The 57,671-nt window shown below is 61.0% G+C and carries 51 protein-coding genes (1 of these 51 running past the window's edge); 19 read left to right on the top strand and 32 right to left on the bottom strand.

The window, feature by feature from the left end:
• From eno to rpsB, 21 genes are all read right to left on the bottom strand, one after another.
• On the bottom strand, positions 1–1,178 hold the 5' portion of the coding sequence (gene eno / locus QWI18_RS18660; RefSeq protein ID WP_122537377.1) for a phosphopyruvate hydratase. It extends 109 nt beyond the left edge of the window; 1,178 of the gene's 1,287 nt are visible here — the first part of the coding sequence; the start codon lies at positions 1,176–1,178; the stop codon falls past the left edge of the window.
• A 170-nt stretch (positions 1,179–1,348) separates the two neighbouring features.
• Positions 1,349–2,194 (bottom strand): 3-deoxy-8-phosphooctulonate synthase, encoded by an 846-nt coding sequence (gene kdsA / locus QWI18_RS18655; RefSeq protein WP_065989822.1) that lies wholly within the window; start codon positions 2,192–2,194, stop codon positions 1,349–1,351.
• Positions 2,195–2,208: 14 nt separating this feature from the next.
• Complete coding sequence (locus tag QWI18_RS18650) at positions 2,209–3,840, bottom strand: CTP synthase (protein ID WP_192132158.1); 1,632 nt, start codon at positions 3,838–3,840, stop codon at positions 2,209–2,211.
• A gap of 272 nt (positions 3,841–4,112) precedes the next feature.
• Entirely contained in the window at positions 4,113–5,450 is a 1,338-nt protein-coding gene (tilS, locus tag QWI18_RS18645) for a tRNA lysidine(34) synthetase TilS (RefSeq protein WP_192132160.1), read from the bottom strand.
• Positions 5,451–5,529: 79 nt separating this feature from the next.
• Positions 5,530–6,477: an acetyl-CoA carboxylase carboxyltransferase subunit alpha gene (locus QWI18_RS18640; protein ID WP_065989826.1), complete on the bottom strand. Its 948-nt coding sequence runs from the start codon at positions 6,475–6,477 to the stop codon at positions 5,530–5,532.
• Positions 6,478–6,604: 127 nt separating this feature from the next.
• On the bottom strand, positions 6,605–10,126 hold the full coding sequence (gene dnaE / locus QWI18_RS18635) for a DNA polymerase III subunit alpha (protein ID WP_192132162.1): 3,522 nt from the start codon (positions 10,124–10,126) through the stop codon (positions 6,605–6,607).
• A 71-nt stretch (positions 10,127–10,197) separates the two neighbouring features.
• Entirely contained in the window at positions 10,198–10,839 is a 642-nt protein-coding gene (rnhB, locus tag QWI18_RS18630; protein ID WP_369319500.1) for a ribonuclease HII, read from the bottom strand.
• A gap of 11 nt (positions 10,840–10,850) precedes the next feature.
• On the bottom strand, positions 10,851–11,987 hold the full coding sequence (lpxB, locus tag QWI18_RS18625; RefSeq protein WP_192132164.1) for a lipid-A-disaccharide synthase: 1,137 nt from the start codon (positions 11,985–11,987) through the stop codon (positions 10,851–10,853).
• Positions 11,988–11,989: 2 nt separating this feature from the next.
• Positions 11,990–12,766, bottom strand: coding sequence for an acyl-ACP--UDP-N-acetylglucosamine O-acyltransferase (gene lpxA, locus QWI18_RS18620; protein WP_192132166.1), 777 nt, complete (start codon positions 12,764–12,766; stop codon positions 11,990–11,992).
• Complete coding sequence (gene fabZ / locus QWI18_RS18615; protein ID WP_037014232.1) at positions 12,763–13,203, bottom strand: 3-hydroxyacyl-ACP dehydratase FabZ; 441 nt, start codon at positions 13,201–13,203, stop codon at positions 12,763–12,765. Before fabZ ends, lpxA begins: the two co-directional genes overlap by 4 nt.
• Positions 13,204–13,314: 111 nt before the next feature.
• Positions 13,315–14,370 (bottom strand): UDP-3-O-(3-hydroxymyristoyl)glucosamine N-acyltransferase, encoded by a 1,056-nt coding sequence (gene lpxD, locus QWI18_RS18610; RefSeq protein WP_192132168.1) that lies wholly within the window; start codon positions 14,368–14,370, stop codon positions 13,315–13,317.
• A 5-nt stretch (positions 14,371–14,375) separates the two neighbouring features.
• A complete protein-coding gene (locus QWI18_RS18605) occupies positions 14,376–14,879 on the bottom strand; it encodes an OmpH family outer membrane protein (RefSeq protein ID WP_037014235.1) in 504 nt (167 codons plus the stop codon).
• A gap of 46 nt (positions 14,880–14,925) precedes the next feature.
• On the bottom strand, positions 14,926–17,313 hold the full coding sequence (gene bamA, locus QWI18_RS18600) for an outer membrane protein assembly factor BamA (RefSeq protein ID WP_192132171.1): 2,388 nt from the start codon (positions 17,311–17,313) through the stop codon (positions 14,926–14,928).
• Positions 17,314–17,388: 75 nt separating this feature from the next.
• A complete protein-coding gene (gene rseP, locus QWI18_RS18595) occupies positions 17,389–18,741 on the bottom strand; it encodes an RIP metalloprotease RseP (protein WP_369319499.1) in 1,353 nt (450 codons plus the stop codon).
• 87 nt (positions 18,742–18,828) lie between these two features.
• On the bottom strand, positions 18,829–20,019 hold the full coding sequence (ispC, locus tag QWI18_RS18590) for a 1-deoxy-D-xylulose-5-phosphate reductoisomerase (protein WP_296309212.1): 1,191 nt from the start codon (positions 20,017–20,019) through the stop codon (positions 18,829–18,831).
• Positions 20,016–20,834 (bottom strand): phosphatidate cytidylyltransferase, encoded by an 819-nt coding sequence (locus QWI18_RS18585; RefSeq protein ID WP_065989843.1) that lies wholly within the window; start codon positions 20,832–20,834, stop codon positions 20,016–20,018. The genes ispC and QWI18_RS18585 overlap by 4 nt, the downstream gene beginning before the upstream one ends.
• A complete protein-coding gene (uppS, locus tag QWI18_RS18580) occupies positions 20,834–21,589 on the bottom strand; it encodes a polyprenyl diphosphate synthase (RefSeq protein WP_065989844.1) in 756 nt (251 codons plus the stop codon). Before uppS ends, QWI18_RS18585 begins: the two co-directional genes overlap by 1 nt.
• A 16-nt stretch (positions 21,590–21,605) precedes the next feature.
• A complete protein-coding gene (gene frr, locus QWI18_RS18575) occupies positions 21,606–22,163 on the bottom strand; it encodes a ribosome recycling factor (RefSeq protein ID WP_065989845.1) in 558 nt (185 codons plus the stop codon).
• Positions 22,160–22,903 carry a UMP kinase gene (pyrH, locus tag QWI18_RS18570; RefSeq protein WP_037014256.1) on the bottom strand — a complete coding sequence of 248 codons (744 nt, stop codon included), beginning with the start codon at positions 22,901–22,903 and terminating at the stop codon, positions 22,160–22,162. The genes frr and pyrH overlap by 4 nt, the downstream gene beginning before the upstream one ends.
• A gap of 221 nt (positions 22,904–23,124) precedes the next feature.
• Positions 23,125–23,988, bottom strand: a complete 864-nt coding sequence (gene tsf, locus QWI18_RS18565; protein ID WP_369319498.1) for a translation elongation factor Ts — start codon at positions 23,986–23,988, stop codon at positions 23,125–23,127.
• Between the two features lie 187 nt (positions 23,989–24,175).
• Positions 24,176–24,916: a 30S ribosomal protein S2 gene (rpsB, locus tag QWI18_RS18560; protein WP_065989848.1), complete on the bottom strand. Its 741-nt coding sequence runs from the start codon at positions 24,914–24,916 to the stop codon at positions 24,176–24,178.
• 338 nt (positions 24,917–25,254) lie between these two features.
• Between rpsB and map the strand changes: the two genes are divergently transcribed.
• The 3 genes from map to dapC all read left to right on the top strand — a co-directional run bounded on the left by map (position 25,255) and on the right by dapC (position 30,114).
• The gene (map, locus tag QWI18_RS18555; RefSeq protein WP_065989849.1) at positions 25,255–26,037 is read left to right on the top strand and encodes a type I methionyl aminopeptidase; all 783 of its coding nucleotides are present in this window, start codon (positions 25,255–25,257) and stop codon (positions 26,035–26,037) included.
• Positions 26,038–26,121: 84 nt separating this feature from the next.
• Positions 26,122–28,821, top strand: a complete 2,700-nt coding sequence (locus tag QWI18_RS18550) for a [protein-PII] uridylyltransferase (protein ID WP_065989850.1) — start codon at positions 26,122–26,124, stop codon at positions 28,819–28,821.
• 96 nt (positions 28,822–28,917) lie between these two features.
• Positions 28,918–30,114 carry a succinyldiaminopimelate transaminase gene (gene dapC / locus QWI18_RS18545; RefSeq protein ID WP_065989852.1) on the top strand — a complete coding sequence of 399 codons (1,197 nt, stop codon included), beginning with the start codon at positions 28,918–28,920 and terminating at the stop codon, positions 30,112–30,114.
• A gap of 30 nt (positions 30,115–30,144) precedes the next feature.
• Here dapC and QWI18_RS18540 read toward each other — a convergent pair whose 3' ends face one another.
• Entirely contained in the window at positions 30,145–31,791 is a 1,647-nt protein-coding gene (locus QWI18_RS18540) for a Na+/H+ antiporter (RefSeq protein WP_192132182.1), read from the bottom strand.
• A 56-nt stretch (positions 31,792–31,847) separates the two neighbouring features.
• Complete coding sequence (locus QWI18_RS18535) at positions 31,848–32,054, bottom strand: hypothetical protein (protein ID WP_192132184.1); 207 nt, start codon at positions 32,052–32,054, stop codon at positions 31,848–31,850.
• On the opposite strand from QWI18_RS18535, the gene QWI18_RS18530 reads away from it, so the two are divergent.
• From QWI18_RS18530 to QWI18_RS18515, 4 genes are all read left to right on the top strand, one after another.
• On the top strand, positions 32,047–32,409 hold the full coding sequence (locus QWI18_RS18530) for an ArsC family reductase (RefSeq protein ID WP_369319497.1): 363 nt from the start codon (positions 32,047–32,049) through the stop codon (positions 32,407–32,409). The genes QWI18_RS18535 and QWI18_RS18530 overlap by 8 nt on opposite strands.
• Before the next feature lie 31 nt (positions 32,410–32,440).
• Positions 32,441–33,475: a 2,3,4,5-tetrahydropyridine-2,6-dicarboxylate N-succinyltransferase gene (gene dapD / locus QWI18_RS18525; protein WP_065989858.1), complete on the top strand. Its 1,035-nt coding sequence runs from the start codon at positions 32,441–32,443 to the stop codon at positions 33,473–33,475.
• Positions 33,476–33,539: 64 nt separating this feature from the next.
• Positions 33,540–34,745: an aminotransferase class V-fold PLP-dependent enzyme gene (locus tag QWI18_RS18520; protein ID WP_369319496.1), complete on the top strand. Its 1,206-nt coding sequence runs from the start codon at positions 33,540–33,542 to the stop codon at positions 34,743–34,745.
• The gene (locus QWI18_RS18515; protein WP_065989862.1) at positions 34,742–35,146 is read left to right on the top strand and encodes a SufE family protein; all 405 of its coding nucleotides are present in this window, start codon (positions 34,742–34,744) and stop codon (positions 35,144–35,146) included. The genes QWI18_RS18520 and QWI18_RS18515 overlap by 4 nt, the downstream gene beginning before the upstream one ends.
• A 17-nt stretch (positions 35,147–35,163) precedes the next feature.
• On the opposite strand, the gene tcdA is transcribed toward QWI18_RS18515, so the two are convergent.
• Positions 35,164–35,982, bottom strand: a complete 819-nt coding sequence (gene tcdA / locus QWI18_RS18510; protein ID WP_065989864.1) for a tRNA cyclic N6-threonylcarbamoyladenosine(37) synthase TcdA — start codon at positions 35,980–35,982, stop codon at positions 35,164–35,166.
• 232 nt (positions 35,983–36,214) lie between these two features.
• On the opposite strand from tcdA, the gene QWI18_RS18505 reads away from it, so the two are divergent.
• The 8 genes from QWI18_RS18505 to QWI18_RS18470 all read left to right on the top strand — a co-directional run bounded on the left by QWI18_RS18505 (position 36,215) and on the right by QWI18_RS18470 (position 45,702).
• Complete coding sequence (locus QWI18_RS18505) at positions 36,215–38,803, top strand: glycosyltransferase family 2 protein (protein WP_192132191.1); 2,589 nt, start codon at positions 36,215–36,217, stop codon at positions 38,801–38,803.
• 103 nt (positions 38,804–38,906) lie between these two features.
• On the top strand, positions 38,907–40,058 hold the full coding sequence (gene dapE, locus QWI18_RS18500) for a succinyl-diaminopimelate desuccinylase (protein WP_192132193.1): 1,152 nt from the start codon (positions 38,907–38,909) through the stop codon (positions 40,056–40,058).
• Complete coding sequence (locus QWI18_RS18495) at positions 40,058–40,867, top strand: putative RNA methyltransferase (protein ID WP_369319495.1); 810 nt, start codon at positions 40,058–40,060, stop codon at positions 40,865–40,867. The genes dapE and QWI18_RS18495 overlap by 1 nt, the downstream gene beginning before the upstream one ends.
• 65 nt (positions 40,868–40,932) lie before the next feature.
• Entirely contained in the window at positions 40,933–41,310 is a 378-nt protein-coding gene (locus QWI18_RS18490) for a hypothetical protein (RefSeq protein ID WP_065989871.1), read from the top strand.
• Between the two features lie 97 nt (positions 41,311–41,407).
• On the top strand, positions 41,408–43,900 hold the full coding sequence (gene plsB, locus QWI18_RS18485; protein ID WP_192132197.1) for a glycerol-3-phosphate 1-O-acyltransferase PlsB: 2,493 nt from the start codon (positions 41,408–41,410) through the stop codon (positions 43,898–43,900).
• 48 nt (positions 43,901–43,948) lie between these two features.
• Entirely contained in the window at positions 43,949–44,347 is a 399-nt protein-coding gene (locus tag QWI18_RS18480; protein ID WP_192132199.1) for a YbaY family lipoprotein, read from the top strand.
• 39 nt (positions 44,348–44,386) lie between these two features.
• On the top strand, positions 44,387–45,076 hold the full coding sequence (locus tag QWI18_RS18475) for a DUF4197 domain-containing protein (RefSeq protein WP_369319494.1): 690 nt from the start codon (positions 44,387–44,389) through the stop codon (positions 45,074–45,076).
• Positions 45,073–45,702: a TetR/AcrR family transcriptional regulator gene (locus QWI18_RS18470; RefSeq protein WP_369319493.1), complete on the top strand. Its 630-nt coding sequence runs from the start codon at positions 45,073–45,075 to the stop codon at positions 45,700–45,702. Before QWI18_RS18475 ends, QWI18_RS18470 begins: the two co-directional genes overlap by 4 nt.
• Positions 45,703–45,976: 274 nt before the next feature.
• On the opposite strand, the gene QWI18_RS18465 is transcribed toward QWI18_RS18470, so the two are convergent.
• Both QWI18_RS18465 and QWI18_RS18460 read right to left on the bottom strand, forming a co-directional pair.
• A complete protein-coding gene (locus tag QWI18_RS18465; RefSeq protein ID WP_296309786.1) occupies positions 45,977–47,065 on the bottom strand; it encodes a catalase family protein in 1,089 nt (362 codons plus the stop codon).
• Positions 47,066–47,195: 130 nt separating this feature from the next.
• Complete coding sequence (locus tag QWI18_RS18460) at positions 47,196–47,987, bottom strand: class I SAM-dependent methyltransferase (protein WP_369319492.1); 792 nt, start codon at positions 47,985–47,987, stop codon at positions 47,196–47,198.
• 98 nt (positions 47,988–48,085) lie between these two features.
• Between QWI18_RS18460 and QWI18_RS18455 the strand changes: the two genes are divergently transcribed.
• Positions 48,086–48,715 (top strand): energy transducer TonB, encoded by a 630-nt coding sequence (locus QWI18_RS18455; protein WP_192132208.1) that lies wholly within the window; start codon positions 48,086–48,088, stop codon positions 48,713–48,715.
• A gap of 45 nt (positions 48,716–48,760) precedes the next feature.
• Here the strand turns inward: QWI18_RS18455 and QWI18_RS18450 are convergent, their stop codons facing one another.
• The 6 genes from QWI18_RS18450 to ppc all read right to left on the bottom strand — a co-directional run bounded on the left by QWI18_RS18450 (position 48,761) and on the right by ppc (position 55,215).
• Complete coding sequence (locus QWI18_RS18450) at positions 48,761–49,459, bottom strand: extensin family protein (RefSeq protein ID WP_369319491.1); 699 nt, start codon at positions 49,457–49,459, stop codon at positions 48,761–48,763.
• Positions 49,460–49,508: 49 nt separating this feature from the next.
• On the bottom strand, positions 49,509–50,381 hold the full coding sequence (locus QWI18_RS18445; protein WP_296309779.1) for a DUF72 domain-containing protein: 873 nt from the start codon (positions 50,379–50,381) through the stop codon (positions 49,509–49,511).
• Complete coding sequence (locus tag QWI18_RS18440) at positions 50,378–50,668, bottom strand: hypothetical protein (protein ID WP_296309788.1); 291 nt, start codon at positions 50,666–50,668, stop codon at positions 50,378–50,380. Before QWI18_RS18440 ends, QWI18_RS18445 begins: the two co-directional genes overlap by 4 nt.
• 215 nt (positions 50,669–50,883) lie before the next feature.
• Entirely contained in the window at positions 50,884–51,558 is a 675-nt protein-coding gene (tsaB, locus tag QWI18_RS18435; protein WP_369319490.1) for a tRNA (adenosine(37)-N6)-threonylcarbamoyltransferase complex dimerization subunit type 1 TsaB, read from the bottom strand.
• Positions 51,559–51,647: 89 nt separating this feature from the next.
• Complete coding sequence (gene adk, locus QWI18_RS18430; RefSeq protein ID WP_065989893.1) at positions 51,648–52,295, bottom strand: adenylate kinase; 648 nt, start codon at positions 52,293–52,295, stop codon at positions 51,648–51,650.
• Between the two features lie 283 nt (positions 52,296–52,578).
• Complete coding sequence (ppc, locus tag QWI18_RS18425) at positions 52,579–55,215, bottom strand: phosphoenolpyruvate carboxylase (protein WP_369319489.1); 2,637 nt, start codon at positions 55,213–55,215, stop codon at positions 52,579–52,581.
• 241 nt (positions 55,216–55,456) lie between these two features.
• Between ppc and QWI18_RS18420 the strand changes: the two genes are divergently transcribed.
• The 3 genes from QWI18_RS18420 to QWI18_RS18410 all read left to right on the top strand — a co-directional run bounded on the left by QWI18_RS18420 (position 55,457) and on the right by QWI18_RS18410 (position 57,336).
• Positions 55,457–55,792, top strand: coding sequence for a pilin assembly protein (locus tag QWI18_RS18420; protein ID WP_065989900.1), 336 nt, complete (start codon positions 55,457–55,459; stop codon positions 55,790–55,792).
• 287 nt (positions 55,793–56,079) lie between these two features.
• Complete coding sequence (locus QWI18_RS18415; protein WP_192132220.1) at positions 56,080–56,505, top strand: DUF4398 domain-containing protein; 426 nt, start codon at positions 56,080–56,082, stop codon at positions 56,503–56,505.
• A gap of 48 nt (positions 56,506–56,553) precedes the next feature.
• Entirely contained in the window at positions 56,554–57,336 is a 783-nt protein-coding gene (locus QWI18_RS18410; RefSeq protein WP_369319488.1) for an OmpA family protein, read from the top strand.
• Positions 57,337–57,671: the final 335 nt, after the last annotated feature.

Here is a 57,671-nt window from a genome sequence, read left to right as displayed (position 1 = left end):
CCGGTCTTGATCTGGCCGGCAGCGGTGCCCACGGCCAGGTCGGCAATGGTGGAGTCTTCGGTTTCGCCGGAACGGTGGGAGATCACGGCGGTGTAACCCGCAGCCTTGGCCATCTGGATGGCTTCCAGCGTTTCGGTCAGAGTGCCGATCTGGTTGAACTTGATCAGGATCGAGTTACCGATCTTCTTGTCGATGCCTTCTTTCAGGATCTTGGTGTTGGTCACGAACAGGTCGTCCCCCACCAGCTGGATCTTGTCGCCGATCTTGTCGGTGAGGACTTTCCAGCCATCCCAGTCCGACTCGTCCAGACCGTCTTCGATAGAGATGATCGGGTGCTTGCTGACCAGATCAGCCAGGTAGTCGGCGAAACCGGCGGAGTCGTATTCGCCTTCTTCGCTCAGCACGTACTTGCCGTTCTTGTAGAACTCGCTCGCTGCGCAGTCCAGCGCCAGGGTCACGTCGGTGCCCAGCTTGTAGCCCGCGTTGGCAACGGCTTCAGCGATGGCGTCCAGTGCGTCACCGTTGGAGTTCAGGTTCGGTGCGAAGCCACCTTCGTCGCCCACGGCAGTGTTCAGGCCGCGCGCTTTCAACACCGCTTTGAGGTGGTGGAAAATCTCGGTGCCCCAGCGCAGGCCTTCGGAGAAAGTCTTGGCGCCCACCGGCTGAATCATGAATTCCTGGATGTCGATGTTGTTATCGGCATGCTCGCCACCGTTGATGATGTTCATCATCGGGACCGGCATCGAGTAAACACCCGGCGTGCCGTTCAGGTTGGCGATGTGCGCGTACAACGGCAGATCCTGGTCCTGAGCGGCCGCTTTGGCAGCAGCCAGGGACACAGCGAGGATCGCGTTGGCGCCCAGGCTGGCTTTGTTCTCGGTACCGTCCAGCTGGATCATCGCGTGATCCAGGGCTTTCTGGTCAACCGGGTCTTTGCCCAGCAGCAGGTCGCGGATCGGGCCATTGATGTTGGCCACAGCCTTCAGAACGCCCTTGCCCATGTAACGGCTCTTGTCGCCATCACGCAGCTCGAGCGCTTCACGCGAGCCGGTGGAAGCACCGGACGGCGCGCAGGCGCTGCCGATGATGCCGTTGTCGAGGAGCACGTCTGCTTCCACGGTGGGATTGCCACGGGAGTCGAGAACTTCACGACCTTTGATGTCGACGATTTTTGCCATTGTTGTTAACACTCCAAGATTGACGAAAACGACGCAGCTGGGAAAACGATTCGGCGTCTCAGGGCTCTAGGACAACGGGCAGGCCCTGAAACGACAATTTTCCCGACCCTTTGGTCGGGAAAACAACGAACGGCACTCTACCGGAGGGCTCGGCGCCGGAGAAGCGGGTTTTACGCCGTTTCGATCGTCGGGAAGCTTTTAACGAGTTCGTCGAGCGCCTTGAGCTGGGCCAGAAACGGCTCCAGCTTGTCCAGGCGCAGGGCGCAGGGACCGTCACATTTGGCGTTGTCCGGATCCGGGTGGGCTTCCAGAAACAGACCGGCCAGGCCCTGACTCATCCCGGCCTTGGCCAGATCGGTCACTTGGGCGCGACGACCGCCAGCAGAGTCGGAGCGACCGCCCGGCATCTGCAAGGCGTGGGTCACGTCGAAAAACACCGGGTATTCGAACGATTTCATGATGCCGAAACCGAGCATATCGACGACCAGGTTGTTGTAACCGAAGCTCGAACCACGCTCGCACAGGATCAACTGATCGTTACCCGCTTCCACGCACTTGGCGAGGATGTGCTTCATCTCGTGAGGCGCGAGGAACTGGGCTTTCTTGATGTTGATCACGGCGCCGGTCTTGGCCATGGCCACGACCAGGTCAGTCTGGCGGGACAGGAAGGCCGGCAACTGAATGATGTCGCAGACTTCCGCCACGGTCGCGGCCTGATCAGGCTCGTGCACGTCGGTGATGATCGGCACGCCGAAGGCTTGCTTGATGTCCTGGAAAATCCGCATGCCTTCTTCAAGGCCCGGACCACGGTACGAAGTCACCGAAGAACGGTTGGCCTTGTCGAAGCTGGCCTTGAACACGTAGGGAATGCCGAGCTTCTCGGTCACTCGCACGTATTCTTCACAGACCTGCATCGCCATGTCGCGCGACTCCAGGACGTTCATGCCGCCGAACAGAACCATAGGCTTGTCGTTGGCGATGTCGATCGAGCCGACGCGGATGATTTTCTGTGCCATGTGATAAATCCCTGTCAGCCGTTCTTCTGGTGTTGAGCAAGCGCTGCCTTGACGAAACCACTGAACAACGGGTGGCCATCGCGGGGCGTAGAGGTGAACTCGGGGTGGAACTGGCACGCCACGAACCACGGATGGTCAGGAGACTCGACCACTTCAACCAGCGCGCCATCACCGGAGCGACCGGAGATTTTCAGACCGGCCTCGACCAGTTGCGGCAGCAGATTGTTGTTCACTTCATAACGGTGACGATGGCGCTCGACGATGACGTCGTTTGCGTAGCAATCGTGCACCAGCGAACCCGGCTCCAGCAGACACTCCTGGGCGCCCAGACGCATGGTGCCGCCCAGGTCCGAGGTCTCGGTGCGGGTTTCGACAGCACCGGTGGCGTCTTCCCATTCGGTGATCAGACCGACGACAGGATGCTGGCTGGCGCGATCGAACTCGGTGGAGTTGGCGTCTTTCCAGCCCAGCACGTTACGGGCGAACTCGATGACCGCCACCTGCATGCCCAGGCAGATCCCCAGGTACGGCACCTTGTTTTCGCGAGCGAACTGCACCGCCGTGATCTTGCCCTCGACGCCACGCAGACCGAAGCCGCCCGGTACGAGAATCGCGTCAACGCCTTCGAGCAGGCCGGTGCCCTGGTTTTCGATGTCTTCGGAATCGATATAGCGCAGGTTGACCTTGGTGCGGTTGCTGATGCCGGCGTGACTCATCGCTTCGATCAGCGACTTGTACGCATCGAGCAGCTCCATGTACTTGCCGACCATTGCGATGGTGACTTCGTGTTCCGGATTGAGCTTGGCGTCGACGACCTTTTCCCACTCGGACAGGTCGGCGCTGCCGCACTGCAGACCGAAGCGCTCGACGACGAAATCATCAAGGCCCTGGGAATGCAGGATGCCCGGGATCTTGTAGATGGTGTCGGCGTCTTCGAGGGCGATGACCGCACGCTCTTCAACGTTGGTGAACTGCGCGATCTTGCGGCGCGACGAGATGTCGATCGGGTGGTCGGAACGGCAGACCAGTACGTCTGGCTGCAGGCCGATCGAACGGAGTTCCTTCACCGAATGCTGAGTCGGCTTGGTCTTGGTCTCGCCCGCAGTGGCGATGTACGGAACCAGCGTCAGGTGCATGAGCATGGCGCGCTTGGCGCCCACTTCGAAACGCAGCTGACGGATCGCTTCGAGGAACGGTTGCGACTCGATGTCGCCCACGGTGCCGCCGATTTCGACCATGGCGACGTCAGCATCGCCGGCGCCCTTGATGATGCGACGCTTGATTTCGTCGGTGATGTGCGGGATCACCTGAATGGTCGCGCCCAGATAATCACCACGGCGCTCTTTGCGCAGGACGTGTTCGTACACACGGCCGGTGGTGAAGTTGTTGTTCTGGGTCATGGTGGTGCGAATGAAACGCTCGTAGTGACCCAGGTCCAGGTCAGTTTCGGCGCCGTCGTGGGTGACGAACACCTCACCGTGCTGGAACGGACTCATGGTGCCGGGATCGACGTTGATGTAGGGGTCCAGCTTGAGCATGGTGACCTTAAGTCCCCTCGCCTCCAGGATGGCCGCCAATGAAGCCGAGGCGATGCCTTTCCCCAATGAAGAAACAACACCGCCCGTGACGAAGATGTAGCGCGTCATGAAAAACCCTAGAAGTCTGCGTTAAAGCGGTCAGAGCCGCCGGGGAAAGCGAAGGAAGGCCGAAGCCCCCGACAACCCGCGTGTTTCACTGTGCGGTTTCGAATCTGTTGCGCCCAAGTCAACGACCGACCTTGAAAAGGTCTGTCCGTGGCTCGCCACTTTTTTGAGAATCGCCCAGTAAAGACTGGCTGGTAATCGGCAACTTGCATCGTTCCGGAAGGATCGACATAAGCTGTATCAAGAAGGGAGCGTAGTCTACCGGAAACGCCCATTCAGCTCAAACTTTGGTCATTCGTCGGTGGCAACCAGTGCAATCGCCAGTCGCCACGGGGGCTGGCGTCCAGTCCCGGCAGGTTTGCCACGGCCAATAACTGCTCGCCGCGGTACAACAGCGGCAATCGGCCGCGCAGAAACACCGGCACGCCCTTCTCGTTGAGCAGCCTTTTCAGGTCTCGACGTCCACGGTCCGGCACATCGAAGGTTTCGCCGCCCTGGCGGTAGTGCACGTGCAGACCGCCCGCCGGCGCAGCGCCGAGGATCTGCAGCATGCCGTTGCCCGGCAGCGTGAGGGGTTGCGAGGCCAGGGACCAGTGTTGCGAGCCGGCGACATTTTTCAGCCAGATCCCCGACAGCCACCAGATGCGCCCCTCGGCCCGGTGCATCTGACCCTCGGCCAGTCGCCAGATGGGCCGACCGTCCGGACCGGCATCGCGCAACGAGTCCCAGCCCGCCCAGTGATCGGTATCGGGCAATCGAGTGAGCGGCGCCAGCCAGTGGCGCAATGCATTGCGTTGCCGGGCAGGAGACAGCGCTTCGAGCGGCGCGAGCTCAAGAGACGGCATGTCCAGCCAGGGCCAGGGGCACGGGGTATCGGCCAGAGCCAGATCCTGCACCGCCAGTTCGTCCAGCAACTGCTGGGCTTCGGCCAGATGCCCGGCGCTGCGGGCCATACTCGCAATCGCTTGCGGCCAGCGGCTCGTCACCAGCGGCAGCACATGGCTGCGCAGGTAGTTGCGCGAAAAACGGCTGTCTTTGTTGCTCGGGTCCTCGATCCAGCTCAAACCCTGTTCCCGGGCATAGGCCTCGAGGGTGGCGCGGGATTCGTCCAGCAGCGGCCGAAGCAACTGTCCTGCGCCCAACGGACGCTGCGCCGGCATGGCGGCCAGTCCGCGCACCCCGGCGCCACGTAGCAGTCGGAACAGCAAGGTTTCAGCCTGATCGTCACGGTGCTGGGCCGTGAGCAGCACCTCGCCGGGCCCCAGGGTTGAGTTGAATGCGGCGTAGCGAGCGTCGCGTGCCGCTTGCTCAAGGCTTGCACCGGGGCGCACCTGGACGTCGATGACCTGCATCGGCACGCCCAGAATCTGGCACATCTGCCGACAATGCACCGGCCACGAGGCCGCCACAGCCTGAAGGCCATGGTTGACGTGAACCGCAGTCAGAGGGGGAAGCGCGTGAACCCTGGCCAGTTCGGCCAGCATATGAAGCAGGACAGTGGAATCGAGCCCACCAGAGAAAGCGACCCGCCAGCCGGCTGCATCACGCCAGGGTTCAAGGCGTGACAGCAGACGTCTGGAGAGTGCGAGTGCGATGCTGTCCGGTTTGCTCATGCTGGTTAACCCTGCTTAAAGCTCGCCGGACCGGGAGCGTCACCGGGTTCGGTGACGCTCTTCATGCAGAACGGTCCGGTTAAAGGCCATAGCTCATCAGGCGGTCGTAACGGCGGGCCAGCAGCGCGTCGTTATCGAATTTCTGGAGCATGCTCAGTTGGCTGCTCAATTCTTCGCGGATCAATGCAGCGGCAGCGGCCGGGTCACGGTGCGCGCCGCCCAGTGGCTCGTTGATCACCTTGTCGACGATGCCCAAGCCCTTCAAACGCTCGGCAGTGATGCCCATCGCTTCGGCGGCGTCCGGCGCCTTCTCGGCGGTTTTCCACAGAATGGACGCGCAGCCTTCCGGCGAGATCACCGCGTAGGTCGAATACTGCAGCATGTTCAGTTGATCGCACACGCCAATGGCCAGTGCGCCGCCCGAACCGCCTTCGCCAATCACGGTGGCAATGATCGGGGTTTTCAATCGCGCCATTACGCGCAGGTTCCAGGCGATGGCTTCGCTCTGGTTACGCTCCTCGGCGTCGATGCCAGGATAAGCGCCCGGCGTGTCGATGAAGGTCAGAATCGGCATCTTGAAGCGCTCGGCCATTTCCATCAGACGGCAGGCCTTGCGATAGCCTTCAGGACGCGGCATACCGAAGTTGCGGCGAACCTTTTCGCGTACTTCTCGCCCCTTCTGATGACCGATCACCATCACCGGCTGGTCGTTAAGACGAGCAATACCGCCGACGATAGCGGCGTCGTCGGAGAAGTGGCGATCGCCATGCAGCTCGTCGAACTCGGTGAAGATGTGTTGAATGTAGTCCAGGGTGTACGGACGACGCGGATGGCGCGCCATGCGCGCGATCTGCCAACTGGTCAGGTTGCCGAAAATGCTTTCGGTGAGCGTATTGCTCTTCTCTTGCAGTCGAGAGATTTCGTCGCCGATGTTCAGCGAGTTGTCATTGCCCACCAGACGCAGCTCTTCAATCTTGGCTTGCAGGTCAGCAATCGGCTGTTCGAAATCCAGAAAATTCGGGTTCATAGGCATCCGTCTTGGGTCGACGGCCAAGAGGCCGGCCGGTTGATCCGATAAGCGCCCTACCTTAATGGAGCGGGCGCCTTTCGGTCGAGTTTAAAGTGTCGAGTCGCAAATGTTGAGCTGATCGGTATCAGCGATACTGCAGGAAGACGTTCTCTCGTCCGAACTGGTCACGCAGCGCCTGAATCAGGCTGTCTGCGGGATCGATCCGCCACGCTTCGCCGAACTGCAGCAGTGCCTTGGCTTCCTGCCCGGTGTAGTCGAGGGTGATCGGGCATGCGCCGCGGTGCTTCTTGCACAGCTCGCCCAGCCAGCGCAGCCGGTCGCCCTTGAGCGCTTCGGCACGCACGTTCAGGCGCAGACTCTCCGCCAACCCGGTGCGCGCTTCTTCCAGGCTCATCACCCGTTTGGCGCGTAACCGCAGGCCGCCGGAGAAATCATCGGTACTGACCTCCCCTTCCACCACCACCATCGCGTCGGTTTGCAGCAGCGACTGGGCGGCCTGGAACGAATCGGCAAACAGCGACGCTTCGATACGCCCTGAACGGTCGTCCAGGGTGATGAAGCCCATCTTGTCGCCCTTTTTGTTTTTCATCACCCGCAGCGCGATGATCAGACCGGCAATGGTCTGGGTTTCCCGCGAGGGTTTCAGATCAACAATACGTTGGCGCGCGAAGCGGCGGATCTCACCTTCATATTCGTCGATCGGGTGGCCGGTCAGGTACAGGCCCAGGGTTTCTTTCTCGCCACGCAACCGTTCCTTGAGCGTGACCTCTTTGGCGCTGCGATGGTTCGCGTAAACGTCGGCGTCGGCTTCGACGAACAGGCCGCCGAAGAGATCGGCATGGCCGCTGTCGTGACTGCGCGCGGTCTGCTCGGCGGCCTGAATGGCTTCTTCCAGCGCGGCCAGCAGCACGCCGCGATTGCGATCAATGTTGGCTTGGTACTGTTTCGGTTCGTCATAGAAGAACGGGCCGAGACGGTCCAGGGCACCACTGCGAATCAGGCCATCGAGGGTGCGCTTGTTCACGCGCTTGAGGTCGATGCGGGCGCAGAAATCGAACAGATCGGCAAACGGGCCTTCCTGACGCGCTTCGGTGATGGCTTCCACCGGGCCTTCGCCGACGCCCTTGATCGCACCGAGGCCATAGACGATACGGCCGTCGTCGTTCACGGTGAACTTGAATTCGGAGTTGTTCACGTCCGGCGCATCCAGGCGCAGTTTCATGATCCGCACTTCTTCGATCAAGGTCACGACCTTGTCGGTGTTGTGCATGTCCGCTGAAAGCACCGCCGCCATGAATGGCGCCGGGTAGTGACGCTTGAGCCAGGCAGTCTGGTACGACACCAGCCCGTAGGCCGCCGAGTGCGACTTGTTGAAACCGTAACCGGCGAATTTCTCTACCAGGTCGAAAATGTTACCGGCCAGGTCCGGGTCGATATTGTTGGTCTTGCAGCCCTCAATGAAACCGCCGCGCTGCTTGGCCATTTCCTCGGGCTTCTTTTTACCCATTGCACGACGCAACATGTCCGCGCCGCCGAGGGTGTAGCCGGCCATGACCTGCGCAATCTGCATCACCTGTTCCTGATACAGGATGATGCCGTAGGTCGGCGCAAGCACCGGCTTGAGGCCTTCGTACTGGTAATCGACGTGGGGGTACGACAGCTCCGCACGACCGTGCTTGCGGTTGATGAAGTCGTCAACCATGCCCGATTGCAAAGGACCGGGGCGGAACAGCGCCACCAGTGCGATCAAGTCTTCCAGGCAGTCAGGCTTGAGCTTTTTGATCAGCTCTTTCATGCCGCGGGATTCAAGCTGGAAGACGGCCGTGGTTTCGGCGCGCTGCAGCAGCTCGTAGGTCGGCATGTCGTCCAGCGGGATGAACGCGATGTCGAGGGGTTCTTCGTCGACCTTGGCGCGGTCGCGGTTAATCGTCTTCAGGGCCCAGTCGATGATGGTCAGGGTGCGCAGACCGAGGAAGTCGAACTTCACCAGACCGGCTGCCTCGACGTCATCCTTGTCGAACTGGGTGACCAGGCCGCCGCCCTCTTCATCGCAGTAGATCGCCGAGAAGTCAGTCAGTTTGGTCGGCGCGATGACCACGCCGCCGGCGTGCTTGCCGACGTTACGCACAACGCCTTCGAGCTTGCGCGCCATTTCCCAGATTTCCGCCGCTTCCTCATCCACCTTGAGGAAGTCGCGCAGGATCTCTTCCTGCTCGTAGGCTTTTTCAAGGGTCATGCCGACTTCGAAGGGGATCATCTTCGACAGACGATCGGCCAATCCGTAGGACTTGCCCTGCACCCGCGCCACGTCCCGGACCACCGCCTTCGCGGCCATGGAACCGAAGGTGATGATCTGGCTGACCGCGTTGCGACCGTATTTTTCGGCCACGTACTCAATGACCCGATCGCGACCGTCCATGCAGAAGTCGACGTCGAAGTCGGGCATGGAAACCCGCTCGGGGTTAAGAAAACGTTCGAACAGCAGGTCGTATTCCAGCGGGTCGAGGTCGGTGATCTTCTGCACATAGGCCACCAGCGAGCCAGCACCCGACCCCCGGCCCGGCCCCACCGGCACGCCGTTGCTCTTGGCCCACTGGATAAAATCCATCACGATCAGGAAGTAACCGGGGAACCCCATCTGGATGATGATATCCAGCTCGAAATTCAGGCGGTCAACGTAAACCTGTCGCTTGGCCTCGTAGTCCGGCGTGGTCTCTTTCGGCCAGAGCACGGCAAGGCGCTCTTCCAGCCCCTCGAAGGATACCTTGCGGAAATACTCGTCGATGGTCATGCCATCGGGGATCGGGAAGTTGGGCAGAAAGTGCGTGCCCAGCTTGACGTCGATATTGCAACGCTTGGCGATCTCGACGGTGTTGGCGAGGGCGTCCGGCAGATCGCTGAACAGCTCGGCCATCTCCTCCGCGCTCTTCAGGTACTGCTGATCGCTGTAGTTGTGCGAGCGGCGCGGATCGTCCAACGCCCGGCCTTCGCCGATGCACACGCGGGTTTCGTGGGCTTCGAAATCTTCCTGCTTGATGAAACGCACGTCGTTGCTCGCCACCAGCGGCACGCCATGGCGCTCGGCCAGGGCGACGGCGGCGTGCAGGTGCTCTTCATCATTGATGCGGTTGGTGCGCTGGACTTCGATGTAGAAGCGGTCCTGGAAAACCGTCAGCCACTCTTTCAGCAACTCATCGGCTTCCGCCGGGTTGCCGCCGAGCAGGGCCATGCCGATCTCGCCTTCCTTGGCCGCTGACAGGGCAATCAGCCCTTCGCTGGCCTCGGCCACCCACTCGCGCTCGATCACTACCAGGCCATTGCGCTGGCCATGCATGAAGCCTCGGGAAATCAGCTCTGTGAGGTTGAGGTAGCCTTTGGGGTTCATCACCAGCAGGCTCAAACGGCTGAGCGGCGCATCGCGGTCACGCCCGGCCAACCAGACGTCGGCGCCGCAGATCGGCTTGATGCCCGCGCCCATGGCCGCTTTGTAGAACTTCACCAGCGAGCACATGTTGTGCTGGTCGGTCACCGCCACGGCCGGCATGTTCATGGCCGTCAGCGCCTTGACCAACGGTTTTACACGGACCAGACCATCAACGAGGGAGTATTCGGTGTGCAGGCGTAGATGAACGAAAGAAGCCGGCATGGGTGATCCTATGGTGCACAAAAAACGAAGGCCGGATTGTACCGGCCATTCAGAAAAACATCAGCCCGCGATCAACTGAGTGGCAGCGACATAAAACCGGTGGAGACCATCATGTCCCGTGCAGCCCAGGCCTGACGGACCGGACCGAACGAACGCCGATGAATCGGCGTAGGCCCCAGCCGCGCCAGTGCTTCGAGGTGCACGGCGGTGGGATAACCTTTATGGCCGCCGATGCCGTAGCCCGGATAAAGCAGCTCCATGCGCGCCATTTCCCGGTCGCGACTGACCTTGGCCAGAATCGAGGCGGCGGCAATGGCCGGCACGTGAGCATCGCCCTGAATGACCGGCGCGCTGGGCACCGACAGCTGCGGGCAGCGATTGCCGTCGATCAGCGCCAGCTTCGGCGTGATGATCAAGCCTTCTACCGCGCGCTTCATCGCCAGCATGGTGGCGTGAAGAATATTCAGCTCATCGATCTCTTCGACCTCGGCCCGCGCGATGTGCCAGCACAGCGCTTTCTCGCAGATCTCGTCGAACAGTCTTTCGCGCTTGGCTTCGGTGAGCTTCTTCGAATCGTTCAGGCCCAGAACCGGACGCTTGGGATCAAGAATGACGGCCGCAGTGACAACGGCGCCACACAGTGGGCCGCGGCCGACTTCGTCGACACCGGCGACCAGATCCTCGACAAGATTGAAGTCCAGACCCATTTGCATTGATTGCCTGCTCATTGTGAAGGCGTTGCGCCAATCAGGTTCAACACCGCTTCGGCGGCCTGATTGGACGCATCGCGACGCAAGGTTCGGTGAATCGCGTCGAAGCCAGCCGTCTGTGCGTCGCCGTTATCCAGCAACGGCAACAGCGTCTGCGCCAGGGCTTCGGCGGTCGCCGCGTCCTGCAGAAGCTCCGGGACCAGCAACCGCTGGGCCAGCAGGTTCGGCAGCGACACGTACGGGCTCTTCACCATCCGCTTGAGTATCCAGTAAGTCAGTGGCGCCATACGATAGGCAACCACCATCGGTCGTTTGTACAGCAACGCTTCCAGGGTCGCTGTGCCGGAAGCGATCAGCACGGCATTGCACGCGGCCAGCGCCACGTGGGACTGGCCGTCGAGCAGGGTGAGCGGAAGATCGCGGCCTTGCAGAAGTTGCTCAATCTGTTCACGGCGCTGAGGGCTGGCGCAGGGCAGCACGAAACGGATGTCGGGGCGCGCGGCCAGCAGGCGCTCGGCTGCGTCAAAAAACAGCGCACCGAGGCGTCCGACTTCGCCACCGCGACTGCCCGGCATCAACGCAACCACCGGACCTTCGCCCAGGCCAAGTTCAGCACGCGCGGCCCGTTGATCCGCCTGCAGCGGAATGGCGTCGGCCAGCGGATGCCCGACAAAGCGCACCGGCACGCCCTTCTCTTCATAGAAACGGGCTTCGAACGGCAGCAAGGTCAGCATCAAGTCGCAGCCTTCGCGGATTTTCAGGACACGCTTCTGCCGCCACGCCCACACGGAGGGGCTGACGTAGTGTACGGTCTTGATGCCGGCCTGACGCAGCTTGAGTTCGATATTGAGGGTGAAATCCGGCGCGTCGATACCGATGAACACGTCCGGCTTTGCGTCGATGAGGGTCTGAATCAGCAACTTGCGCCGGGCGAGCAGCTCTTTGAGGCGACCCAGCACTTCCACGAGGCCCATGACCGACAGGCGCTCCATCGGAAAATACGACGTCATGCCCTGGGCTTCCATGAGCGGCCCGCCGACACCGATGAATTCGGCGTCCGGATGCCGCGCCTTGATCGCACGCATCAAGCCGGAGCCGAGGATGTCGCCGGAGGCCTCTCCGGCCACCAGCGCAATACGCAAGCGAGCCATGGTCAGCGGGTGATGCCGCGAGTCGAAGACTGGATGGACGTGAGGAACAGCTCGACTTCGGGGAACTGCGCAGCGGGTTCGCTCAGCTCGACCATCGCCTGTTCCACGGTCAGGCCCTGACGGTAGACGGTCTTGTAGGCGCGGCGCAGCGCATGAATCGCTTCCTCGGAGAACCCCCGACGACGCATGCCTTCGAAGTTCATGCTGCGGGCTTCGGCAGGGTTGCCAAACACGGTGACAAACGCCGGAACGTCCTTGCCGATGGCAGTGCCCATGCCGGAAAAGCTGTGCGCGCCGATGTGGCAATACTGATGCACCAGGGTAAACCCGGACAGAATGGCCCAGTCATCCACGTGCACATGACCGGCCAACGCCGTGTTGTTGACCAGAATGCAGTGATTGCCTATGACGCTGTCATGGCCGATGTGCGCGTAGGCCATGATCAGGTTGTGGTCACCCAGGGTGGTTTCCGCACGGTCCTGAATGGTGCCACGGTGGATCGTCACGCCTTCGCGGATGACGTTGTGGTCACCGATTACCAGACGCGTCGCTTCACCTTTGTATTTCAGATCAGGCGTGTCCTCACCTACCGAAGAAAACTGGTAGATGTGGTTGTGTTTACCGATCTTGGTCGGGCCGCGCAGGATCACATGCGGACCGATCACTGTACCCTCGCCGATTTCCACACCAGGTCCGACGATCGACCACGGGCCGACCTCCACATTGTCGGCCAGCACGGCCGTCGGATCGATGATTGCGCGAGAGTCAATCAAACTCATAGTTTGCGTTCCGCACAGATGATTTCAGCCGAGCACACCGGCTTGCCATCAACCGATGCCTGGCACTCGAACTTCCAGATCTGCCGCTTGCAGCTCAGGAACTTCGCTTCGAGGATCAGCTGATCACCCGGCAGCACGGGCTGGCGGAAGCGCAGCTTGTCGGAGCCGACGAAGTAATACAGGGTGCCATCGGCAGGCTTCACATCGAGCATCTTGAAACCCAGGATGCCGGCAGCTTGAGCCATGGCCTCAATGATCAGCACGCCCGGCATGATCGGGTGCTGCGGAAAGTGACCGTTGAAGAAAGGCTCGTTGATGCTGACGTTCTTGTAGGCACGAATGCTCTTGGTCTCGACATCCAGCTCCACCACACGGTCCACAAGCAGGAACGGGTAACGGTGCGGCAGATATTCGCGGATTTCGTTGATGTCCATCATTTCGAAAGGAAGCCTGTAGTAAAGAGTGGGAGGGCGCGACTAACGCGCGTCACTCCTCTAGCAAATCAAGGAGGCAGTTTATCGGCTGTGCACGCTTGATAAGAAAAAGTATCAGCTATCAGATGAAGGCTTACCGCCTGAGGTCACCGCCTCGACAATCTTTTCCAGATGCTGCAGACGTCGCGCCATGTCGTCGAGATGACGCATGCGTGCCGCGCTCTTGCGCCACTCCGCGGCCGGCTGCATGGCTGTCCCGGAAGAATACCAGCCCGGCTCTGTGATCGACCGCGTCACCATGGTCATGCCGGTGACGACAACCCCATCACAAAGCTCGATATGGCCCACCAGCCCGACACCGCCGGCCAACTGGCAGTGTTTGCCGATCTTGGCGCTGCCCGAAATGCCAACACACGCAGCCATGGCCGTGTGGTCGCCGATCTGGACGTTGTGGGCGATCTGAATCTGGTTATCCAGCTTCACGCCGTTGCCGATGCGCGTATCGTCCATGGCGCCGCGGTCGATCGCGGTGTTCACGCCAATTTCGACATCGTCACCGACGGTCACACCGCCAATCTGCGCGACCTTCTGCCAGACGCCTTTCTCGTTGGCGAAACCAAAACCTTCGCCACCCAATACCGCACCGGACTGAATGACCACCCGCTGCCCGATGCGAACGTCGTGATACAGCGTGACGCGCGGTGCAAGCCAGCCACCCTCGCCAATCACGCTGCGGGCACCGATGAAGCAATGGGCACCAATGGTCACACCGGCCGCAATCCGCGCTCCGCTCTCGATGACAGCATAAGCGCCGACGCTGGCCGCCGGGTCGACGAAAGCGTCTGCGGCCACTACTGCAGTCGGGTGTACGCCGACGGCAGCTTTGGGCTTGGGATCGAACAGATGGGAAATACGGGCGTAGGCCAGATACGGATCAGGCACCAGCAACGCGTCGGCGGCATACCCTTCTGCATCCGCCGGCTTGAGCAGCACGGCAGCGGCGTGGGTGGTCGCGAGGAATTTTCGGTACTTGGGATTGTCCAGAAAGCTGACCTGATCGGGACCGGCTTCCTGCAAGGTTGCCAGTCCCGTGATTTGCTTGTCCGCCGGGCCACGCAGAGTGGCGCCGAGGAACTCGGCCAAGTGGCCGAGTGTGGTCGTCATAGTCATGAAACTTACTTCAGCTGATTCATGCGCTCGATGACCTGGCGAGTGACGTCGTATTGCGGCTTGACGTCAATCACGGCACCGCGCTCGAACACCAGGTCAAAGCCGCCTTTCTTGATCACTTCTTCCACAGCCTGGTCCAGCTTGGGCTTGAGTTGCTTGAGCATGTCGCGGTCAGCAACAGCCTTGGCTTCGTTCAGCTCTTTGGACTGGAACTGGAAATCACGGGCTTTTTGCTTGAAGTCCAGTTCCAGACGCTCGCGCTCAGGCTGGGCCATTTTGTCGCCACCGGCGACCAGACGATCCTGAATGCCTTTGGCGCTGCTTTCCAGAGCCTTGAGTTTGGTCAGCTGAGGTCCGAATTTTTTCTCTGCATCCACGGCGTACCGTTTGGCTGCGTCGGATTCGAGCAGGGCCATTTGGTAGTTCAGTACTGCGATTTTCATGTCAGCAAATGCCGGGCCTGCGATCAGAACCGTTGCCAGCAATGCCAATTGGGTCAACTTACGCACGATGTAACTCCTACAGAATCCGTTGTCGTTAGCAGTGATCAGACCCTTAGAAGGTCTGACCGAGAGAGAATTGGAAGACCTGGGTTTCGGTGCTGTCGTCCGGTTTCTTGACCGGCATCGCCAGGGCAAAACTCAACGGACCCAGTGCAGTGACCCACGTCACGCCGACACCGACGGAGCTCGCCAGGCCGGAGAGATCAGGGCCATTACATTCGACCTTCTGACCGTCAGTCGTCGTCTTCTGGGAACCGCAGTTGGTGTTAAAGGTGTTACCCACATCCCAGAAGATCGAGGTACGCAGCGAACGCTGGTCCTTGATGAATGGCAGCGGAAACAGGATTTCCGCACCACCGGTGATCAGGACGTTACCACCGAACGGCAGCGGATCTTGATCCGGGTCAGCAATGGTTCCTGGCTTACCGCCGTTCTCAGCACTACGACTTGGTGTACTGCGCGGACCGAGCGTACTGTCCTTGAAGCCGCGAACCGAGTTGAAACCACCGGCGTAGTAATTCTCGTAGAACGGCAGACCGGACGTGGAACCATAACCGTCGCCATAGCCCAGCTCCGAGTGCAGACGCAGGGTGTAGTTGTTGGTGATCGGGTGGAACAACTGACCGCGGTAATCAAGTTTGAAGAACGACAGGTCGCTGCCCGGAATGGTGGTTTCCAGGGTCAGGCTCTGGGAGCTACCACGGGTTGGCAAGGTGCCTTTGTTCAGGGTCGACTCGGACCAGCCCACCGACGCCTTGAAGTTGGTGAAGCTGTCGCCTTCCTTCTCGATGAAGTCGAAGATCTCATCAACGGTGTATTTACCGGTGCTCAGTTCATCCTTCTGTACCGACAGGCCGAAGTTCAGGCGAGAAGTCTCGCTGATCGGGTAGCCCATGTTGATGCCGGCACCCAGGCTGTCAACCGAATAGCTCGCTACGTCGACGTCAAGGTCGTCGTAGTCGGTCTTGCGGTAGAACGCGCTGTAGCCAAGGCTCACACCGTCCGGCGTGAAGTACGGATTGACGTAGCTGAAGTTGTAACGGGTCTGGTATTCGCTTTTGGTCAGGCCGATGCTGACCTTGTTACCCGTACCCAGGAAGTTGTTCTGGCTGATGGAGCCACCGAGGATCAGACCCGCGCTCTGCGCAAAGCCGACACTGGCGGTGATCGAACCGGACGCCTGCTCTTCAACGGCGTAGTTCACGTCTACCTGATCGTCGGTGCCAGGCACCGCCGGGGTTTCAACGTTCACTTCCTTGAAGAAGCCCAAACGGTCAAGACGGGTCTTGGACTGGTCGATCAGGTAAGTGGAGGCCCAGCCGCCTTCCATCTGACGCATTTCGCGGCGTAGCACTTCGTCTGCTGTCTTGGTGTTGCCACGGAAGTTGATGCGGTTGACGTAAGCACGCTTGCCCGGATCGACGACGAAAGTGATATCGACCGTGTGGTCTTCATCGTTCGGGGTCGGCACACCGTTGACGTTGGCGAAGGTGTAACCCTCGTTACCCAGACGGCGGGTGATCAGCTCGGAGGTGGTGGTCATCACCTTACGGGAGAACACCTGGCCCGGCTTGACCAGCAGCAGCGATTTGACCTGATCTTCAGGGACCTTGAGGTCACCGCTCAGCTTGACCGACTTGACGCTGTACTTCTCGCCTTCATGAATGTTGACGGTGATGTACACGCTCTTCTTGTCGGGCGTGATGGATACCTGAGTCGAGGCGATATCCATGTTGATATAGCCGCGGTCGAGGTAGTACGAACGCAGACGTTCCAGGTCACCGGAGAGCTTCTCACGGGCGTACTTGTCGTCGTTCTTGAAGAAGGAAAGCCAGTTGGTGGTCTTCAGTTCGAACAGATCCACCAGATCGTCTTCAGGGAAGACCGAGTTGCCCACCACGTTGATGTGCTGGATGGCGGCAACTGCGCCCTCGTTGATGTTGATCTTCAGACCCACACGGTTACGCGGCTGCGGCACGACTTCGGTGGCGACTTCTGCAGAGTAACGACCCTGTGCAACGTACTGACGTTGCAGCTCGTTGCGCACGCCTTCCAGCGTTGCACGCTGGAAAATCTCGCCTTCGGCCAGACCCGACTGCTTCAGACCCTTCATCAGGTCCTCGGTGGTGATCGCTTTGTTGCCTTCGATCTCGATACTCGAAACCGACGGACGCTCGACAACTGTGATGACCAGGACGTTGCCGTCGCGGCCCAGCTGGATGTCCTGGAAAAATCCGGTTTTGAACAGCGCGCGAGTTGCGTCGACAAGACGCCCATCATCGGCCTGTTCACCCACGTTCAACGGCAGCGCGCCAAACACGCTGCCGGCGGAAACCCGCTGCAGACCGTTGACACGGATATCGGAGATAGTGAAGGACTCGGCGTGAACTTCGGCGATCATCAGTACGGCAAGAACCGCAGTTAGCAGCAGACGTTTCATGAAGTCCTTTCTTATTCCAACTGGCAATAAACAAACTGCCGCAAAATGCGGCAGATTCACAATTCGGCGTAGCTTTTACAGTCGTCCCAGATCGTTGACCAGTGCGAGCAACATCACTCCAACCACCAGACTGATACCGATCTGAACCCCCCAGCCCTGCACCTTCTCTGACAGTGGTCGACCACGCGCCCACTCGATCAGATAAAACAGCAAGTGCCCCCCATCCAGCACGGGTATGGGCAGCAAATTGAGAACACCCAGGCTTATGCTCAGATAAGCGAGGAAATTCAGGAAGTCACCTACGCCTGACTGGGCCGAAGCGCCCGCCACTTTAGCAATGGTTATCGGTCCGCTCAAGTTTTTTACCGAGAGCTCGCCGAACAACATTTTCTTCAGCGAATCGAGCGTGAGCACGCTCATGGTCCAGGTACGCCGCGCGCCTTCTGCCACGGCGGCTACAGGGCCATAGCTCACCTCGCGCAACATCTCCGGCGGCCAATCCACACCTTTCACGCCCGCACCCAGATACCCGGTCGCCGCAGCGCCTTCGCCCCGTGTAACCAGATCGACAGGCACATTCAGCTGAGCGCCGTCACGCTCGACGCGCACGGAAATCCGCGTATCGGCATGGACACGAACCCAGTCCACGACCTTCTGCCATTCGTCGACAGGCTCGTCATTAAGGGCCAGCAGACGGTCACCGGTTTTAAGACCTGCGGTTTGTGCAGGGCCTTTCGGATCGAGCTCTGCCAGAACCGGCGGCAGGGCTGGACGCCAGGGACGAATACCCAGCGAACGAATAGGGTCCGGCTCGGCTGCGCCCTTGAGCCAGTCGTTGAGCACCAGCGAACGTGGGGTTTCCACGTCAGAACCCTGCTCGCGAACCTTCAACGCGATGCTGCCGCTCTCACCCAGGCGACGCACCAGTTGCAGGTTCACGCCGGCCCACCCGGTGACGGCTTCGCCATCCACCGAGACAATTTCCTGACCGGAACTCAGCCCGGCCTTTTCCGCAATACTGCCTGGCTCGACGCCGCCCACCACAGGCCGCACCTGCTGGCTGCCCAGCATGGCGAGTACCCAGAAAAATACAATCGCCAGCAGAAAGTTGGCGACCGGGCCGGCAATCACGATAGCGATACGCTGGTAGACCGACTTGCGGTTAAAAGACTGATCAGCCAGCTCGGGGGGGACGTCGCCCTCCCGTTCGTCGAGCATTTTCACGTAGCCGCCGAGCGGAATCGCCGCCACGACGTATTCGGTGCCCTTGCGATCACTCCAGCGCAACAACGGCATGCCAAAGCCCACCGAAAAACGCAGGACTTTGACACCACAGCGGCGGGCCACCCAGAAGTGGCCGAACTCGTGAAACGTCACCAGCACGCCCAGCGCAACCAGGGTGCCGACAATCATGTATAGCGCGCTCATCGCTGCTCTCCGGGTACCGATCTAGCGGTGCGTTGAAGCCCACATTGCCTGCGAATCATAAGAAACATTACTGCCTGACCCGACTGCCTAGCGACCATTGCGCCCTAGCCATTGCTCAGCCAGCGCACGCGCTCGCGCATCGATCTCGAAAACCGTCTCCAGCTCGGACACGGCGACGACGGGCTCAAGGTTCAGAACCTCGTCGATCATACTCGCGATTTCCGGGTAGCGAATGCGCTTGTCCAGAAACGCCGCGACCGCGACTTCATTGGCAGCATTCAGTACCGCAGGTGCACTGTCGCCCGCCTCAGCAGCTTGCCGTGCCAGACGCAGGCATGGGAAGCGCACTTCGTCCGGTGCCTCGAAGTCCAGCCGCGCGATGCTGAACAGATCCAGCGGCGAGACACCTGAGTCGATGCGCTCGGGCCAGGCCAGCGCGTGGGCAATCGGCGTACGCATGTCGGGATTACCCAACTGCGCGAGCACCGAGCCGTCGACGTAATCGACCATCGAATGGATCACGCTCTGAGGGTGAATCACCACCTCGATCCGCGAGGGCGTCGTGTCGAACAGCCAGCAGGCTTCGATCAGCTCAAGGCCCTTGTTCATCATGCTGGCGGAATCGACGGAAATCTTGCGGCCCATGGACCAGTTGGGATGGGCGCAGGCCTGATCCGGGGAAACGTGCTCCAGCTCGGCGAGCGGTGTCTGCCGGAACGGGCCACCGGATGCGGTCAGCAGAATGCGCCTGACGCCAACCTTCTCGAGACCGCTTTCGTAATCACGCGGCAAGCACTGGAAGATCGCGTTGTGTTCGCTGTCAAGCGGCAGCAGCACCGTCCCACTGCGACGAACAGCCTGCATGAACAAGGCGCCGGACATGACCAGCGCTTCTTTGTTGGCCAGCAGGACCTTCTTGCCCGCCTCGACAGCGGCCAGGGTCGGACGCAAACCGGCGGCACCGACGATCGCGGCCAGCACGGTATCCACCAGAGGGTGTGCAGACACTTCACAGAGCCCGCCCTCCCCCACCAGCACGCGGGTATCGAGACCCGCGGCGCGCAGGTCGTCCTGCAACTGCCGCGCGGCGGCTGTCGTCGGAACCACGGCGAATTGCGGGGTATGTCGAACGCACAACGCCAGCAGCTCGGCCAGACGCGTGTAGCCCGTCAGGGCAAACACCTGGTACCTCGACGGGTGCCGTGCAATGACGTCCAGCGTACTTAACCCGACCGAGCCCGTCGCGCCAAGCACGGTAATGAGCTGAGGCGTACTCACATCACGCCCCAGTCCTGGGCAGCCCAGAGCAGCAATGCGAACACCGGAATGGCAGCGGTCAGGCTGTCGATGCGATCCAGCACACCACCGTGGCCTGGCAGCAGGTTGCTGCTGTCCTTGAGCCCGGATTTGCGCTTGAACATGCTCTCAGTGAGGTCACCGACGACCGAGATCAGCACGACGATCGCCGCGCACACCAGCGCGAAGATGATTTCGCCCAGCGACCAGCCGCGATAGACACCCACCGCCGCAGTGATCAGCAGGCACGCCGCCAGACCACCATAAAGGCCTTCCCAGCTTTTACCCGGGCTGACCTTCGGCGCCAGCTTGCGCTTGCCGAATGCCTTGCCGGAGAAATAGGCGCCAATGTCGGCACCCCACACCAGAATCATCACCGACAGGATCAGCCAGTTGCCCAGCGGCATTTGCTTGATCAGCACCAGACCCTGCCACGCCGGCAGCAGTATCAGCAAACCGATCAGCAGCTTGCAGATGGCACTGGACCAGTGCTCGCTGGACTCGGGATAGGTCAGCACCAGCCAGGTTGCCACCAGCCACCAGATCAGCGCCGCCACCAGCAACCAAGGCGCGAGGTCGGGCAACAGGTACAACAGAAACAGCAGCGCAGCGACCACCACGGCGTACAGAACGCGGGAAGATTGCGCCTCGAAGCCGGAGAGACGCGCCCACTCCCATGCGCCGAGCACGACGACTGCACCAATGAACAATGCAAAGCTGCCGCCTTCGAGCAGGAAGAAACCGCACAGGGCCAGCGGCGCAAGGATCAGCGCAGTGATGATTCGTTGTTTAAGCATTAAGCGCGGGCTCCAGCTTCTACCTGCTCGCTGGTTTTCCCGAAGCGGCGTTGGCGAGAAGCGAAATCGGCCAGCGCAGTGCGCATGGCATCGTGTTTGAAGTCCGGCCAGAACAGGTCGGAGAAATACAGCTCGGCATAGGCCAGCTGCCAGAGCAGGAAGTTGCTGATGCGGTGCTCGCCGCCCGTGCGGATGCAGAGGTCGGGCAACGGCAGATCGCCAGTGGCCAGGCACGTCTGCAGAAGCTCCGGAGTGATGTCGTCCGGCCGCAAGTGGCCTGCCTGAACTTCACGGGCCAGCCGCTGGGCTGCCTGAGCGATATCCCACTGACCGCCGTAGTTGGCGGCAATCTGCAAAACAAAGCGGCTGTTTTCAGCCGTGCGCTGCTCGGCTTCGCGGATGGCGGCCTGAAGCTCGGGATGAAACCGCGAACGGTCGCCGATGATGCGCAGACTGATGCCGTTCTCGTTCAGGCGCTTGGTTTCGCGACGCAGCGCCGTGAAAAACAACTCCATCAGCGCGCCGACCTCTTCCGCCGGGCGCTGCCAGTTCTCGCTGGAGAACGCGAACAAGGTCAGCACTTCGACCTTGGCCTCTGCACAGACTTCAATCACGGCACGAACAGCATCGACCCCGGCCTTGTGGCCCGCTACACCGGGTAGCAGGCGCTTTTTGGCCCAGCGGTTGTTCCCATCCATGATGATCGCGACATGACGCGGCACCGATGCCGGCGCAGCCAGCTTTGTCTTATCCATGAAAGCTTCCCGGCCCTTATACGGCCATCAGGTCCGCTTCTTTGGACTTGGTCGCGGCGTCGATGTCAGCCTCAGCCTTGTCCGTCAGCTTCTGGATGTCGGCAGCAGCGCGGCGCTCTTCGTCTTCGCTGATTTCCTTGTCCTTGACCAGCTTCTTCAGTTCACCCAAAGCGTCACGACGGATGTTACGCACGGCAACGCGAGCGTCTTCTGCGGCACTGCGTGCCTGCTTGGTGAAACCCTTGCGGGTCTCTTCCGTCAGAGCAGGCATGGAGATCAACAGCATCTCGCCCAGGTTGGTCGGGTTGAGGTTCAGACCAGCACTCTGAATGGCCTTGTCGACCGCAGAAAGCATGTTGCGCTCGAACGCCACGACCTGCAGCGTACGGGAGTCCTTCACGGTCACGTTGGCCACGCCGCTCAACGGGGTGTCGGAACCGTAGTACGGCACCATCACACTGCCGAGAATGCTCGGGTGGGCCTTGCCGGTACGGATCTGGCCGAATGCATGGGCCAAGGACTCAAGGGATTTCTTCATCCGCTCTTGAGCGTCTTTCTTGATTTCGTTGATCATTGTTCGCCTTCCTCGATCAAAGTACCTTCCGCGCCGCCATGCACGATGTTCAGCAGGGCGCCGGGCTTGTTCATATTGAAGACACGCAGTGGCATCTTGTGGTCACGACACAGACAGATGGCTGTCAGATCCATTACACCCAGCTTGCGATCCAGCACTTCGTCATAGGTCAGACGATCGAACTTCTCGGCATGCGGGTCCTTGAATGGATCGGCAGTGTACACACCATCGACCTTGGTTGCTTTCAGCACGACATCAGCGTCGATCTCGATCGCGCGCAGGCACGCTGCCGAATCCGTGGTGAAGAACGGATTGCCGGTACCGGCCGCGAAAATCACGACTTCCTTGGCATTCAGGTGACGCATGGCTTTGCGACGGTCGTAGTGATCGGTCACGCCCACCATGGAAATGGCCGACATTACGATGGCCGAGATGTTGGCGCGCTCCAGCGCGTCACGCATGGCCAGCGCATTCATCACGGTGGCCAGCATGCCCATGTGGTCGCCAGTGACCCGATCCATGCCGGCCGCGCTCAGCGCTGCGCCGCGGAACAGGTTACCGCCACCGATGACCAAGCCGACCTGAACGCCGATGCCGACCAACTGACCAACTTCAAGGGCCATGCGATCCAGCACCTTGGGGTCGATGCCGAACTCTTCCGACCCCATCAGGGCCTCGCCGCTGAGCTTGAGTAGAATGCGTTTATAGCGAGCTTGATAGCCACTGCCCTGCTGAGCCATTGCGAATCTCTCCTGCGGCGTTTGAAAAAAATCGTTCGAGTTGCGGGCCGTTTTCGACCTGCGCTCACTCTAGGTCACTGCTTCAGGGAATTGCAGCCTCGTAGGCCCAACTTCCTGCAAAAACAAATTACGTGCAGCCATAACAATTCCGCGTACCGCTTTGACAAAGAGGCTGCGCGCGTGAGCGGGCAGCCTCTTCGGGGCGACAGTTGGAAACCGTCTTATTGCTTGCTTGCAGCTACTTGAGCAGCGACTTCTTCAGCGAAGTTGTCGACTGGCTTCTCGATGCCTTCGCCTACTTTGAAGTAGGTGAAGGAAACGATTTCAGCGCCGGCTTTCTTGGCCAGTTCACCGACCTTGATTTCCGGGTTCTTGACGAACGCTTGCTCAACCAGGCTGGCTTCAGCCAGGAACTTGCTGATACGACCGCCAACCATCTTCTCGGCGATTTCAGCAGGTTTGCCTTTCAGCTTGTCTTCGTTCAGTTGCATGAAGACATTCTTCTCGCGCTCGATCGCTGCCGGGGAAACGTCCGAAGGCAGCAGGAACTCAGGGTTGGTCGCTGCTACGTGCATCGCGATGTCTTTGGCCAGCTCTGCATCGCCGCCCTTGAGGACGACAACCACACCGATCTTGTTGCCGTGCAGGTAAGAACCCAGAACGTCGCCTTCGATGCGCGCCAGACGACGGATGTTGACGTTCTCGCCAACCTTGCCGACCAGAACCAGACGATCAGCTTCCATCGCTTCAACCAGAGGCTCAGCGGTGGTCAGCTTGTCAGCGAAGGCTTTCTCGACGCTTTTAGCGACGAATGCCTTGAAGTCATCCTGCAGAGCCAGGAAGTCGGTCTGGGAGTTGACTTCGATCAGGACTGCGGCTTTGCCGTCGTCCTTGATGGCGATGGCGCCTTCAGCAGCAACGTTGCCTGCTTTCTTGGCTGCCTTGATTGCGCCCGAAGCACGCATATCGTCGATGGCTTTCTCGATGTCGCCGCCAGCCTTGGTCAAGGCCTTTTTGCAATCCATCATGCCTTCGCCGGTACGCTCGCGCAGTTCTTTAACCAACGCTGCAGTAATCTCTGCCATTTCAAAATCCTCTTGGATAGGTCTTCAACCATTCCACCCGCAATGCGGGCGTTCAAATTCTTGAAAATCCATGGTGACTGCTGCACATGACAATAAGATCGATGGCAACGTCAGATGGTTTTCGAGGTGGCAAAAAGGGGGCCAAGCCCCCTTTTTGCGTACTGAGTCAACGCCAGGCGTTTGTTACTCAGCCTTCAACAGTTGCCGCTGGAGCTTCTTCAGCGTAAACGTCGGTGCCGCCAGCATTGTTGTTGCGACCACGGATCACAGCGTCAGCCATCGAACCCATGTACAACTGAATGGCGCGGATTGCGTCATCGTTGCCCGGGATGATGTAGTCAACGCCTTCAGGGCTGCTGTTGGTGTCGACAACGCCGATGACCGGGATACCCAGCTTGTTGGCTTCGGTGATCGCGATGCGCTCGTGATCAACGTCGATAACGAACAGAGCGTCTGGCAGACCGCCCATGTCCTTGATACCACCCAGGCTACGATCCAGCTTTTCCAGATCGCGAGTGCGCATCAGCGCCTCTTTCTTGGTCAGCTTGGTGAAAGTGCCGTCTTCTGCCTGGACTTCGAGATCACGCAGACGCTTGATGGAAGCGCGGATGGTCTTGAAGTTGGTCAGCATGCCGCCCAACCAGCGGTGATCGACGTACGGCGAACCGCAACGTGCTGCTTCTTCAGCAACGATCTTGCCAGCGGAACGCTTGGTGCCGACGAACAGAATCTTGTTTTTGCCCTGGGCCAGGCGCTCAACGAAAGTCAAAGCTTCGTTGAACATAGGCAGGGTTTTTTCAAGGTTGATGATGTGAATCTTGTTGCGCGCGCCGAAAATGTATTTACCCATTTTCGGGTTCCAGTAACGGGTCTGGTGACCGAAGTGCACACCGGCCTTCAGCATATCGCGCATGTTGACTTGGGACATGATAGTTCCTTGATAAGTCGGGTTAGGCCTCCACGTATCCCAATGACCAACCAGCGGCTTGAGCCGAAGGCACCCAGGTCATCGTGTCGACACGTGTGTGGGTTAGAGCTTTCGGGGCAGACCCCGTAAAGCGGCGCATTTTATATCACAAAAAACCGGATAACGGAACTCGAAATAAGAGCCTGTTTTCCCGACGCTTTTGCCTCCCTCGTGCGAGCCGTCAGGCACCCTGCCTGCTCGATGGGAGACGGGATGATAACCCGCCTGACGACGGTCTGGTAGAATCGCGTTTTTTCCGTATCAAGCCGTGGCTGCGCCGCGCCGAGAGAGCCTGTTTAATGACCGTGACACTGAAAACCCCCGAAGACATCGAAAAGATGCGAATTGCCGGCCGCCTGGCTGCCGACGTGCTGGAAATGATCGGCGCCCATGTAAAGCCTGGCGTCACCACCGACGAGCTGGACCGCCTCTGCCACGATTACATCGTCAACGAGCAGAAAGCCATTCCGGCGCCGCTGAATTACAAGGGTTTCCCGAAATCCATCTGTACTTCGATCAACCATGTCGTCTGCCACGGCATTCCGAACGAGAAGCCGCTCAAGAATGGTGACGTGCTGAACATCGACGTGACCGTCATCAAGGACGGCTACCACGGTGATACCAGCAAGATGTTCCACGTGGGCAAGGTGCCTGAGTGGGCCGAGCGTTTGTCCCGCGTCACCCAAGAGTGCCTTTATAAAGGCATCGAAGTGGTCAAGCCCGGTGCGCGCCTGGGCGATATCGGCGAAGTGATCCAGAAACATGCCGAAAAGAACGGCTTCTCCGTCGTCCGCGAATACTGCGGCCACGGCATCGGCAGGGTCTTCCATGAAGAGCCGCAAATTCTGCACTACGGCGAGGCCGGTAAAGGAATGGAGCTCAAGGAAGGCATGACCTTCACCATCGAACCGATGATCAATCAGGGCAAGGCTGACACCCGCTTGCTGGGCGACGGCTGGACAGCCATCACCAAGGACCGCAAGCTGTCGGCGCAGTGGGAGCACACCATTCTGGTGACCGCGACCGGCTACGAAATCTTCACCCTGCGCAGCGATGACACCATCGCCCGCACCTCGGCCTGATCGCGACGTTACTCGCCATTGTGGTCGTTACAGCCAGCACGGTCGGTTTAGCACGGTCGGTATAGATAGAAGGAAAGCAGTTCGATGCCGCAGGTGGACCCAGATTTGTTCGATCGCGGCCAGTTTCAGGCCGAGCTGGCGCTGAAGGCCAGCCCCATACCCGCCTTCAAGAAAGCTATCCGTCAGGCGCGTGAAGTGCTGGACGGACGCTTCAAGTCAGGCCGTGAAATTCGCCGCCTGATCGAAGACCGCGCCTGGTTCGTCGATAACATCCTGCAGCAGGCCTGGGATCAGTTCGACTGGAGCGAAGACGCCGACATCGCCCTGCTGGCGGTCGGCGGCTACGGTCGCGGCGAACTGCACCCCTACTCCGACATTGATCTGCTGATCCTGCTGGACAGCGCCGACCATGAGGTTTTCCGCGATTCCATCGAGCGTTTTCTGACGCTGCTGTGGGACATCGGCCTGGAGGTCGGTCAGAGCGTGCGTTCAGTGGACGAATGCGTCACCGAGGCACGGGCCGATCTCACCGTCATTACGAATTTGATGGAGAGCCGCACGATTGCCGGCCCCGAGCGACTGCGTCAACGCATGCTCGCCGTCACCAGCACCCGCGAAATGTGGCCGAGCAAGGAGTTCTTCCTGGCCAAACGCGCCGAGCAGAAGAACCGTCATCACAAATATTTCGACACTGAGTACAACCTTGAGCCCAACGTCAAAGGCTCGCCCGGCGGGCTGCGGGATATTCAGACCATTCTCTGGGTTGCCCGTCGCCAGTACGGCACGCTGAATCTGCACGCACTGGCCGACGAGGGTTTTCTGCTGGAGAGCGAAAACGCGCTGCTGGCGTCCTCCCAGGAATTTCTGTGGAAGGTCCGTTATGCGCTGCACATGCTGGCCGGTCGTTCCGAAGACCGACTGCTGTTCGATTACCAGACCAGCATCGCGCGCCTGCTGGGTTACGAAGACAGTGACGCCAAGCTGGCCATAGAGCGCTTCATGCAGAAGTACTACCGGGAGGTCATGAGCATTGCGCAGCTCAGCGACCTGATCATCCAGCACTTCGAAGAAGTGATTCTCGCGGACGATGAAGGCACGGTCACCGAGACGATCAACTCGCGCTTCCAGCTGCATGACGGCTACATCGAGGCGACTCATCCAAACGTTTTCAAGCGCACGCCGTTCGCGATGCTCGAGATCTTCGTGCTGATGGCGCAGCGCCCGGAAATAAAAGGCGTGCGCGCCGACACCATCCGGCTGCTGCGGGAACACCGCTACCTGATCAACGACGATTTCCGCAACGATATCCGCAACACCAGCCTGTTCATCGAGTTGTTCAAATGCGAGATCGGCATCCACCGCAACCTGCGGCGGATGAACCGTTACGGCATTCTCGGGCTGTACCTGCCAGAGTTCGGCCACATCGTCGGGCAAATGCAGCACGACCTGTTCCACATCTACACGGTCGACGCCCATACGCTGAACCTGATCAAGCACCTGCGTAAGCTGCAATACACGCAGGTGTCAGAGAAATTCCCGCTGGCCAGCAAGCTCATGGCCAGACTGCCCAAGCCCGAGCTTATTTATCTGGCCGGGCTGTACCACGACATCGGCAAGGGCCGCGGCGGCGATCATTCGGAACTGGGCGCGGTGGATGCCGAAGCGTTCGGCATTCGTCATCACCTGCCCCACTGGGACACCCAGCTGATTGTCTGGCTGGTGCAGAACCATCTGGTGATGTCGACCACCGCCCAGCGCAAGGACTTGTCCGACCCGCAGGTGATTCACGACTTCGCCCAGTTCGTCGGCGATGAAGTGCATCTGGACTACCTCTACGTGCTGACCATCGCCGACATCAACGCGACCAATCCGACGCTGTGGAACTCGTGGCGGGCCAGCCTGTTGCGCCAGCTGTACACCGAGACCAAGCGCGCACTCAAGCGTGGGCTGGAGAATCCGGTCGACCGCGAGGAGCAGATCCGTCGCACCCAAAGCGCCGCCCTGGATATTCTGGTGCGCAGCGGCACTGATCCCGACGACGTCGAGCAATTGTGGTCGCAACTGGGTGATGACTATTTCCTGCGTCACACCGCAGGTGACGTGGCCTGGCACAGCGACGCGATTTTGCAGCAGCCGGCCGATGGCGGCCCGTTGGTGCTGATCAAGGAAACCACCCAGCGCGAGTTCGAAGGCGGCACGCAGATATTCATTTATGCGCCCGACCAGCATGACTTCTTCGCCGTGACCGTGGCGGCGATGGACCAGCTGAACCTGAACATTCACGACGCCCGGGTCATCACCTCCACCAGCCAGTTCACCCTCGACACCTACATCGTGCTCGACAGTGAAGGCGGTTCGATCGGTGAAAACCCGGAGCGCATCAAGGCCATTCGTGAAGGGCTGACCGAGGCGCTGCGCAACCCCGACGATTACCCGACGATCATCAAACGCCGGGTACCGCGTCAGCTCAAGCACTTTGCCTTCGCGCCTGTGGTGACGATTTCCAACGACGCGCAACGGCCAGTCACGGTGCTGGAACTCAGCGCGCCGGATCGCCCCGGGCTGCTGGCGCGACTGGGCAAGATCTTCCTGGAGTTCGATCTGTCACTGCAGAACGCCAAGATCGCCACGTTGGGCGAGCGCGTGGAAGACGTGTTCTTCCTGACCGATGAAAACCACCAGCCGCTGTCCGATCCGCAGCTGTGCCGACGCCTGCAGGATGAAATCGTCGAACAGCTCAGCGTCAATCCCGAGCCCGGCAGCGAGTTGCGCATCAGCATTTGAACCGGCCAGGACGGCCAGCCATACCGACTTGATTCAACGGCGCCCTGCCACATCGTGAACACGAGTGCGGGCGCCCAGCCTTGAGAACGATTCGACATGAATAACGCCCTGCAGCAGCTTCAGCCCTACCCTTTCGAGAAACTCCGCGCTTTGCTCGGTGCCGTCACGCCGAATCCGGACAAACGTCCGATCGCCCTGTCGATCGGCGAACCCAAGCACAAGTCGCCAGAGTTCGTGGCCAAGGCGCTGGCCGACAACCTCGATCAGATGGCGGTCTACCCGACCACGGCAGGGATTCCTGCGCTGCGTGAAGCCATCGCTCACTGGTGCGAGCGCCGTTTCAGCGTGCCGGCCGGCTGGCTGGATGCGGCGAAACATGTGCTGCCGGTCAACGGCACCCGCGAGGCGCTGTTTGCCTTTACCCAGACGGTCGTCAATCGCGCTGACAACGGTTTGGTGATCAGCCCCAACCCGTTTTACCAAATCTATGAGGGCGCGGCGTTTCTGGCCGGCGCCACTCCGCACTATCTGCCTTGCCTGGCCGAACATGGGTTCAACCCGGATTTCGACGCGGTCAGTGCTGATGTCTGGGACCGCTGCCAGATTCTGTTTCTGTGCTCGCCGGGCAACCCGACCGGTGCGCTGATCCCGCTGGAAACCCTGAAGAAGCTTATTGCGCTGGCCGACAAGCACGATTTCGTGATCGCGGCCGACGAGTGCTACAGCGAGCTTTATTTTGACGAAGCGACCCCGCCGGCCGGGCTGCTCAGCGCCTGCGCGGAACTGGGTCGCCAGGATTTCAAGCGCTGCGTGGTGTTCCACAGCCTGTCCAAGCGTTCGAACCTGCCGGGCCTGCGTTCAGGTTTTGTCGCAGGCGATGCCGACATTCTCAAGGCGTTTCTGCTCTATCGCACCTACCACGGCTGCGCAATGCCGGTGCAAACGCAACTGGCAAGCATCGCGGCCTGGAGCGACGAAGAACACGTGCGCGCCAACCGCACGCTGTACCGGGAGAAGTTTGACGCTGTGCTGGAAATCCTCAGCCCGGTCATGGACGTGCAGCGCCCCGACGGCGGCTTCTATCTGTGGCCCAACGTCGGGACTGATGACGCGAAGTTCTGCCGTGATCTGTTCGTCACTGAACACGTGACCGTGGTACCGGGGTCATACCTGTCCCGGGACGTCGACGGCTTCAACCCCGGCGCCGGCCGCGTGCGCATGGCACTGGTCGCACCGCTGGCCGAGTGCATCGAAGCCGCCGAGCGCATCCGGGATTTCGTCACGAGCCGCTGATACCTGTCTTGCTGAGGCGTTATTCGTGCCTCAGTGCGCCAGACCCAGATTGGCTTCGTTGAGATCGAGTTCCGCCAGCACCAGGCGCAGCACGTCATCGCCGATCTGGTGATGACGGTGCAGGTTGTAAAGCTCCAGACGCTGGGCACGCAGGGCGTTGAGGCGCATGCGTTTCTCCAGTTGGTCCATCTGGAAGGCCAGCGCCTGGGCCTCGGCGGTGTCGTTGAATATATCCAGACGCTGGCGGTATTCGGACATGATCCGCGCCTTTACTTCTATCGCGAGCACCGCCTGCGCAGCCTCGGGTGAATCCGTGGCTGCGGGGATCGCTTCGCTCTCCAGTGTCTTGATTGCCGCCTGAGCCGTCCGTTTCCAGGCATCCCGCACTTCGCGCTTCATGCGCGTGTCCGGCTCATTGACCTGCCCACGCAGAAGCAGCGGCAAGCCAATGCTCGCCGACACCAGCGACAGCAGGATCACCCCTGCCGCGATGAAAATCAGCAAATCACGCTCGGGAAAGTCGACGCCGGCGCTGATCAGCAGCGGCACCGACAACGTACCCGCGAGCGTGACTGCACCGCGCACCCCGCCCACCGTCAGCAGCAATGAAGAACGGGTCGACAGATCCAGCGTGCCGTCGCCCCTGCCGCGCCAGCGCCGAATCTGGATCATCAGCCGCCAGACGCTCTGCACCCAGATGTAACGCAACACCGCCAGCACGACGAAAATCGCCAGCACATCCAGGCAACGCCACAACAGTGTCGGCCACAGGGTCGCTTCGTGGTGGGTAACGGCGGTAATGATGTCCGGCAGTTGCAAGCCCAGCAGCAGGAAGATCAGGCCGTTGAAGGCAAACTCCAGGAGGGTCCACACGCTGCGATTGAGCAGTCGAGTGGTGGTCTGGCGGGGCAGCAGATCGACCCAGCTTTGCATCATCCCCGCCGCCACCGCCGAGAGAATGCCGGACAGTTCAAGGCGCTCGGCCAGGACGTAAGCGGCGAACGGCAGCAGCAACATGAAGACAACGTGGGTCGCCGGATCATCCCAGCCCCGGGTGATCATCCGGCTGCGCAGACGCCCCACCACCCAACTGAGCGCAACGCCCACGGCCAGACCGCCACACGCCACCAGCACAAAATTCAGGCTGGCATCGGTCAGGGAGAACACGCCTGTGATGGCAGCTGCGAGGGCAAACTTAAAGGTGACCAGGCCGGTGGCGTCGTTCATTAATGCCTCGCCCTGGAGCATGCGCATGATCGGCGCGGGCAGCCGGTCCTGGGCGATGGCCGAGACCGCCACGGCGTCGGTCGGGGACAGCACCGCGGCCAAGGCAAAGGCGACAGGCAAGGGAATGGAAGGCAGCAGCCAGTGGATGAAGTAACCGGCGCCGATCACGGTAAAAATCACCAGCCCGACCGCGAGGGTCAGGATTGCGCCGCGATAGCGCCAGAGATCGCGCTTGGGCATGCGCCAGCCATCGGAAAACAGCAGCGGCGGCAGGAACAGAAACAGGAACAGCTCAGGGTCGAGCGCCACGTGCAGGCCCAGCGTCGGCCAGGCGAGCAAGGCGCCCGCGGCGATCTGCACCAGCGGCAACGGCAGCGGAATCACCCGGGCCAGCAATCGCGAGACACCTACCAGCGTCAACAAGATAAGGACGGTATAGGCTGTTTGCATTGCGTGTTTCCCCAAGCGTGTGGCACATGACTGACATCGGCAACAGACCCGATGCGTCAGGCAAAGTGCCCCTCATAGCGGCTGCAAGGGATCATGGGCTTCTGATACATCCCTGATAGCCGGCCATTGTCGCCCCAGGTCACGCCGCGCAAACCCACCTCGAACGGACAAAGCGTCGGCCCGCCGCGCTTACCCGGCGTGTACGTGGCATAATCCTCCACCGTTTTTTTCAACCGTCCCGAAAGGAGCAGGCCGATGGCCAAGGAAACCCACACGTTGCACCTGTTTGGGATCAGGGCTTGCGACACAATGAAGAAGGCGCGCACCTGGCTCGATGAAAAATCGGTGAATTACGATTTCCACGACTACAAGACCCAGGGCATTGATCGGGACCACCTGACCCGTTGGTGCAACGAGCATGGCTGGCAGACGGTCCTCAACCGCGCCGGCACGACCTTTCGCAAACTGGAGGAGGCGCAGAAAGCCGACCTCGACCAGGAAAAGGCCATTGAGCTGATGCTCGCCCAGCCCTCGATGATCAAACGCCCGGTGCTGGATCTTGGCGACAAAACCCTGATTGGCTTTAAACCCGAACTGTACGCTGCGGCTATCGCCTGATTGAGATAGCCCTAAATAACGAGGTATCTGCATGTCCACTTCTCTGTTCAGCCTGGCCTTTGGCGTTGGCACACAAAACCGTCAAGGCACCTGGCTGGAAGTTTTCTACGCCCTGCCGCTGCTCAACCCGTCGGCTGAAATCGTCGCCGCCATCGCGCCGATCCTCGGCTACACCGGTGGCAATCAGGCCATCGCATTCAACACCGATCTGTCCTCGCGTCTGGCCAATGCACTCAAGGGTATCGACGACACCCAGGCCGCACTGCTGACCCGACTCGCCGAAAGCCACAACCCGCTGGTTGCCACGCTGCTGGCTGAAGACGCCGCGCTGACCTCCACCCCTGAGGCTTACCTCAAGCTGCATTTGCTGTCCCATCGTCTGGTCAAGCCCCACGGTTTGAGCCTCGCCGGCGTGTTCCCCCTGCTGCCGAACGTCGCGTGGACCAGCCAGGGCGCCATCGACCTAGGCGAACTGGCCGAGCGTCAGTTGGAAGCTCGCCTGAAAGGCCACTTTCTGGAGGTCTTCTCGGTGGACAAATTCCCGAAAATGACCGACTACGTCGTGCCGGCCGGTGTGCGCATCGCTGACACGGCGCGCGTGCGTCTGGGCGCCTACATCGGCGAAGGCACCACCGTGATGCACGAAGGTTTCGTCAACTTCAACGGCGGCACCGAAGGCCCGGGCATGATCGAAGGTCGCGTGTCGGCTGGCGTATTCGTCGGCAAGGGTTCGGACCTGGGCGGCGGCTGCTCGACCATGGGCACGCTGTCGGGCGGCGGCAACATGGTGATCAAGGTCGGCGAAGGCTGCCTGATCGGCGCGAACGCCGGCATCGGCATTCCGTTGGGCGATCGCAACACCGTTGAAGCCGGTCTGTACGTCACCGCCGGCACCAAAGTGGCGCTGCTGGACGACAAAAACGAGCTGGTCAAAGTCGTGAAGGCCCGTGAGCTGGCCGGCCAACCAGACCTGCTGTTCCGTCGCAACTCGCAGACCGGCGCAGTGGAGTGCAAATCCCACAAGTCGGCCATCGAGCTGAACGAAGCGCTGCACGCTCACAACTGATCGATGCTGCGTGCGGGTTCGGTTTCCTTCAGGGGCCGAACCCGCCTCAACGAGCGTGACTGATATGCCCCTCATTTCTCCCTGGCGCGCTGACTTTCCGGCCATCGACGCCCTGCAACGGCAAGGCCAGATCTACCTGGACAGCGCCGCCACCGCCCAAAAGCCCCAAGCCCTGATCGACGCCACGGTGCATTACTACGCCAATGGCGCGGCGAACGTGCATCGCGCCCAGCACCTGCCGGGCGCGATGGCAACACAGGCCTTCGAGGACACGCGGCGCAAGGCCGGCGAATGGCTGAATGCAGGAGCGGCCGGGCAGATCGTTTTCACCCATGGTGCCACGTCCGCGTTCAACCTGCTCGCGTATGGTCTGGAGCATGTGTTCCAGGCCGGCGACGAGATTGTCATCAGCGCGCTGGAGCACCACGCCAATCTGTTGCCCTGGCAGCAACTGGCCCTGCGTCGCGACCTGAAGCTGGTTGTCCTGCCCGTCACCGAGGCGGGTGTGATTGATGTTGAGGCCGCCGCCGAACTCATCACTCCAGGCACCCGATTGCTGGCAGTCAGCCAGTTGTCCAACGTGCTCGGCACCTGGCAGCCGGTCCGGCAACTGGTCGCGCTGGCCCAGGCACAGGGCGCGCTGACGGTGATTGATGGCGCCCAAGGCGTCGTCCATGGCCGACACGATGTGCAGGACATCGGCTGCGACTTCTATGTGTTTTCCAGCCACAAGCTCTATGGCCCGGACGGCGTGGGCGTGCTGTTCGGCCGACATCAGGCGCTGGCACAGTTGCAGCATTGGCAGTTCGGCGGCGAAATGGTCCTGCAGACCGGTTACCAGACGGCTACGTTTCGTCCTGCACCGCTGGGCTTCGAGGCGGGCACGCCGCCCATCAGCGCGGTGATCGGCCTCGGCGCGACGCTGGATTATCTCAACGCACTCAATCAATCCGCTGTCGCCGAATACGAAGCCCGCCTGCATGAGCGGCTGCGCGCCGGGCTGATGCTGCGCGACGGCGTAAGAGTGCTGGGCGATCCCCACGTGGCGCTGGTGAGTTTCATCGTCGAGGGCGTGCACAACGCCGATCTTGCGCACCTGCTGACCGAGCAAGGGGTTGCCGTTCGCGCCGGTCACCACTGCGCCATCCCGTTGATCAGTGGTTTGGGCCTCTCTGGCGCAATCCGCGTGTCGCTGGGGCTGTACAACGATTCCGATGATCTGGAGCGGTTTTTCATCGCACTGGATCAAGCGTTGGAGCTGTTGCGATGAGCCTGCCGTCCGATGCGCATGCGGCGCTGGAGACCTTCAACGGGTCATTGAGCTGGGAGCAGCGCGCACGGTTGCTGATGCAATGGGGTGATCGGCTGCCGCCCATGAGCGACGAAGAAAAAACCGACGAGCATCGGGTGGACGGCTGCGAGAGCAAGGTCTGGCTGATGGGCGACGTGATCGACGGGCACTGGCAGTTCCGCGCTGCCAGCGATGCGCGGTTGATTCGGGGGCTGGTGGCATTGCTTCTGGCTCGGGTCAACGGCCTGTCGTTGCAAGAACTGCAGCAGGTGGATCTGGTTGAGTGGTTCACGCAGTTGGGATTGACCCGTCAGCTGTCCCCCTCCCGCAGCAACGGGCTGAATGCCGTGTTGCAGAAGATGCGACAGCTGGCCGGCTGAGACCGCTTACCCAGCCGTCAGGCCGCAGGCTGCTCCTTGGTCCGCTCCGACGGGCGTCGCACGCCGGCGACGATTTTGTCCACGGCCTTGGTCGCGGCGACCATCCCGAACGTGGCGGTGACCATCATGACCGCGCCAAAACCACCCGCGCAGTCCAGCTTCACGCCGTCGCCGACGAAGCTTTTCTGGAGGCAAATGCTGCCGTCCGGTTTCGGATAGCGCAGTTGCTCGGTGGAGAACACGCACGGCACGCTGTAATGGCGGGTGACGGTGCGAGAAAAGCCGTAGTCCCGGCGCAGGGTCGAACGCACTTTGGACGCCAGCGGATCGTTGAATGTCCGGTTGAGGTCGCAGACCTGAATCAGGGTCGGGTCGATCTGCCCACCCGCGCCGCCGGTGGTAATGATCTGGATCTTGCGGCGCTTGCACCAGGCGATGAGTGCCGCTTTGGCGTTGACGCTGTCGATGCAATCGAGCACGCAGTCGATGTCCGGCGTGATGTATTCGGCCATGGTCTCTCGGGTGACGAAGTCGGCGACGGCGTGGACCACGCAATCGGGATTGATCTCCCGCAGACGGTCGGCCATGACTTCGACCTTGGCGCGGCCAACGGTGCTGCTCAGGGCGTGCAACTGGCGGTTGCTGTTGCTGACGCACACGTCGTCCAGGTCAAACAGGGAAATCTCGCCCACGCCACAGCGCGCCATGGCTTCCGCCGCCCAGGAACCCACGCCGCCGATGCCGACCACTGCCACGTGGGCCGCGCGCAGGCGTTCCAGGCCCTCGATGCCGTACAGGCGGGCGACGCCAGCGAAACGCGGATCTTCTGTGCTCATGACCAATACCCCAAAAAACCGGCGCGCATTATAGGCCCTGACGGCGATTCGCAAAGCGCTGAGTTGCAGGCGTTTGGTCTGAAAGTCAGCGCTTTCCCGGCAGGCCCGCAGAGAGTTGGCAACGTCGCACATGCGAGGCCGAACAGAACTTGAACACGTGTCGGTTGCCAAAGTTTCGGCCCGCTGTACCCTGTCACTCCTCCCCGTTCCCCTTTTGGAACCTGAAGCACCTATGTCATCGCGTAAATTTGGACTCAACCTCGTTGTCGTCGTGGCGATCGCTGCGCTGTTCACCGGCTTCTGGGCGCTGATCAACCGCCCCGTCACCGCCCCCAACTGGCCTGAACAGATCTCCGGCTTTTCCTATTCGCCTTTCCGGCTGGGACAGAATCCGCAGAAGGATCTCTACCCGTCCGACGAAGAAATGCGTCAGGACCTGGAGCTGATGAGCAAGCAGACGGACAACATCCGTATCTACTCGGTGGACGGCACGCTCAAGGACATCCCCAAGCTGGCCGAGGAGTTCGGCCTGCGGGTGACCCTCGGCATCTGGATCAGTCCGGACCTGGAGCGAAACGAGCGCGAAATCACCACGGCGATCGAACTGGCGAACACCTCGCGCAGCGTCGTTCGCGTGGTGGTCGGCAACGAAGCGCTGTACCGCGAAGAGATCAAACCCAAGGACCTGATGGCCGCCCTCGACCGCGTGCGCGCCGCCGTCAAAGTCCCGGTGACCACGTCCGAGCAGTGGCATATCTGGGAGAAGTACCCGGAACTGGCCAAGCACGTTGACCTGGTCGCCGCGCACATCCTGCCGTACTGGGAATACATCCCGATGGATAAGGCCGGGCAGTACGTGCTCGACCGCGCCCGCGAATTGAAACGCATGTTCCCGAAAAAACCGCTGCTGCTCTCTGAAGTCGGCTGGCCAAGCAACGGCCACATGCGTGGCGGTGCGGACGCCACCCAGGCGGATCAAGCGGTTTACCTGCGCACGCTGGTCAACAAGCTCAACCGTCAGGGCTTCAACTACTTCGTGATCGAGGCCTTCGACCAGCCGTGGAAAGCCAGCGACGAAGGCTCTGTCGGGGCGTATTGGGGCGTTTACAACGCTGCCCGCCAGCAGAAATTCAATTTCGAAGGCCCGGTCGTGGCGATCCCGCAGTGGCGCGTGCTCGCGATCGGCTCGGCGGTATTGGCGATGCTGGCCCTCGCCTTGCTGCTGATTGATGGCTCGGCGCTGCGTCAGCGTGGCCGGACATTCCTGACCTTCATCGCCTTCCTGTGCGGCTCGGTTCTGGTGTGGATCGGCTACGACTACAGTCAGCAATACAGCACCTGGTTCAGCCTGCTCGTAGGATTTTTACTGGCACTGGGCGCGTTCGGTGTTTTCATCGTGCTGCTGACCGAGGCGCACGAACTGGCCGAAGCGGTGTGGACGCACAAGCGCCGCCGCGAATTCCTGCCCGTTGAAGGGGATTCGGCTTACAGACCGAAAGTCTCTATCCACGTGCCCTGCTACAACGAGCCGCCGGAAATGGTCAAACAGACCCTCAACGCACTGGCCGCACTGGATTACCCGGATTTCGAAGTGTTGCTGATCGACAACAACACCAAGGACCCCGCCGTGTGGGAGCCGGTCAAGGCCCACTGCGAAATGCTCGGCCCGCGCTTCAAGTTTTTCCACGTCGCACCGCTGGCCGGGTTCAAGGGCGGCGCCCTGAACTACCTGATCCCGCACACCGCGCCGGACGCCGAAGTGATTGCCGTGATCGACTCGGACTACTGCGTTGATCGCAACTGGCTCAAGCACATGGTCCCTCACTTCGCCGATCCGAAAATCGCCGTGGTGCAGTCGCCTCAGGACTACCGCGATCAGCACGAAAGTGCGTTCAAGAAGCTCTGCTACTCCGAATACAAAGGCTTCTTCTACATCGGCATGGTCACCCGCAACGACCGCGACGCGATCATTCAGCACGGCACCATGACCATGACCCGTCGCTCGGTTCTGGAAGAACTGGGCTGGGCGGACTGGTGCATCTGCGAAGACGCCGAGCTGGGCCTGCGCGTGTTCGAAAAAGGCTATTCGGCGGCGTACGCCCACAACAGCTTCGGCAAGGGCCTGATGCCCGACACCTTCATCGACTTCAAAAAGCAGCGTTTCCGCTGGGCGTATGGCGCGATTCAGATCATCAAGCGTCACGCCGCCAGCCTGCTGCGCGGCAAAGACACCGAACTGACCCGTGGCCAGCGTTATCACTTCCTCGCGGGGTGGCTGCCGTGGGTGGCCGATGGCATGAACATCTTCTTCACGGTTGGCGCATTGCTCTGGTCGTCGGCGATGATCATCGTGCCCAACCGGGTTGACCCGCCGCTGCTGATTTTCGCGATCCCGCCGCTGGCGCTGTTCTTCTTCAAGGTCGGCAAGATCATCTTCCTTTACCGTCGCGCCGTGGGCGTGAACCTCACGGATGCGTTCTATGCGGCCCTCGCGGGGCTGGCGCTGTCTCACACCATCGCCAAAGCGGTGCTCTACGGGTTCTTCACCACCAGCATCCCGTTCTTCCGCACCCCGAAAAACGCCGAAAGCCATGGCTTGCTGGTGGCGATTTCCGAGGCCCGCGAAGAGCTGTTCATCATGCTGATGCTGTGGGGCGCCGCGCTGGGCATCTGTCTGGTGCAGGGCCTGCCGAGCAACGACATGCGCTTCTGGGTCATCATGCTGCTGGTGCAGTCGCTGCCGTACCTCGCGGCGCTGATCATGGCGTTTCTGTCTTCGCTGCCGAAACCAAAACCGGCAGACGAACCCGCTACTGCCTGAAACAATGGGGCGCTGTACTAAACGGCGGCCTTCGGGTCGCCGTTTTGCTTTAAGCTATTCGCCGGTTTATCGCCTTGCCTTCACTCAATATCTCGGACTTTTCATGACAGCCCCAGCCGACCTCTCGCCCACGCTGCAACTCGCCTGCGACCTGATCCGTCGCCCATCCGTCACGCCACTGGACGCCGACTGCCAGGCCGTGATGATGAAACGCCTGAGCGATGCCGGTTTTGCCCTGGAGCCTATGCGTATTCAGGATGTGGATAACTTCTGGGCCACCCACGGCAGCCAGGAGGGTCCGGTGCTGTGTTTTGCCGGTCACACCGACGTCGTGCCGACCGGCCCGGTTCAGGCCTGGCAGAACGATCCGTTCAGCGCGCTGATCGACGAAGACGGCATGCTCTGCGGCCGTGGCGCGGCGGACATGAAAGGCAGCCTGGCGTCGATGATTGTCGCCACCGAGCGTTTCGTTGCCGACCACCCGAACCATAAGGGCAAGATTGCCTACCTGATCACCAGCGACGAAGAAGGCCCGGCCCACCACGGCACCAAAGCGGTGGTCGAGCGCTTGGCGGCGCGCAAGGAGCGTCTCGACTGGTGCATCGTCGGCGAACCGTCGAGCACGACACTGGTGGGCGATGTGGTCAAGAACGGCCGTCGCGGCTCACTGGGCGCAACCCTCACCGTCAAAGGCATTCAGGGCCACGTCGCCTACCCGCATCTGGCGAAGAACCCTATTCATCTGGCAGCACCTGCGCTGGCCGAGCTGGCCGCCGAGCACTGGGACAACGGCAATGATTTCTTCCCGCCCACCAGCTTCCAGATTTCCAACCTGAATTCCGGCACCGGCGCGACCAACGTGATCCCGGGGGATCTGGTGGCGGTGTTCAATTTCCGCTTCTCCACCGAATCCACCGTCGAAGACCTCAAGCAGCGCGTGGCCGCTATTCTCGACAAGCATGACCTGGACTGGCACGTGGAATGGGCGCTGTCCGGCCTGCCGTTCCTCACCGAACCGGGTGCGCTGCTGGACGCAGTGTCGGCGAGCATCAAACACGTCACCGGCCGCGACACCCGTGCGTCGACCAGCGGCGGCACGTCGGACGGTCGCTTCATCGCCACCCTCGGTACCCAAGTGGTTGAACTGGGGCCGGTCAATGCGACGATCCATCAGGTCAACGAACGCATCCTCGCCAGCGATCTCGACGTGCTGACCGAGATCTACTACCAGACTCTGGTCAAGTTGCTCGCCTGATGCTGACTTGCCCGATCTGCTCCGCCCCGCTCGATTCAGCGGATAACGGCGTCGTGTGCCCGGCCGGGCACCGCTTCGACCGCGCCCGTCAGGGGTACCTGAACCTGCTGCCCGTGCAGCACAAGAACAGCCGCGACCCTGGCGACAATCAGGCGATGGTCGAGGCGCGCCGCGACTTTCTCAACGCGGGGCATTACGCACCGGTGGCCAAACGGCTGGCAGAACTGGCTGCCGAGCGCCCCCCCGCGCATTGGCTCGACATCGGTTGCGGCGAGGGTTATTACACCGCGCAGATCGCCCAGGGCCTGCCCAACGCTGACGGCTATGCGCTGGACATCTCTCGCGAAGCGGTGAAGCGCGCCTGCAAACGTGACCCGAAGATCACTTGGTTGATTGCCAGCATGGCCCGCGTGCCGCTGCCGGATGCGAGCATGCAGTTCATCGCCAGCGTGTTCAGCCCGCTCGACTGGGCCGAGGCCAAGCGTCTGCTGTCGCCGGGCGGCGGCCTGATGCGTGTAGGACCGACCAATGATCACCTGATGGAATTGCGCCAGCGCCTGTACGACGAAGTCCGCGATTACAGCGATGACAAGCACCTGGCGCTGGTGCCGGAAGGCATGAGCCTGCAGCACAGCGAAACCCTGCGCTTCACCCTGACACTGGTGGACGGCCAGGCCCGCGCCAATCTGCTCGCCATGACGCCCCACGGCTGGCGCGCCAGTGCTGAACGCCGCGCGAACGTTGTCGATCAGGCCGAGCCGTTCGAGGTTACGGTGTCCATGCGCTACGATTATTTCGTCCTGAATTGACGGCTTGAAGCACCCGAACAGACTGAATCCGCGAGTGGATTTTCCAGCACAACCAAGAGGCATCCATGCGCCAACCCGATATCGAGATTTACCTGAAAGACGCTGACGTCGACCACAAGGCAATCACCGCCTGGCTCACCGCAGACATCGGCCCTTGCACCGACTGGACACAGAAAGGCCAGACCTGGAAATGCCAAGCGGGCGACGTGCCCGTGACCTGGATTCCCAAGGCCGTCGGCAAGTGGAACAGCCTGTGCCTGGACAGCGACAAAACCCCGTGGGACGACGATATCGCCTGCGCCCGCGCCGCCTTCGCCACGTTGAAAGTCGAAGTGCGCTGCGCGCCGGGGACCTGGGTCGAGGAAGAGAGTGACGCCGAAGCCGATCAATGGATTCGCATCAGCGTTGATGGTGAAGAAGAAATCACCTGGCATACGTCCTGATACGTCATCCCGCCGGGCACCCGCGCCGCTTTGCCCATCCCCACCAGATGCGGCAAACTGGCGGCCTCGCGGGCGTCGCCCCTCTCAGCAGAACTCTATGACCCGTTCCCCGTTTCGCCGTCTTGTATTCGGCACCGTGCGCCGCCTGCTTTACCTCTGGGTGCGCTCGGAGACGATCAACCAGTCGTCTTTCACCCTCAATCTCGACCGCAGCCGCCCGGTTTTCTACGCGCTGCAAAACCCTTCGATGAGCGACCTTGCCGTCCTCGACACCGAGTGCCGCAAGGCCGGTCTGCCGCGCCCGGTACTCTCCGTGGCGGTTGGCAATCTGACCGAGCCGGCTGCGTTTTTCTACCTGACGCCCGAGCCCGACTGGCTGGGCCGCCACGACAAACGCGGCGCGCCACCGACCCTTGAACGTCTGGTCGGCGCAGTCACGCAAAATGCCACGGAAGATGCGCAAATCATTCCGGTCAGCGTGTTCTGGGGCCAGTCCCCGGACAAGGAAGACAGCCCGTGGAAACTGCTGTTTGCCGATAGCTGGAAGGTGACCGGGCGTCTGCGTCGCTTCGTGACCATTCTGATCCTGGGCCGCAAAACCCGCGTGCAGTTCTCGGCGCCGGTTCATCTGCGTGAGCTGGTCGATCAGAACAAGGGTTACGAGCGCACGGTGCGCATGGCTCAACGCTTGCTGCGTGTGCATTTCCGCAACCTGAAGACCTCCGTCATCGGACCGGACCTTTCGCACCGTCGCCATCTGGTCAAAGGGCTGGTGGCGGACCCGCTGGTCAGGCAGGCCATTCTCGACGAGGCCGCTCGGGAGAAAATCACCGAAGCCAAGGCCCGTGAAAAAGCCCTGCACTACGGCAACGAAATCGCCTCGGACTACACCTACACCGCCATCCGTTTTCTGGAAGTGGTGCTGAGCTGGTTCTGGAACAAGATTTACGACGGCATCAAGGTCAGTCACCTGGAGGGCGTGCAGAACGTCGCCCAGGGCAACGAGATCATTTATGTGCCGTGCCACCGCAGCCACATCGACTACCTGCTGCTGTCGTACCTGCTGTTTCGGAACGGCCTGACCCCGCCGCACATTGCCGCCGGCATCAACCTGAACATGCCGGTGATCGGCGGCCTGTTGCGGCGCGGCGGCGCGTTTTTCATGCGCCGCACGTTCAAGGGTAATCCGCTGTACACCGCGGTGTTCAACGAATACCTGCACACGCTGTTCACCAAAGGTTTCCCGGTGGAGTACTTCGTCGAAGGCGGACGTTCGCGCACCGGGCGCATGTTGCAGCCGAAGACCGGGATGCTGGCGATCACCCTGCGCAGTTTCCTGCGCAACTCGCGCATGCCCATTGTGTTCGTGCCGGTGTACATCGGCTACGAACGCGTGCTGGAAGGCCGGACTTACCTGGGCGAACTGCGCGGTGCGGCAAAGAAGAAAGAGTCGATCTTCGACATCTTCAAAGTCATTGGCGCGCTGAAGCAGCGCTTCGGCCAGGTCTCGGTCAACTTCGGTGAGCCGATCAAGCTGACCGAGTTTCTCGACCATGAGCAGCCGGACTGGCGCACCCAGGAACTGGGCCCGGTGTTCAAACCGGCCTGGCTCAACGAGACCACCCACCGTCTGGGCGAACGCGTGGCACGCCATCTGAACGAAGCGGCGGCGATCAATCCGGTGAATCTGGTGGCGCTGGCGTTGCTGTCGACAGCCAAACACGCGCTGGACGATCAAGCCCTGGCGCGGGTGCTGGATCTGTACCTGACGCTGTTACGCACCGTGCCCTACTCGCCCCATACCACGCTGCCGGACGGCGATGGACGGGCGCTCATCGCGCACGTCAAAGGCATGAACCTGCTCTCGGAACTCAGCGATGCGCTGGGCAAGATTCTGTATCTGGACGAGCAGAATGCCGTCCTGATGACGTACTACCGCAACAACGTGCTGCACATCTTTGCGCTGCCCTCGTTGCTGGCCTGCTTCTTCCAGAGCTCGTCACGCATGAGCCGCGAACAGATTCTGCGGTATACGCGGGCGCTGTACCCGTACCTGCAATCGGAGCTGTTCATCCGCTGGTCGCTGGACGATCTGGATGACGTCATCGATCAGTGGCTGACGGCGTTTGTCGATCAGGGCCTGCTGCGATTCGAGAACGGCGTGTACCTGCGCCCGGCGCCGAGCTCGCGCGCTTTTGTGATGCTGACGGTGCTGTCGCGAGCGATTGCCCAGACTTTGCAGCGTTTCTACATGGCGATTTCCCTGCTGCTCAACAGCGGTCAGCACACGCTCACCGCCGAAGGGCTCGAGGAGTTGTGCACGACGATGGCCCAGCGGCTGTCGATCCTGCACGGCCTGAATGCGCCGGAGTTTTTCGACAAGAGCCTGTTCCGGCATTTCATTCAGACGCTGCTGGATCAGGGCGTTCTGCGCACCGACGCGGCAGGCAAGTTGAGCTATCACGATATGTTGGGGGATCTGGCCGAAGGCGCCGCCAAGCGGGTATTGCCAGCGGAAATCAGGCTGTCGATCCGCCAGGTGGCGTTGCATCGCAGTGATGAAGTCATTGGGGACGCGCCGATCGCCTGAGCGACGACGCACGCCCTCTCACCTGTTTCACCTGACAAGGAACATCACATGAAACACATCCTGCTCACCCTCATGACCACTGTGCTGGCCGCTTGCGCCCATACGCCGGACAACCTGCCGGGCTCGGTGGACGGCGAAGTGTTTTACCTGCAGCGCATGGCGCTTCCGCCAACCGCTACGCTGAAGGTCTCGCTGCAGGACGTGACGCTGGCAGACGCGCCCGCGCAGATCCTCGCCAGCCAGAACGGCCCGATCAAAGGCCAGGTGCCGCTGCCGTTTCAGCTGACCTACGATCAGAAGCAGGTCCAGCCGGGTCACACTTACTCGGTCAGCGCGCGCATCGAGGTGGACGGCAAGTTGCTGATGATCAGCACCGAGCGCTACACGGTGGACCTGACGCTGGACGAAAAACCGCCCGTCAAAATTCGCTTGAGCCCGGCCCGTTAATCGGGCGTGGATCACAGACCGTTGAAAAGGACATTACCCATGCTGCGTCGCTCCCTCTCGTTCACTGGTATATGCGCCGGCCTGCTGTTATCGGCCAGTGCCTTCGCGCTGTCGCTCAATGATCTGTCGCAATCGGACGCCACCGGCGGACTGAAGGATGCCCTCACCCAGAGCGCCCAGGTCGCCGTCAAGCAACTGGGCGTACCAGGTGGGTTCAGCAACAACAAGGATGTTCGCATCGAACTGCCCGGCAGCCTGGGCAAGGTCGCCAAGAAGATGAAACAGTTCGGCATGGGTACTCAGGTCGACCAGCTGGAAACCAGCATGAACCAAGCGGCGGAAGCGGCGATGCCCCAGGCGCGGACGTTGCTGGTCGATGCCGTGAAGAAGATGAGTGTGTCCGACGCCAAAGCCATCCTCAGCGGCGGCAAGGACTCGGCCACCCAGTACCTGAGCACTTCCAGCCGCGAACAGATCCGCGCCAAATTTCTGCCCATCGTCAAGCAGGCCACTGACAAAGTCGGGCTGGTGCAGAAATACAACGCCTTCGCCGGTCAGGCCGCGACGCTGGGCGTGCTGGACGCGAAGAGCTCGAACATCGAAGGCTACGTCACCGAGAAGGCGTTGAACGGCCTGTTCGAAATGATCGCCAAACAGGAAGAAAGCATCCGCGCCAACCCGGCGGCGGCGGCGACCGGTCTGGCGAAGAAAGTGTTCGGCGCGCTGTGAAGGCAAGCGCCCCCGCCGGACCCGGCCGCCCCAAGGATCTGGCCAAGCGCCAGGCCATTCTCGAAGCCGCCAAAAACCTGTTCATCCGCAACGGTTACGCCAACACCAGCATGGACGCCGTCGCCGCTGAGGCCGGGGTCTCCAAGCTCACCGTCTACAGCCACTTCACCGACAAGGAGACTTTGTTCTCCTGCGCAGTGGTTGCTCGCTGCGAGGAACAGGTGCCGGGGTTGTTCGTGGATGTGCCGGTTGATGAGCCCGTTGAAACAGTATTGCTGGGTATTGCCAGAGGGTTTCAAACGCTGATCAACAGCCCGGAGTCCATCGACCTGAACCGTTTGATCATCGCGTTGGGGCCTCAGGGGTCATCGCTGACTCAAGTGTTCTTCGAAGCAGGACCACAGCGAGTCTTGCACGAGCTTGAGCGGTTCCTTCGCAAGCTGAGCGGTAAAAACGGCCTGCATTTCGAATCGCCGCTTGATGCGGCGGGGCATTTTTTGAGTTTGATCAAAGGCGTGCATCATTTCAGGCTTCTCATCGGCACCGGGGAAATACCGGACGAGCGAGCTGCCGACCGCCACGCCAGGGACGTGGTGGCGCTGTTCTTGAAGGCGTATCGGGTTTAAGGCTGTAGATTCGATGGCGCGCGCACCGGCCTCTTCCCGGCTGAAGCCGGTCCCACTGAAAGCAGTGCGTGCATCCGCGGATACTGGCGCCCGGCCAATATTGTGGGACCGGCTTTAGCCGGGAATGCCTCAGGCGTCACACCACAAATCTGATGGTGATCACACCGGCCTATTCCCGGCTGAAGCCGGTCCTACTGAACGCAGAGCGTGCATCCGCGGATACTGGCGTCGGTCCTACAAGCCGCGCGCGCCTGTGGGACCGGTTTGGGTTCTGTCAACGAGGCTCGTGCATCGGGCAGCCGTTGTGGCTGGCGCGGAAGCCTGAGGAAAGCTCATAGGACGGCTTGCGCACCCGCATGACGCCGCCCAGTGGACGGTGTTCAACCACGCCGTGCCAAGGGCTGAAGGCCATACCCTCGTCGATTTCCTGCTGGCGTTCGTCTGACCAACTGTCCTGAAGCGGCACCTCGATACGGGCAACGGTCACGAAGGGGCTCAGCTCCTCGGACCATTCCACCGAAGCATCTTCAATCGGCATTTTTTCAAGGTCGGTGGCCAGCTGGATACGCACGTCCCAGACCCCTCCCTTGCTCGCAAAGTGACTGCGCACCGCTTCCCGCAAGCCGTCCGGGTGGCCATTCAGGTCCACCTTCTGGTTGGTCAACGCGGTGAGTTCAGGGGACACAGGCACCACGCTCAGCTTGGCGTAGTAGCGGCCATAGAGAAACGGCACGATGCTGTTATAGGTCTCCCCGAGCAGGTGGGTCATCGGGTGCCCGCCCAGTGACCTGAGCGTGCCACTCTCCCCGCCCACGGCTTCAACCACCGACTCCAGACCGCGGAAGAAGGCCGACAGCGCTTTCTTCATGTTGGGCACTTTGTCGGTGGTCTTGGCCAACAGCTTCAGCGTCTTGAGAAAATCCTTGGGCGTGGCGGCCGTGAACGCCTTGGCGTTCTGCATCACGAAGTCCTGGGTGACCTGGCCTTCACTGCCCGGCAAGCGTGCGCCCTGCACACCGACCAGCTTGATGGCCAGACCGCGTGGCGTCGACACCTTGTCGTCGAGCAGATCACCTGGATTGGTGGAAAAGCGCATCTTCACGTCCAGCGTGCCGGGATGCGCAAAGACACCCTGGGCCAGCTCGGGCGGCAGATTATCCAGAATGCGGATTTGCCCATGCAGCAAACCGTGGGCTTTGGCATGCACGCTGCGTATGGCATGGCCGCCATCTTCGTAGGTGGTTTCCAGAATACTGTGCATGGCCTCAGCCAGCTCTTTGCTCGTCTGAGCCTCGTCATCGGGTATCTGCTCGAACTGCGGCTCGAACGGCAAGGGGGTCACGGACAACGTGGAAGCGCTCATCGGTTATCTCCGGCTACGGATCAGGTCAGGTTTGGCTCCGATGAGCGCACACTCATAGGGTGGCTTTTCTGGCATCGGCACAGCAGATGACTGCGCCGATGATTGCCGGGTTCATCGAATCGCATGAATTTCACGGCCGCGCGTTCTTCAGCGCCTTTATCGGGTAAATGTCGTAGCGGCTGGATTTGCCGTCCAGCGCGTAAGACGGCTTGGCCCCTTCGATGCACGGTGCCTTGCGCGGGCGTTTGACGACAACGCGGTGGCTAGCCAGCGCCAGCGCCGCTTCCAGCAACGCCGGGGCGTCCATGTCGTCGCCCACCAAAGGCCGGAACAGGCGCATTTCCTTCTTCACCAATGCGGTCTTTTCCCGGTGGGGAAACATCGGATCAAGGTAGATGACCTGGGGCGGCTCGCCTTCCCATTGCCGAATCAGCTCGATGGAGTTGCCGGTCAACAGGCGCATCTGCGCGATGATCCCGCCCACGTCCAGATCCCTCGCACCGCGCGCCAGGCCGTCTTCGAGCAGCGCGGCGATAATGGGCTGCCGCTCGATCAGGCTCACTTCACAACCCAGACTCGCCAGCACGAACGCATCCTTGCCCAGCCCTGCCGTGGCATCCAGCACCCGAGGCCGTACGCCCGGCTGAATACCCACGGCCTTGGCGATCATCTGCCCGCTGCCGCCGCCAAACAGACGCCGATGGGCCGCCTTGCCTTCGATGAAATCCACTCGGACCGGGCCCGGTGCATCGTTACCCAGTTGCTGCAATTGCAGGCCATCTTCGGCTACTTGCAGGGCAAAATCCGCGTCGGCGTCGTCCAGCGGCAAACCCAGTCGCTGCGCCCACTGCGCTGCGGTGTCCTGCCCGTCGGGGGTCAGGCTGTCGACCCGAATGCGGCTGCCCGCGTGCTGCTCAGTCATTGTCTCTACGCGCTCAAATATTCTTAATGATTGGCAACATCTGCCGATAACAAAAGTATCCGGCATTTTGCCAGACCCACGGGCTGTACTGAGCGCTTATGTCAGACATTCAGCAAACCTCCTCGATAGGCTATTTGACGTACGCAGGCGACTACAGCGTACGCAATACCCAAACCCTGAGCGGCGTTACGCAGCTCTGGCAGGATGCGTTTGCCCGTGCGATGGCTCAACAGGTCGATGACAACGCCGGCACAGCGCCCGAATACAGCGCCGTTGCCACGAATGACAGCCTGACCGGCGAGCCGGTGGCCGGCGCCACCGCACTGGACAAGATCGTCGAGCAGCGTGAATGCCCGGTTCAGGACAAGGAAATCGCGCCGCCGGAGCCGTTGTTCCTGCCGATCGCCGAGTTCGAATGGGATCTTGCCGACAAGCCGGCCAAGCCGTTCACCGCGATGGAAATGATCGAGCAGCAGCGCAACCTCGAATTCGATGACACCTGGGTTCGCCCAACCGTGCTCAACCCCTACGATGACAGCGTTGAACCCGGCCCGGGCCCTCAGCCTCGCCCACTGTTCCTGCCGATTGCCGAGTTTGAATGGGACCTGGCCGACAAGCCCGCCACACCCTTCAGCGCTGAAGAGATGACCGAGCAGCAGCGTCATTTGGCCTTCGATAACGGCTGGGCGCGGCCGATTGTGCTGCAGAACCTTCGTATCGCTGCCTGACGCCAGGCCGCAACCCAGCGCAGCACACAACCTCGCTCGCCTCCCCTAGCGACACACCCGCCAGCGTCCCATGTCCAGATGAAAGTGATTTCGGTGTGCAGCGTTGTACTCCGGGCTCAGCACCGTATTGAACTGCTGGCAGGCGCCATCCCTCACCAATCGCAGAAAACGCCCCTCCTCGCCCTCGTCTTTCCAGTCCTTGAGCACCGAAATCCTGCGCCCGTCTGCCAGTCGAAACCCGGCGATGTCCAGCGCGTTGGCGGTAGCGTGCTGGCTCAGTCGACCTTCACTGCGGTTGTAGATGTTGCGGCAGGCGAAGCTGCCAAGGTGATCGATCCTGGCGACCTTTTGCCCGAATACCGCCTGGGCCGCTGGCTGCAATTGATGAATATCGAACAGCGCATACGCCACTGCCAGACGACAACTGGACAGAAAGCTGCTGCTCAGCGCGATGTCGCCGCCCTGGATACGCAGGGTGTTGGTGAGCGGGCATTTGGCGTCGGCGGCGCTGTCGACCTGGTGCGTGTAGCGCAGGGTCGACGTTTGCAGCGCGGCGTCGCACAACGCCGGATCCTCCTGCAATCGCCAGAGTTTGAAAGGTGTAAGGAGGTTGGGCTCGTCCCGCACATTCAGCGGGGCCCACGGGTTCCAGCGGTCGGCGACAGGCAACCAGCCACGCCAGATCGACACCGCAACCGCTGCGCTCATCAAAATCAGTAGAAGAAAGAGGGTCGAGCCGCGCATGCCGGAAGGTTCTCGTCTGACGGAGGGATGAGTCCACCCTATCTCGACCTCAGAGCAGCCCGAGTTGCTCCACTTGTCGACCGCGATCCAGCTCCGGCAGGTCGGGCAGCCCCGGCAGCAGGGTCATGAGCTGATGGTGAAAACGACGGGCCAGTTGGGGCGAGGCGATGTTGTCAGGCGTGTGCAGGAACACCGAAGGCGTGCGCCCCTCCTCGATCCAGCCGGCCACCTTTTCCGCCCACTGCACAATGAAGCCTTCGTTGATCGCCTCATCCGGCCCGCCAATGAAGCGCACCTGGGGGAAGGACGTCAGCGCCGCCGGACGCGGTGGCACCTTGGGCTTTTTCGACTGTGCATGAAGAACGGCAGGCTCACTGGAAACGCAGCTGAACAGTGGCCGGGAATCCAGGCAGATACGCTCGACGCCGCGGTCGAGCAACAGGCGGTTGAGCTGACGTTCGTCCTCGCCTTTGGTGAAAAACGCCATGTTGCGCACTTCCACCGCCAATGGCCGGCCTTCCAGTGCATCAATGAAGGCGCCCAGCTCATTCAGCCGATGGGGACCGAAACTGGCCGACAGCTGCAGCCACAGCGGTTCAAGCCTCGACCCCAGCGGCGCAAGCAGTTGCAGGAAATCCTCTACCGCGACCAGGTGCTCACGCAGGTCGCCAGCATGGCTGATGTCGCGGGGGATTTTTGCAGAGAAGCGGAAATGCTCAGGCAAAGCGTCCGCCCAGCGCTGAACGATTTCAGGCTTGGGGCGTGCGTAGAACGTGGTGTTGCCCTCGACGGCATTGAAGACCTGCGCATACAACCCGAGTAATTCCAGGTCAGGGGCATCCGGCGGGTACAGCGATTCACGCCAGGCTTTTTCGCTCCAGGACGGACAACCAATGTAGTAAGGCGGATGAGCGAGGTTCAAACGTGAAGATCGAGCCCGGCAACTTCGAGGTCCCAGTCGACGAAGGTCGAGGTCATCAGGTAGCTGCTCAGCGCGTGGGCGACGCGGGTGCTCATGGCACGGGGGAAGATAATGTCTTGCTGACGCGCGGGCACGTTGGCTGTGGTCCCGGTCTGGCGACGGGCCACTTGCGGGTTCACCTCGATCTCATCGTTCACTTCCTCGAACGTGCCTTCCAGCGCCGCAGAATCCTTGCGAAGCTTGCGCTTGATCGGGTAGGTACGTGGTGAAGGACCGGTGATTCGCATCATGCTTACTCGGCGTTTGATAGTGGCAATTCAATCTCGCAGCTGGCTGTTAAGCAAACATGCGAACGATAACTAGACCACACTTATTGCGAATTGTTTAAAGCAGCCTGAATTTTATGCGGTTTTATCGCTGAACGGTCATGAACAGTGTGACCTGGGTCGCAGATCGGGCGTGGTGCGACTTATTCACGACTGCCTGTGACAGGGTATCGCCCTCACCGCGCCTTGGGTGTGGCGACTTTATCCCGAAGGTAAACCGGCTGGGCGTCGTCGGCAACAATGGCTTCGCCCCGGTGCCAGGCGAAGGTGCCGAGGGTGAGCAGGTCCTGCGCGTGGGGCAACAGCGTGGCGTCCTGGGCACTGACACCGGCGGCAATGCGCTCGGCATAACCCCAGCCGGTGCCCGCCCCGAACCAGTCGCCCGTCGCACCGCTCGGCAAGGTGGCCATTTCGGGCGGCATGACGGCCTCTTCATCGGTCAGCCTCATCTCCCCTGCCACTTCGCGGTAGCAGCCCCAATAGACTTCGTCCATCCGCGCGTCGATGGCGGCCGCGACCTGAGTGGCGCCCCGCTCGCGAAAGGCCCGCTGCGCTAACGCCGCGAGGTTGGAGACCGGCAGCACCGGGCGATCCAGACCAAAGGCCAGCCCCTGAACCACACCGATGGCGATGCGCACGCCGGTGAACGCACCCGGCCCACGCCCAAAAGCGATGGCGTCCAGCGCCGACAGGCCGATGCCCGCCTCGGCCAGCAGGTCCTTGATCATCGGCAGGAGCTTTTGCGCGTGCAGGCGCGGGATCACCTCGTAGTGAGTCAGCACTTTGCCGTCATGCAGCAAAGCGACTGAGCAGGCTTCAGTGGCGGTGTCCAGGGCCAGCAAGGTGGTCATCGAGGTTTCCATCGTTGTGCGAAAAAAGTGCCGCATTATAAACAACAACGGCCCGCAAGCGGGCCGTTGTTCAATGCCTTGAGTTCGAATCAGCTCAGGGCTTCAAGCACCTTGGCGGTGATCTGTTCGACCGAGCCCACGCCTTCGATGTGACTGCACTTCGGCGTCCCGTCCTGAGCCTGCAGCTTGGTGTAGAACTCCACCAGAGGCTTGGTCTGCGAATGGTAGACCGACAGGCGATGGCGAACGGTGGCTTCGACGTCGTCCTTGCGCTGAACCAGTGGTTCGCCAGTGACGTCATCCACGCCTTCAACCTTAGGCGGGTTGTACAAAGTGTGGTAAACGCGACCGGAGCCTTCGTGAACGCGGCGACCGGAGATTCGCTTGACGATCTCTTCGTCGTCGACCTTGATCTCGATGACGTGATCGATGGCCAGGCCGGCTTTCTTCAGGGCTTCAGCCTGAGGAATGGTGCGCGGGAAGCCGTCGAACAGGCAACCGCCAGCGCAATCAGGCTCGGACAGGCGATCCTTGATCAGGCCGATGATCAGGTCATCGGAGACCAGGCCGCCGCTGTCCATGACGCTTTTGGCTTGCAGGCCCAGTTCAGTACCCGCCTTGACCGCAGCGCGCAGCATGTCGCCGGTGGAAATCTGCGGAATGTTGAATTTCTCAGTGATGAACTTTGCCTGAGTACCTTTGCCGGCCCCGGGAGCTCCCAGCAGAATCACGCGCATTGTTGTGCTCCTCAAATTTTTATAGAGATATCGTCGGATTCGCCTAAATGGGGCCAATCGCAAAATTTTACTGACCCAACGGCCAAAGGCTGATCAAGATACACAGCCGATTCATGGCGCACAAGACGCCGAAAGTCGCAGTAACCCGCGAAAAACCAGTAGCTTGGCATCGATCTGCGCAAGGGTGAGACCTCGTGCAACGGGGTGACGCCGCAGCGGCCACGACGCCACAGGTCCGGCCGAATGAAAGGGGTCGTGTCCATTCGGCCGGCCTGCCTGCCCGTCAGCCGGTGTTGCGCAACCCGGCGGCGATGCCTGCTACAGACACCAGCAGCGCCTGCACCAGCGGACTGTCCAGACTCGCCTCCTGCTGACGCGAACGCGCCAACAACTCTGCCTGCAATAAATGAAGAGGATCGAGGTAGGTATTGCGCAGGCTGATGAACTTCAGCGTTTCGGGGCTGTGGGCCAATAGTCGGGACTGACCTGTCAGGCCCAGCACGACGTCACACGCCTGCGACAATAGGCCGCGCAAATGCGTCCCCAAATGCAGCAGTTTCGGCTCAACCAGGCGCTCGTCGTAGAGCTGGGCGATGTCGCTGTCGGCCTTGGCCAGCACCATTTCCAGCATGTCGATGCGGGTGCGGAAGAACGGCCATTGCTCACGCATCTCGGCGAGCAGATCACCCTGACCGCGTTCCAGCGCCTTGCTCAACGCGTTTTCCCAGCCCAGCCAGGCGGGCAGCATGAGGCGCGTCTGGGTCCAGGCGAAAATCCACGGAATCGCGCGCAGGCTTTCCACCCCGCCTTCGCGGCGCTTGGCTGGACGGCTGCCCAATGGCAAGCGGCCCAGCTCCTGTTCCGGCGTGGCCTGACGGAAGTACTCGACGAACTCCGGGTCTTCCCGAACCACGGCGCGGTAGGCTTTCACGCCATCTGCCGCCAGTTCATCCATCACCTGACGCCACGTCGGTTGCGGCATCGGTGGCGGTTGCAACGTGGCTTCCAGCACTGCAGCGAGATAAAGGTTGAGGTTCTGCTCGGCGATGTCCGGCAGGCCGAACTTGAAGCGGATCATCTCACCCTGCTCGGTGGTGCGGAAACGCCCCGCCACCGAGCCCGGTGGCTGCGACAGAATCGCCGCATGGGCGGGGCCGCCGCCACGACCGACCGTACCGCCGCGACCGTGGAACAACAGCAACTCGACCTCTTGGGCGCGGCAGATCTCAACCAGTTTTTCCTGCGCCCGGTACTGCGCCCAGGCCGCAGCCGTGGTGCCGGCGTCCTTGGCCGAATCCGAGTAACCGATCATGACCTCCTGCGGACCTTCCAGGCTTCGGCGGTAGGCCGGAATGCTCAACAGCTGCTCGATCACCGGGCCGGCGTTGTCCAGGTCGGCGAGGGTTTCGAACAGCGGCACGACGCGCATGGAGCGCTGCAGCCCGGCTTCCTTCAATAACAGTTGAACGGTGAGCACATCGGAGGCCGCGCCGGCCATGGAGATCACGTAGGAACCCAGCGAAGCCGCCGGCGCAGCCGCGACCTCACGGCAGGTCGCCAGCACTTCGGCGGTGTCCGCTTCAGGGCTGAAATGCGCAGGCAGCAGCGGCCGCTTGTTGTCCAGTTCTCGCAGCAAGAAGTCGACGCGCGTCGGCTCATCCCACTCGTGGTAGCGGCCGAGCCCCAGGTATTCAGTGATCTCGCTCATGGCCGAACTGTGCCGCGTGGAGTCCTGGCGTACGTCGAGCTTCACCAGGAACAGCCCGAAGGTCACCGCGCGACGCAAACAATCGAGCAACGGGCCATCGGCGATGACGCCCATGCCGCATTGGTGCAGCGAGTCGAAACACAGCTTCAGCGGCTCAACGAGTTCGCGGTTTTCGTGCAGCACGTCTTCCGGTGCGACCTGGGTGACACTCAGTGAGGCGTGGGCCCAATTGCGCGTGGCCCGAAGCCGCTCACGCAGTTGCTTGAGCACACTGCGGTAAGGCTCGGCGCTGTCGCCCGCCGCTTCCATCAGCGCCGGGCTGGCTTGCTGCATGGACAGTTCGGCGGCCAGATGATCGACATCGCGCAGGTACAAATCAGCGGCCATCCAGCGCGCCAGCAACAGCACCTCGCGGGTGACGGCAGCTGTCACGTTGGGGTTGCCGTCGCGGTCACCGCCCATCCAGGAAGCGAAGCGAATCGGCGCCGACTCCAGCGGCAGGTGCAGACCGGTCGCGGCGTGCAGCGCCTGATCGGCCTTGCGCAGGTAGTTGGGGATTGCTTGCCACAGGGAATTTTCGATGACCGCAAACCCCCACTTCGCCTCGTCGACAGGCGTGGGACGGACGCGGCGGATTTCTTCGGTGTGCCACGCTTCGGCAATCAGTCGCTGCAGACGCTCGGTGATCTGCTCCCGCTCGTGGCGATTCAAGTCGCGATGATCGAGCGCGGCCAGTTGCGCAGCGATAGCGTCGTACTTCTGGATCAGCGTGCGCCGCGCGACTTCGGTCGGGTGGGCGGTCAGCACCAGTTCGATTTCCAGCGTGGTCAATTGCTGCGCCAGCGCTTCGGGTGTCTGCCCGGCCTGCTTCAGGCGTTCCAGCAGCTCGGGCAACACGCGGGACTCAAACGGCTGCGGCTTGCCGTCATCGCGACGATGGATCAGCTGATATTGCTCGGCGATGTTCGCCAGGTTGAGAAACTGGTTGAACGCACGTGCCACCGGCAGCAATTCATCCTCACCCAGGCCTTCAAGACTGGAGCTAAGCTGCTCGGTGCCTTGGGTCGACGCATGGCGATCAGCCTTTGCGCTTTTGCGGATGCGCTCGATCTTCTCGAGAAAATCAGCGCCGTGCTGATCACGAATGGTGTTGCCCAACAGCTCACCCAGCAGGTGAACATTCTCGCGCAATCGTGCATCGATATCAGCCATCCAGCCCTCTCCTTAAGCCTTGTTGTTTTTACCGGCGAGTCCTTGCGGGGGGTCCATTCGCTGCTGCCGAACGGAACGCCCTGCGGGGTTTCGTTTCTATTGGTGTGTATAGAGCGACAAATTGATGTCCCTACGCAACCCTCGACGCACTTTCACCGCCGGGGAAGCCCGTCTCAGTCACGCTTCACCGTGGCTCTCCACGTCCAATGCCCGCCCTCGCGCGGGAACCGATGAGGTATGTATGAAAATCCGAGAACTCGCCGAACAGTGGGAACAGAACGCCAAAGGCCGTCTGACCGAGACCGCCTACGCCATTCATTTGGACGTGGAGGCTGCCGCGCGGCTTGCGGCGATCGCCGAGATGTACCCCAAGCGCACGCCTGAGGAGTTGCTGGGCGAGCTGATCGGCGCCGCGCTGGAAGAACTGGAGGCGAGTTTTCCGTACGTGCGTGGTCAGCAGGTCGTCGCCACCGACGAGGAAGGCAATCCGCTTTACGAAGACGTTGGCCCGACGCCCAGGTTTCTCGAGCTTTCTCGACACCATCTCCAGGAAATCTCCGATCGTGAAGACCTGTGACGGTTGCAACTACGACGTCGTTTTTGGCCCGGCAAAATGCTCCACAGGCCGCACCGGGCCAGTAATCTGGCGGGCAAAACCCCGCCATTTTTCGAGCGTCAATTTTACAACACATAACAAAAGCTGACCGCAAGTTTAAAAAAATGTCTGAACTATTCAAAAAACGCAGCGGTCGGAGCAGTTAGCCATTCCAGTAAAGCCGTCAGATGACAGCGGAAGCGACGTAACACCATCCATCCGCGTGGGCTGCTGCTGAAATGGAACAACCAGTTTTCAGGAGTTAAGAAATGGAGTTGACCACCATGAACACCAGCACTGCCAAACCAACGTTCAATCGCCTGCGCGGGCTGAAGATGGCTGCACTGGCGCTGGGCACCAGCGTTCTTCTGGCTGGTTGCGCGGGCAATCCTCCAAGCGAGCAGTACGCCGTGACCCAGTCGGCCGTCAACGCCGCCGTCACCGCTGGCGCTACCGAGTACGCTGCCGTTGAGATGAAGTCCGCTCAGGACAAGTTCAAGCAAGCCGAACTGGCCATGCAGGACAAGAAATACGACGAAGCTCGTAAATACGCCGAGCAGGCCGAGTGGGATGCCCGTGTAGCCGAGCGTAAGGCTCAGGCCGCGAAGGCACAGAAAGCGGTGCAGGATGCTCGTCAGGGCGTCAATGAGCTGCGTGAAGAAGGCATGCGTCAGGTTCAGCCTGTCACACAGTAACGCTTCGCAGTTCAAGCATTGGCCATTGAGTTAAAGGACGAAAATATTATGCGTAAACAAGTACTTATTCCTGCCCTGCTGGCTCTGAGCGTTGGTCTGGCGGCGTGCTCGTCGCAGCCGAACGTGAACCTGGAACAAGCCCGCACCAACTATTCCGCGCTGCAAAGCAACCCTAAAGCCACTGAACTGGCTGCGCTGGAAACCAAAGACGCCAGCGAGTGGCTGGACAAGGCAGACGCCGCGTACCGCAACAACGATGACCAGAAGAGGGTCGATCAGCTGGCCTATCTGACCAACCAGCGCGTGGAGCTGGCCAAGCAGACCATCAACCTGAAGACCGCTGAAAACGATCTGAAAGGTGCTGCAGCCCAACGTGCACAGGCGCGTCTGGATGCTCGTGATGCTCAGATCAAGGCCTTGCAGAACAGCCTGAACGCCAAGCAGACCGAGCGCGGTACGCTGGTAACGTTCGGCGACGTCCTGTTTGACCTGAACAAGGCTGAGCTCAAGTCGTCCGGCCTGGTCAACGTCAACAAGCTGGCCCAGTTCCTGTCCGAAAACCCTGATCGCAAGGTCATCGTTGAGGGCTACACCGACAGCACCGGTTCCGCTGCTTACAACGACTCGCTGTCCGAGCGCCGCGCCCAATCCGTGCGCATGGCACTGATCAAGATGGGCGTAGGCCCGGAGCGTATCGTTGCTCAGGGTTACGGCAAGGAATACCCGGTTGCTGACAATGCCAGCGCCTCGGGCCGTGCCATGAACCGTCGCGTGGAAGTGACCATTTCCAACGACAACCAGCCAGTGGCACCGCGCTCTTCGATGAAGTAATGCGGTTGTAGCGGCACATAAAAAGCCCCGCCTGTTGAGAGACAGGCGGGGCTTTTTTGTGGGCTGCGTTTTTCTCCGGATGGGATTGGGATGAGGTGCTTTTAGGGAGCAATGATGGGGCCCCGTGTTTTTGGGGGCTGCGCAAGAAGTTGCGCACTCCCTTGCTGAAAATAGGGTGACTGATGCTCTACAGGCCACGTTGTTCTTGGCCTGTAGGCGAGTGCGCAAGAAGTTGCGCCCGGGTGGGCCAAATATTTCGCCCCATTTCTGTGTTATCACGGGTTGCGCAAGCTGCAAACCCCCGGTTTTTTTTTTTAATATTTTTTTTTTTAATT

This window comes from Pseudomonas sp. W2Oct36 (assembly GCF_041060465.1).
Classification (GTDB): Bacteria; Pseudomonadota; Gammaproteobacteria; order Pseudomonadales; family Pseudomonadaceae; genus Aquipseudomonas; species Aquipseudomonas graminis_B.
The sequence above is the reverse complement of the archived record's forward strand: the minus strand, read 5'-3'. Positions and strand labels throughout refer to the sequence as shown.

What these genes read in the sequence shown, in the direction of transcription:
- kdsA (WP_065989822.1), bottom strand. Translation starts at nt 2,194, where the DNA reads ATGGCACAGAAAATCATCCGCGTCGGCTCGATCGACATCGCCAACGAC.
- QWI18_RS18650 (WP_192132158.1), bottom strand. Translation starts at nt 3,840, where the DNA reads ATGACGCGCTACATCTTCGTCACGGGCGGTGTTGTTTCTTCATTGGGG.
- tilS (WP_192132160.1), bottom strand. Translation starts at nt 5,450, where the DNA reads ATGAGCAAACCGGACAGCATCGCACTCGCACTCTCCAGACGTCTGCTG.
- QWI18_RS18640 (WP_065989826.1), bottom strand. Translation starts at nt 6,477, where the DNA reads ATGAACCCGAATTTTCTGGATTTCGAACAGCCGATTGCTGACCTGCAA.
- dnaE (WP_192132162.1), bottom strand. Translation starts at nt 10,126, where the DNA reads ATGCCGGCTTCTTTCGTTCATCTACGCCTGCACACCGAATACTCCCTC.
- rnhB (WP_369319500.1), bottom strand. Translation starts at nt 10,839, where the DNA reads ATGCAAATGGGTCTGGACTTCAATCTTGTCGAGGATCTGGTCGCCGGT.
- lpxB (WP_192132164.1), bottom strand. Translation starts at nt 11,987, where the DNA reads ATGGCTCGCTTGCGTATTGCGCTGGTGGCCGGAGAGGCCTCCGGCGAC.
- lpxA (WP_192132166.1), bottom strand. Translation starts at nt 12,766, where the DNA reads ATGAGTTTGATTGACTCTCGCGCAATCATCGATCCGACGGCCGTGCTG.
- fabZ (WP_037014232.1), bottom strand. Translation starts at nt 13,203, where the DNA reads ATGATGGACATCAACGAAATCCGCGAATATCTGCCGCACCGTTACCCG.
- lpxD (WP_192132168.1), bottom strand. Translation starts at nt 14,370, where the DNA reads ATGACTATGACGACCACACTCGGCCACTTGGCCGAGTTCCTCGGCGCC.
- bamA (WP_192132171.1), bottom strand. Translation starts at nt 17,313, where the DNA reads ATGAAACGTCTGCTGCTAACTGCGGTTCTTGCCGTACTGATGATCGCC.
- rseP (WP_369319499.1), bottom strand. Translation starts at nt 18,741, where the DNA reads ATGAGCGCGCTATACATGATTGTCGGCACCCTGGTTGCGCTGGGCGTG.
- QWI18_RS18585 (WP_065989843.1), bottom strand. Translation starts at nt 20,834, where the DNA reads ATGCTTAAACAACGAATCATCACTGCGCTGATCCTTGCGCCGCTGGCC.
- uppS (WP_065989844.1), bottom strand. Translation starts at nt 21,589, where the DNA reads ATGGATAAGACAAAGCTGGCTGCGCCGGCATCGGTGCCGCGTCATGTC.
- frr (WP_065989845.1), bottom strand. Translation starts at nt 22,163, where the DNA reads ATGATCAACGAAATCAAGAAAGACGCTCAAGAGCGGATGAAGAAATCC.
- pyrH (WP_037014256.1), bottom strand. Translation starts at nt 22,903, where the DNA reads ATGGCTCAGCAGGGCAGTGGCTATCAAGCTCGCTATAAACGCATTCTA.
- tsf (WP_369319498.1), bottom strand. Translation starts at nt 23,988, where the DNA reads ATGGCAGAGATTACTGCAGCGTTGGTTAAAGAACTGCGCGAGCGTACC.
- rpsB (WP_065989848.1), bottom strand. Translation starts at nt 24,916, where the DNA reads ATGTCCCAAGTCAACATGCGCGATATGCTGAAGGCCGGTGTGCACTTC.
- map (WP_065989849.1), top strand. Translation starts at nt 25,255, where the DNA reads ATGACCGTGACACTGAAAACCCCCGAAGACATCGAAAAGATGCGAATT.
- QWI18_RS18550 (WP_065989850.1), top strand. Translation starts at nt 26,122, where the DNA reads ATGCCGCAGGTGGACCCAGATTTGTTCGATCGCGGCCAGTTTCAGGCC.
- dapC (WP_065989852.1), top strand. Translation starts at nt 28,918, where the DNA reads ATGAATAACGCCCTGCAGCAGCTTCAGCCCTACCCTTTCGAGAAACTC.
- QWI18_RS18540 (WP_192132182.1), bottom strand. Translation starts at nt 31,791, where the DNA reads ATGCAAACAGCCTATACCGTCCTTATCTTGTTGACGCTGGTAGGTGTC.
- QWI18_RS18530 (WP_369319497.1), top strand. Translation starts at nt 32,047, where the DNA reads ATGGCCAAGGAAACCCACACGTTGCACCTGTTTGGGATCAGGGCTTGC.
- dapD (WP_065989858.1), top strand. Translation starts at nt 32,441, where the DNA reads ATGTCCACTTCTCTGTTCAGCCTGGCCTTTGGCGTTGGCACACAAAAC.
- QWI18_RS18520 (WP_369319496.1), top strand. Translation starts at nt 33,540, where the DNA reads ATGCCCCTCATTTCTCCCTGGCGCGCTGACTTTCCGGCCATCGACGCC.
- QWI18_RS18515 (WP_065989862.1), top strand. Translation starts at nt 34,742, where the DNA reads ATGAGCCTGCCGTCCGATGCGCATGCGGCGCTGGAGACCTTCAACGGG.
- tcdA (WP_065989864.1), bottom strand. Translation starts at nt 35,982, where the DNA reads ATGAGCACAGAAGATCCGCGTTTCGCTGGCGTCGCCCGCCTGTACGGC.
- QWI18_RS18505 (WP_192132191.1), top strand. Translation starts at nt 36,215, where the DNA reads ATGTCATCGCGTAAATTTGGACTCAACCTCGTTGTCGTCGTGGCGATC.
- dapE (WP_192132193.1), top strand. Translation starts at nt 38,907, where the DNA reads ATGACAGCCCCAGCCGACCTCTCGCCCACGCTGCAACTCGCCTGCGAC.
- QWI18_RS18495 (WP_369319495.1), top strand. Translation starts at nt 40,058, where the DNA reads ATGCTGACTTGCCCGATCTGCTCCGCCCCGCTCGATTCAGCGGATAAC.
- QWI18_RS18490 (WP_065989871.1), top strand. Translation starts at nt 40,933, where the DNA reads ATGCGCCAACCCGATATCGAGATTTACCTGAAAGACGCTGACGTCGAC.
- plsB (WP_192132197.1), top strand. Translation starts at nt 41,408, where the DNA reads ATGACCCGTTCCCCGTTTCGCCGTCTTGTATTCGGCACCGTGCGCCGC.
- QWI18_RS18480 (WP_192132199.1), top strand. Translation starts at nt 43,949, where the DNA reads ATGAAACACATCCTGCTCACCCTCATGACCACTGTGCTGGCCGCTTGC.
- QWI18_RS18475 (WP_369319494.1), top strand. Translation starts at nt 44,387, where the DNA reads ATGCTGCGTCGCTCCCTCTCGTTCACTGGTATATGCGCCGGCCTGCTG.
- QWI18_RS18465 (WP_296309786.1), bottom strand. Translation starts at nt 47,065, where the DNA reads ATGAGCGCTTCCACGTTGTCCGTGACCCCCTTGCCGTTCGAGCCGCAG.
- QWI18_RS18460 (WP_369319492.1), bottom strand. Translation starts at nt 47,987, where the DNA reads ATGACTGAGCAGCACGCGGGCAGCCGCATTCGGGTCGACAGCCTGACC.
- QWI18_RS18455 (WP_192132208.1), top strand. Translation starts at nt 48,086, where the DNA reads ATGTCAGACATTCAGCAAACCTCCTCGATAGGCTATTTGACGTACGCA.
- QWI18_RS18450 (WP_369319491.1), bottom strand. Translation starts at nt 49,459, where the DNA reads ATGCGCGGCTCGACCCTCTTTCTTCTACTGATTTTGATGAGCGCAGCG.
- QWI18_RS18440 (WP_296309788.1), bottom strand. Translation starts at nt 50,668, where the DNA reads ATGCGAATCACCGGTCCTTCACCACGTACCTACCCGATCAAGCGCAAG.
- tsaB (WP_369319490.1), bottom strand. Translation starts at nt 51,558, where the DNA reads ATGACCACCTTGCTGGCCCTGGACACCGCCACTGAAGCCTGCTCAGTC.
- adk (WP_065989893.1), bottom strand. Translation starts at nt 52,295, where the DNA reads ATGCGCGTGATTCTGCTGGGAGCTCCCGGGGCCGGCAAAGGTACTCAG.
- ppc (WP_369319489.1), bottom strand. Translation starts at nt 55,215, where the DNA reads ATGGCTGATATCGATGCACGATTGCGCGAGAATGTTCACCTGCTGGGT.
- QWI18_RS18420 (WP_065989900.1), top strand. Translation starts at nt 55,457, where the DNA reads ATGAAAATCCGAGAACTCGCCGAACAGTGGGAACAGAACGCCAAAGGC.
- QWI18_RS18415 (WP_192132220.1), top strand. Translation starts at nt 56,080, where the DNA reads ATGGAGTTGACCACCATGAACACCAGCACTGCCAAACCAACGTTCAAT.
- QWI18_RS18410 (WP_369319488.1), top strand. Translation starts at nt 56,554, where the DNA reads ATGCGTAAACAAGTACTTATTCCTGCCCTGCTGGCTCTGAGCGTTGGT.